Consider the following 57,671-nt stretch of genomic DNA (forward strand, 5'->3'; position numbering starts at 1 on the left):
ACCGGAACCATCTTTTAAGTGCCTAATTTTTAAAGGTCTTTTTATTAAACTGTCCATTTTATAGGGTACAGTTCAAAATTTGCTTATCTTTTTTCTACTTTCCATTCAGTATAATCCATATTAAGATATGGATCTATTTATATTGTTATAAAGAATCCACATATTCTTTCGCTTCCAGCAATGAATACCCAAATGCTTTGCGCGCTTTCTTAACTGCTGTAATTGTTTTTCCATCTTTCACAAGCTGCCGCAGTTCATTATTAATTTCGGGCTCTACCTCTCCAATTCCCATTTGTTTTGTTATTAATTCTAATCTAGTTTCCATACGCTTTAGTCTAGCATCCGTTCTTTTTTCCATTTGATTTAATTTTTCTCCAATATAAATGGCTCCAAAAACAATAAATGGTATTACAATCCAAAATTCCATATTCTCCTCTCCTTACAATCTATGTATTTCGCACCAATGTTCAATATCAAAATTTTACCATGAAATGAATTTCATATATAGTTATTACATTGATGTGAAGGAGGACATACACTATGATTCGTTACCTCAAATTTTCATTGCAATTTGTCGTCCTTTGCATTGTATTGACTTTACTATTCGATATGATTGGCTGGTTCATTTTCAAAAAAAAACAAATCGAAAATAAAACAGTTATCATCCCGCTCATTATGGCAGGATGGACTTTATACATATTTCGATACAAGACTCCCTCAAAAACACCATAATACTACTGTCCTCATCTTAAACAAATGAGGGCATTTATCTGGATCCCTTTACTTCTTAATGGATATATTACATTCTCCTTGTCTATTTATCTCAATCTGTTTTTCGTTATCAATTTCTATTTGTAACGGATGAACCGCTGCATCTAACTCTGAGAAAAACCACCGACGCCCTGATGGCCCTAATAATAAGTAGACTCCGTTTTCTCCCATAAAATGAAAACCATCACTTAACGCTTCTCCGTCTCTTACTAAAATCCCATATTCTATCAATTGGTTCCCTACTGCGAGAACTTGATCTGTCGTCATACTCATTTCACTTACATTTAATATAGAATGAACCGAAAAAGACTCATTACTTTCTGGAGATATAGTATGCCTAGAGATAAACTCTACAATATTCCCCGCAGGATCCATAAAATAGAACGAATGTGCATTTGAGCGTGAAAAATATACTTCATCCTCTCCATCTTCTACATTTAAAACGACCTTCTTTTTTGCCCATTCTTTTGCTTCAGAAAACTGATTGGACGGTATATTGAAAGCAAAATGATAAAGAGGCTTGCTATTCAAATTATTTTTTCGAAATTCTAATTCACTCTCTCCCACTTGGATGCTAAAACTCATTTCACTACTATGTAATAACTGAAAATCTAATTTATTTAAATAGAAATCTTTCATTTCTTCTAATGCGTTACTGTATAAAGTAACCCTACTTATCAACATCAAAAACTCTCCCTTCTAGTCCAGTTCTATATTCAGATCATATAATTAATGACTTATTTTTACAAATAATTGAATAAACAAGAAATTTTATTTATAATCAGAACCAGGTATTATAACTTAGTGATAAAACGAGGGGGATTTGTATGAATTCAAAAGCACGAATTACAGCTGTCGGGACTTATGTACCCAAGAAAGTTCTATCAAATGAAGATTTATCGAATCTTGTTGAAACGACAGATGAATGGATTGTGCAGCGAACCGGTATGCATGAGAGAAGAATCACTTCCTCTGATGAATTTTCTACAACTTTATGTATTCGAGCTGTTCAAAATTTAATCGACCGATTCCACGTTTCTATTGATGACGTTGATTTAATTATTGTCGCAACTGCTACACCTGATTACATGTTCCCAAATACAGCAAGTCAAGTTCAGGCTCATTTTGAAATACCTCATACAGGCGCAATTGATATTAGTGCAGCTTGCGCTGGGTTCGTGTATGGACTAATTGTTGCCAACGGCCTTATTACTTCCGGGACAAACAAAAAGATACTAGTTATCGGTGCGGAAACTCTTTCAAAAATCACAGATTATAGCGACCGTACTACTTGTATACTTTTCGGAGATGGCGCTGGTGCAGCCCTTGTAGAATATGATGAAAACAACCCTAGTTTTTTAGGAACTCATATGGGATCTAAAGGTTCTGGCGGAATCAACTTATATCAAACTTCCTTATCCAAAACAATGAATGGAACTCAATTACAAGACACACCTTACCTCGTTCAAAACGGAAGAGCTGTTTACAAATGGGCTGTAAATACAGTCCCACAAGGCGTACAAGAATTACTAGAAAAAAATCATTTAAATATATCAAATATTGATTGGTTCATTCCACATAGTGTCAATTTGAGGATGATTGAATCCATTTGTGAACGAACAGGTATTTCTCTTGATCGCACACTCATAAGTCTACAATATTGCGGAAACACCTCTGCTGCTTCTATCCCATTAGCACTTGATGTTGGGTTAAGAGATGGAAAAATCAATAATGGTGACACTTTACTTTTGTATGGATTCGGTGGAGGCCTTGTACATGCAGGACTAATTTTAAGATGGAATATATAAGTACGTAACATAAAGGCTGATGTTTTATCACATCAGCCTTACAAATCATTTATGTATCTTTCAACTCTTTATTGGGTCATTACATTTGTGGTGAAATTAATGCATTGATTTCGTCTTTGATCTAACGAAAAAGCTAACTATTCTCTCTCTCTTTATATCTTACTTTTAACATTCCGCTCCCAATCTAGTTAAATACGATACATCGCATTACATTCCTTTATTTAACATTTCATTTATTATATAGTGAATGTAACATTGAAAAAGGAGAATAATCACATGGTACTCAAAACGCTAGATATATATATAAAAATGAATCAATATCTGGTAGCTGGACTAAGCCTAGCTATTATTCGTAATGGAGAATTAGAACATGCTGAAGGCTTTGGCGCACTTGAATTGAGGACGGTTAGAAAAGTTAACGTGAATTCTATTTTCAACGCTTGTTCTATAAGTAAATTCCTCACAGCGATGCTCGTATTGAAATTAGCAGATCAAGGAATACTGGACTTAGATGAAAATGTAAATAACCGTCTTATATCCTGGAAAGTTCCTGAAAATAAATTCACTTATGATAAAAAAGTTACCTTACGAAATCTATTAAGTCATCAATCAGGAATTATTGATCCGGATGAAAGTTTTGATATATATCACCCCATCCAAGGAAAACCTGTGATTTTACAGATCCTTCAAGGTAAAACATCCTATTGCCCAGTCCCTATCGAAGTTCAATATGAGCCTGAAAGCAAGTTTCACTATTCAGACGCTGGATTTTGTATAATAGAACAACTGATAGAAGACGTTACCGGAAAATCTTTTAATCTATTATTACAAGAGTTAATATTTGGACCTTTAAATATGAATAACAGTACACTAGAATCTCCTAAACAAGAGATCACAAATGATCACTTTGCATGTGGTCACAATAAGAACGGACATGTAGTAGATGGAAAGTATCCGTTCTATCCCTATTCAGCTGCTGCAGGAATTTGGTCAACCCCAACAGATTTAGCTGCTCTAGTAATGGAAATCAGCCATTCTTTGCAAGGCAATAGTAAACTCGGACTATCATCAAAAATAATGAAAGAAATGATTTCCACACAAGGTTGCTCAAAATGGACCGGATTAGGTGTATTTCTTCACTTGGCTGGGGCGTTGGATTTCAATGCATGATTGTTGCATATCCACATAAAGGCACCGGTGCTATCATTATGACAAATTCAGACCTAGGTGTTCACCAAAATGAAGGGATTATTGGAGAAATTATTAACTTATTAGAACTATAGAAAGCTTTAGTAAGGGCTATCATTAAAAAAGCTAGCGAAAGGCTAGCTTTTTTTTAGTTCTGACATGAATATACAGAAAAGTTTTTATAGAGTTAAGTACAAAAAATTATATATCCGAAACTACACACAGTGAAGAGAACTTAAAGCGGATTCCTCATCTTTTAAAAAAAATATAGCTTTTCCCTTATTACATTCATATATAAAATCCGCAAGACTTTTACTATTGTATACATTGAAATCCCCAACAATAGCTAATTTTATGCGGTAGTTCATATATTTTTGTAATATTTCACCCGCTAGGCCAGTTCTTAAGTTAAAAAATTCCTCTGTAATATTTACTTTGTTAATCAATATTTTTTGACAATCATAGGAAAAATTGACGGATGCCATCAAGTCTAATGCTCCTTGCACATCCCTTATTACGATTTCAGAACTTTCTATAATTGCAATTTTAGAATTATCTTTTTCATGAATGCGTATTTTCACCTATATCCCCCACCTAACATTACATTTTTCATCAAATTATCATTCTTCTTTTTTTACTTTATATAATATTTTTAGCTACAATCTTTAGATGCTCAGGGGCGATGATTTCCTTTATACTTTCTTGAAGATCCTCCTGAAGCATTTCTTCAAGATGCTCCAATGATACTTCAAGAGGTGTACACTCTAACGTTTCAATATTTAATAAGGAATAATGTTCTTTTTTCTTTATGACTAAATATTGATTCTCTTCCGTTACAAGTAAAGAACCTAATCTAATTCCGAGTAAACGTTGATCATCAAATTTCATACTATATCCCTCTCTCTATTAATAGACATACTATAGAAATAAAAACAATTTTATATAAATTAATATCCATATTATAACTTTACCAAAATCTATCTCTAAATAACACGAAAATTGGTATTATTATCCTTAAAAATAAAACCTATACTACATATTTCACATGCGATATTCTTAATTCTCCATATATTGCAGCACAAAAAAACTTTCTCAACATATAAAGATCACTTTATAGTTTTCTAAATTATCAGAATACGTTATAATGAATTTAATAAAAGTTTGACCTCTCCTAATTCATGTACATATTGTTGATCGGTAGGAATTGCTACCGGTCTATTTTTTTATTCTTGTATTAAACATTGAATCTTCTTTTTGAATAACTGAAAATAAAAATTCTGCATCTCGGCCCACACCACAAAGCAGTGCTGATCCTCTTTGATGTTGCCAAGGTAAACCAATATAGTATAACCCTTGCACCCCGCTAACACCTCTTGTATGAACTGGTGATCCTGCTTGATTCATTGCAGCTTCTACTTCAATCCACTGATAATTCGGTATGAACCCTGTAGACCATACTACATTCTGAACATTGCATGCGCTATCATCTGAAAACACTACTTTATTCTGCAATGCATTTACGACCTTCGGCTTCAATGCTATTGCTCCATTACGAATAAGCTCTCTACATTCATAACCAAATATAGGATCTTTCTGCTTCTGAAACCATCTTCCCCGCCATGTGTTGATTCTAGCATATAATAGTCCTATTGTTTCCAGCCAAGCAAAAATACTCCTTCTCATTATTTTTAGTGGTAAAAAAGAAAGCGGATGACTTACAGCAATCGTAACATCACGAGATTTCGCTAGTTCTACTGCAATTTGTGTACCGGAATTCCCCCCTCCTACTACAAGGACTGATCCCTCTGGAATTTGCATTGGTGATTGGTATTGTGAAGAATGAATTTGAAAGGTATCATTGGAAAGGTTTTGTGAAATAGAAGGAATGTAAGGCCTCTGAAAAGCACCTGATGCGATAATAACTCGTTTAGATTGTAGCATTTCGTTAGGAGTAAAAACCTCAAACGCATGTCCCTTCTTTCTTATTTTGGAAACATTGATATTTAACCTCACCGGTATGGAAAAACGTTTCGCATAAGCTTCTAAATAATTTGCAATTTCATCTTTACTAGGAAATTCATTTTGATTTCCATTTAACCTCATACCTGGCAATGCACAATAATCCCTTGGTGTAAACAATTGTAAAGAATCGTACCGCTTTCTCCATGAATCACCAATCCTCTTCCCTCCATCCAATAAAACAAAGTTATAGTTTCCTTGCTGTAAGTAATATCCCATAGCTAAACCTGCTTGACCAGCTCCTACTATAATTACATCTAACATATTTCCTCCTCCTTTTTATTACAATAACATATGAATAATTGTTCATATGTTCATATGTTCATATGTTTGATTTAATATTATAGTTTTCTTTTTTACAAATCAAGGAAAACAATTCTTCTTTCTACTCAACCTATAAACCTAAAAAGCACACTATTGATGATAAGAAACTTTTTATCATCAATAGTGCGCTTTTAAATTCGATATAAGTAACAATTTAATAATTTACTTTCTTATTGAAATACCACTAGACATATACTTTTACATTCTCTTTATTTATAAACATCTGCCGCAAGCTCTTTTAAAAGGCCGATATTTGTCACTTCAAAGTACCCATTATTCTTTCTAATTACACTTTTATCACAAAGAGTATTTAATGTTCTTAATAAATGCCTGTAGCTTGTTCCTAGCAATTCCGATGTCTCAGTTAAATTCCCATTAAATATAATTCTTTGTTCATTATGAATAAGTCTTTCTCCAGTCGCAAGAATGTAACTTGCTAACCTATTCTCAAGAGGATACAGTAAATTAATCGTACTGTTTTTTGACAATCTATTTAACTTATGAGACAAAGAACCACAGATACACCTTAAAAAGGTTGCATCCTGAAGCAATCGTTCTCTCACCTTTTCTAAAGGGATTCCAATGCAATAAGAGTCTACCATCACTTGTACATTTGAAGCTGTTTTTTGCGAGTGGATTAATTCAACATCTCCCAATATTTGCAAGCTATCATAAAAACATAATAATACAGATTTCCCATTACTTAATGTGTTATAAGCCTTCGCTTTTCCTTCAACAAAGAAATACAGATAGTGAATATCTTCATTCTCCTTACAAATATGCTCATTCTTTTTAAAGAGTAATAGTTCCATATATGATTTCATATCATTGCTAAAAAATGATGCAATTTTATTCTTTTGCACATAATCATCTAACTTATGAGAATTAGATATTTTCTTCATACATCCCCCACCTTTGTAACTCATTTTAATTATAAAGAAAATTTCTTCCTTTCACTATGACATATGTCATAGTAGCTCACGATTTAATCATGATACATTACATGTAAATTTATAAAGGGGGAACGTCATTGTATAATTTACTCTCAATTATTATAGGTGCTTTCATCGCCATTATGATTCCTTTAAATGGTATCTTATCTGAAATGACAGGTAACTATACATCTAGTGTGATGATTCATATCGTTGGATTAGTTGCCATTGTCATTGTTTTACTCGTTAGCAAATCCAAACTTCACATGCAAAAAGGGATACCGCTTTATCTTTATAGTGCAGGAGCTATCGGTGTTTTCACCGTACTATTTAGTAATATAAGCTTCACAGCACTCGGTGTCTCTATTACAATCGCTTTAAGTTTACTTGGGCAATCTGTTTCATCTATTATTATCGATCATTTCGGCTTATTAGGTATGAAGGTCGTGAAATTTGAAAAGAAAAAAATGTTTGGATTACTTCTGATTTCTTCGGGAATTGTTGTAATGACTATTTTTTAATGGAGGATGGAACTATGTTATATATTTGCATTGCAATTTTAGCCGGAATTTCCATTGTAGTTGCAAGAATTATTAATGCTAACTTAGCAGCAAAGATTGGAATTTTCCAAGGAACATTTGTTAATTATATTACGGGATTGTTTTTTTCTTTTTTATTTTTACTCTTTAGCAATGAATCTCTTCACGTATCAGCTACGACATTGCACTCCATACCATTTGTAGTATATTTAGGAGGTTTAGTTGGTGTTATTGTAATTGTATTATCAAACTATATTACTCCTAAAATATCATCTTTCTATTTAACTTTATTGATTTTTGTGGGGCAATTATTTATGGGAGTTATAATTGATTTCTTCACATCAAATGATGTATCTATCGGTAAAATAATCGGAGGCTTTTTAGTATTACTTGGACTGACTTATAACTTAATACTTGATAAGACGTACGAACCTGTGAAAAATAGTCGAGTGCAGCTCTAACAACATTTAAAAAAATAGAAAAGGAATACATCCGCACGCTTACATTGGATTTATTCCTTTTTTATAAGAACTCCTCCAATTTCAACACATTAACTTTTCCTCTTCTTTCACAGAGTGTCTTCTAAAGACAAGGAATTTCAATGCAATTGACATTATCATCATTCCAATTCCGCACATAATAAACATAACATTTAGAGAAATAAATATAGACAGAATTCCAAATACAAAGAGAGATATTGTATCTGCTAAGTAAAGCAAAACTGCATTAAAACTGAACCCTCGCCCTAACATATCTTTCGGAACGAGTTTTTGTAATATGTATACCCTCGTTAGTCCCGCTAACGGTAGACCAATCCCGACTATACATACTCCAACAAAGTAAAATGAAATATTAAATGTAAATCCAAGCAAAAAGATCCCAACACCCCAGATGATAGACGCGATTGTATAAATAGTTAAATTCAAGTTTTTCCATATGAAGGGGATCATCATATTTGTAATGATTACTACGCATCCAAAGAACCCTTGAATGACACTATAAATTTCTTTACTCTCTTTTGTGAACTCTCCCAATGATAATAATAATCCAACTCTCCAAACCCATGTATTCATGATTACCGGATTATATCCTGACAGTTCTTGGATTGAAACAATTCGTTCTTCCAAAAACATTACTTTTATTCCAACATTGCATATGGGAAACTTCTTATCTCTTTTTAAAGTTGATGAGATACTGTATATTTCATTTGAACCAAAGTCAACATCTCCACAACAAAATTCTACACCCAATACTCTTTTAACTATAGACGAAATCACCCCTACTGTTACCGCTTTAGGGGATCAAGCACGCTTAACGATATTAACGGTGCTTGCTAATCATAAAGAATTATTTGCCCAAGAAATTATTAATGAAACTGGATTACACCAAAGCACTGTATCTCGGCACCTAGCTGTACTAGAAAGCGGCGATCTTCTTCATGTGAGAAAAGAAGGTAAAACAAAGTATTATTCGATTAATAAAACTACGGTTGAAAAAACAATTACCTTTTTAAATCATATAAAACGTTAATCAAAAATAGAGAAAGCTATACTTTCTCTATTTTTGATTACTCTATATTATCTATTAAAACACCACAAAAAAAGGTTGCTCTTTTTCATCTAAACTTTTTACAATTCTCTCTTTAAAATTTGACCACGTAACCATCTGTAAAGCCTCTTCAACCGTAAAGAATCCGACTTCTAAACTCTCACTACTTGTTTCTAACTTACCCCCGATCGGTTTTGCTAGCCAACAAGTCGCACAAACACCTGAACTTAGATTTTGATATATACCACAGAACTTTGTCACGCAAATATCAATCCCAGTTTCTTCTTTTATTTCTCTTACAGCAGCGTCTTGAATAGATTCCCCTTCTTCAACTTGCCCTCCTGGTTGCTCCCACCCTCTACGCGGACTACGAATTAACAGGATCTTCCCCTCATCGTTTAAAACGACTACACCCGCTGAAACATAATGTTTTGGATTACTCATAGGAACAACTTCCTTTCAATGCCTTTCATCAAAAAATAAATATCCTTTAACTATAATAATAGCTAAAGAGATATAACAGTACGACTTTATTCTAACGCCACAATAGTAAATAGAAGAGAGAATAAGCATTTACTACAATCAGCTTGTCAATGCGAATGATTTTTCGATACAGGAAATAAACTGATGAATAAATTCATCGATTTCTTCTTTTGTAATAATATAAGGGGGAAGTAAACGAATTGTATTTCCCTTTGTAACGTCTACAAGCATGCCTTTATTTAGTAATTCTAATTGTAGTTTGTTTACATTTTCATTCGTGTCGTGAATACTGATTCCAAACATCATTCCACAATGACGTACTTCTTCGATAAAAGAGGAGTTTTCCTTCTGGATTTTTTGAAGTTTTTCATTTAAATATAAGGACGTTTCATAAGACTGTTGCATTAAACCATCATCCATTAATGTTTTTAATACAGTTAATCCTAAAGCCGTACCAATTGGTGAATGTGCGAATGTTGTTCCGTGATCACCTGGTGAGAATATATCATAAAGTCGTGGACCTACTATTATTCCCCCTAAAGGTGTACCGCCTCCCGCTCCTTTACCAAATTGAATAATATCAGGTGTAATATCAAAATGCTGATAAGCAAACAATTTTCCAGTTCTCCCTATCCCACTTTGCACCTCGTCAACAATAAATAACACATTATACTGTCTGCAAAGCTCTTCAACACCTTTTAAATATTCACCCGACAAAGGATATATCCCACCACTTCCTAATACTGGCTCTAGCATAATAGCAATTGGATTTTCCTTGAGTATGGTTCTTTCTAGTTCCTCTAAATTCTCTCGTTCCACTTCATATACAGGAATAGACGTACGCGGAAAATCTTGATATACACTTTCTTGTCTTGTAAAGTGAAGAGCACCTAATGTACGTCCATGAAAACTTTCTTTAAGTACAATTACTCCATTACGTTTTTGATTTGTTATATGTCTGTACTTGTGGATTAGTTTTAAGGTTGCCTCGGTAGCCTCCGCACCAGAGGTTGTATAATAGACTTTCCCATCTTTTAAAGAATAATTGACTAATTTTTTGGCGTATTCAATAGCAACTGGGTTTAAAAAATGAAAGGGAAGATGTAAGCATCTTGTAACTTGTTCAAAGGTGGCTTTTATAATATTAGGATGATTGTAGCCTAATATATTCACTCCTACACCAGAGAATAAATCAAGATATTCTTTACCATTCACATCATAAAGCTTACAACCTTCACCCTTTTCTATAATAACCGGTATGCGGTGGTACGTAGACATTACATATTCTTTATCTAATTGAGACCAATCGGACATGCATGATTCCCCCTAGGTGTAATCCTATTATCTTTACATTTTCCAACACAAAATTTCGGTACAACTTCTGAATTGACTACACTGTCATCCAATTTACATGTTAGAAAAAATATATGAGCATAGAATTTTTGTTTACTCCCCTTTTCAAAAACCTTATATATTTCGCGAATAATAGAAAAAACGAAATACTTTTTAGTTCATACAACTATCAAAAGCTTTGTGTATTCACATAGACCTAAATGAACTGAGTAACTAGAAATGGTGTTTTTGTTAGAATTTTAAGATTTCAAATCATATTTTAATTTTATACACCATTAGAAACCTTCGCTCTTTCTAACTTGTAATGAGGTTTCTATAATCATATCTAACAGCTTACTATATGAGATTCCTGCCGCATGGGCACTTTTAGGCAACAAGCTATTTTTTGTCATCCCCGGCAATGTATTCACTTCCATCACATACGGGATTCCATCTTTTATAATTATATCCACCCTAGCATAAACACTGCATTTTAATGCTCTATAGCAGGTCATTGCAGCTTCAACAACACGTTCATATGTTGTAGCCGGAAGTTCCACAACCTCTTCAATCGTAGCGATATCATCGTATTTCGCATGATAATCAAAAAATTCAGCCGTATGTTGAATCGAAATGATTGGTAAAAGCTTTCCGTCCAAAATAGAACATGTAATTTCTTCGCCCTTTATATATTTTTCAATCACTATTTCAGAATCCCATTTGAATACATCCTCAAGAGAAGAAAGTAAAGAATCCTTATCGTATACGATCTTTACCCCTACACTGGAACCACCTGAATTTGGTTTTACTACTAACGGATATCCCATTTTATCTATTTCATCAAGCTGCAGCTCTTCCGTATTTGAAAGATGAATCCAATCTGGTGTTTGAATGCCCTCATAACGAATCATTTTTTTCGACATATTTTTATCCATACAAATACCGCTTGATAGCATGACACTTCCGGTATATGGAACACCGAGAGTTTCTAGTGTCCCTTGAATCGTACCGTCCTCCCCATATTCTCCATGAAGTGCTAACAATGCAATATCAAGATTCCTTACCTTTTCAACAAGCTCTTTTTTGTCATTTAGTTTAATAGGCACTACTTCATACTTACTCTTATCCAAATGTGCAATCATTTCTTCCCCTGTCATGAGTGACACTTGTTTTTCGGAAGACACGCCTCCCATAATAACGCCAACTCTCATTGTTCCAACTCCTAATTTTCATTTTTTAAGGTATCACCAATTATCTTAATCCCATTGAGAATATCTTCCTCTTTTAACCGAGAGAATCCTAATCGAAACGTATTACTTCCCTTTCCATCCGTGTAAAAGACATCTCCAGGAGAAAAAACAACTCCCTTTTGATAACATTTTTTCAAAAGTATACGTGCATTTATTCCTTTTTCTAACTCTATAAAAAGATGAAGTCCGCCATCTCCAGTCATTCTTTTAAATGGAATGTATTCATTACAAGAATTAAGGGCTAGTTCATATTTTTTCTTATAAATTGACTTGGCCTTTTTTAAATATTTTTCGAAATAGCCATCATGTAAATATTGATACAGTACTGCCTGATCCAATGTGGACGTATGAATATTTCGTGCCCTTTTCATACTTTCCAAGTAGTGGATTAATTTCTTATCCGCTAAAATCCAACCAACACGTAAGCCCGGAAAAAGAACTTTTGAAAAACTGCTAATATAGATAACATTGTTCCCGGGTCCGGAAAAAGTCAATAACGGCGCTAAATGTGAACCTGAATAACGTAATTCCTCATTAAATCCATCCTCTACAATTGGAATTTGATATTTTGAAAAAAGTTTCATAATTTTAGACCTTTTTTCAGAGGAGGTGACAATCCCGGTAGGGTTATGGTAGGACGGAATTAGATATGCAAAATCAAAATCTGTTTCGGACAAGCTTTTCTCAACTTGACAAATATCGATACCATCATCCTTCATCTCCATCCCGTGGATTTCATATCCATGTAATCGAAAAAGCTTTAATGCAGTATGATGGGTAGGGTTTTCACAAATAATACGCCCGGATTTTTTAGCTAAAGAAGACAATAAAATATCCAGACCCTCAGTGAAGCCATTCGTGATAAGAATATCTTTATTGGAAATGTCTACTCCTTTCATTTCCATATAATGAAGAAGGTAATGAATTAGGGGTCTATAACCTTTGGCATATCCGTAGTTCAAAATGATATCACCTTCATTGGATAACCTCGTCAAAAAAGCCCTTTTAAAATTTTCAACATCAAAAAGTTTTTCATCCGGGGCAATGCTATTGAATGAAATCATGCCTTTTTCCCAGCGAACACCGTGCTTCATTAAATCCAATTCATCAGCTTGCAAGGTAACTTTATTGAGCTTTTCTTTCCAGTTTAGTTCAATAGATGGTGTTTGGGATGCATCGACCTTCCCTACAAAATTTCCTTTTCCCTTTATCGCATAGATTAGGCCTTCTTGTTCTAAATCTGCGTAAGCAGTGAGAACAGTAGTTCTACTAATCGATAATAATTTGCTTAATTCTCGGGTAGATGGGAGCTTCTGATGCTCCAATAGTTGACCTTTCATAATCATTTTTTTCAAATGATCCTTCAATTGGATATACACCGGACGATTGTCTACAAACTTAAAATCATTAAACACTTCCTTGCCCCCTTACTAACATTTTTACATAATTACATCTATCTCAAAAGGTCCACCACATGTGTATTTTCTTTCACTAGTGGTATGGTTTAAAACACCATTCATACAGCTTTTTTACAAACATCATGACTTTATTTTACATCTACACCTATTTTTATTAACCTACAATCTCACAAAATTTAAAGTTATAGATAAAATTGGTTCTGTAATTCATGATTACAGAATGCAAAACAAATTATTTATAAAGTGAAACTTTAATCAGAGGGTTTTTCTTCATCCCCCTCTGACTATTAGCCCTCACCAATCGGGCTTTTACGGACAGTTGATCCCCCGCCTAACTTCTTTGCTTTTGCTGAAGTTTGAGTTGAGATTCTTACTGCCCACGAATAGCGGAATAAATGCAAGGAAGAAATCTTTTTCTCCTCTTCCTCTCAAATCAAAACAGCATCTTTTATTTGTTGGCGTTGGAACCAGATAAGACTTTCGTTTTCTACCTTCTGATGTCCAGCTTACAAGAATTGATCTCTCACAAGATTTGTTAAACAAAGCAAAAATACATGAAAAACCTATTACACTTCTACCAATGAATGCAGAGCAATTACAATTCCCTAATGAATCTTTTGATGTAGTATCTCTGAGTCTCATTTTTTGGTATAGTAGTTCAGCTAATATGTGTTGTAAAAATTTTAATTCTGAATATTCAAAATAAAAAAACAAAGATTTTATCTTTCCAAAGTTATGTATAATAATTTAGCTCATTTTTTTCGTTTTGGGGAACAATGAATTTCTTAGCTTGATGGCAATGGGGTCCCGCCAACCAAATGACATAAAACCTACGCTAAGACATTTTTTGGAAGATGTAATTTTAGTTTTCCTACTCTAAGGATAATTTTATTTTTTCTTTGAGATCTCCCTCTGTAGATCGATTCCTCTATAAGATAAAGTTAAGTTCATAAACAATTATAATAAATCAGTTTTGTTATAATTATTAAAAAAAAAGCTCAAGGGCAAGTCATCCAGCTTTTTTGTGAATTTGAAATTAAGTCATGATATTTCTAAAAAAGATACGATGCTTTATGCCATTAGTTTGAAGGATCAATACTAATGATCTATTTTTATCTAAGGCTATGTTAAACAATTATAATGAAAAAGCAAGTGATCTCAATTATTAGGTCACTTGCTTTAACTTTCATCTTGAATATGACATTAATTAATCTGTTACTTGGTTAACCTTTGCTTTTGGTATTGCTGTTTTTTTAGGCATAAAGCATGCAAATATTAACGCTACAATAGATAAAACTAACATAAAGGTATAAGCATCATTTGAGCCCAAGATAGAAGCTAATTTCTCTAGTTGGATAGCTGTAATAGTTCCATTTTTCATAGATAGCACAGAGGCATGTGAACCCAATTCTCTTGGTAAAGCATTCAACCCTGCTGTATTTAAAGGCATAGAATTGAACTACCTCTACACGAGCTTGAGGTAGATGGGGGATTCTCCTGTTTCTGCCCTAGCAAAAACAGTTCCCCTCGTTCAACAAAAAGGATACAACGATATAGAAGTTCAGTAGTGTCCTTATGTAAGACGACCCATTCTATCTTCCAACGAAAGGAAAACACAACAGGTACAGCTACTTTTTCTTATATCGAGAGTAGAATACCTTGTCATGTATCCAGTTCCTAGACTTGTTATCTGCTCTGGTAATAAGCGTAAGAGACTGGGACAAAGCGTCCTTTTTTATCGTGCAAGTAGCTTTGCTAGTTTTTTTTTTCACTTTCAAACAAGTGTAACCGTTCGATTTGTAAGGCTTTTTTCGGCTGATCTACATCGTATAGCTGATAGAAATGATGCGTGCGAATATCCAATCGATTATTCAGTTGATGCCAATGACTCCAGTGGTGCGCCTCTTTCTTTGGAATATACGGCTGCAGCACTTGGGGCACTTTTTCTTTATACCCTAGCCCTCTGCGTCCAATCGTAAAAGCAACGGATTGATGAATAGAGATACCGAGTTTCCGCATATATTTCATCTTTCCTGAGATCGAAGTGTAAGTGGGATTCACTTGAAAGACAGCAACGCCCCTTTTATCTGCACGACCCAGAATTGCACTTGTCATCTTCTCATACGCAAACATACTCTTCATTCGATTCGCTCTCTTATTCCCGTAGCGATCCCCTGTTTTCGATTGAGTCGCATCTAATTTCTCTAGTACAATTGGTTTGTTATATCGCTCCGCTAAATCCACTAAGCGAATGGCTTCCGCCTCAATTATCTTTGTGATTCGGCCGGTGGATTTACCTAGAATTGAAAAACGGAGGGAACCACTTCCTTTGTAATTCCCATCCTTCGTTACATTTGCCCAAGCAAAATGTTCGAGATTGCAATCCACACCAATTGCGCCATCTGATGTACTATAATTCGTATGAGAATTTCCCGGCACATCGACTAAACATTTCACAATGTAATACTCCCCATGATCTTCCACAGACCACGCAATCGGTTTGCCATGTTTTTTCTTATTCTTACACTGTAATTGGGTTGTGATTACTTCTTCCATGATTTCTTGTCCATACGGGAATGTAACAGATGGAAACGTAAGTGTTTTCCCAGAACTTGTCGTCATCCATAATTCCTTTGTCCCAGGCACGTACTGAAACGAAAAATTCCCATGTTTGGCATCTTTACGGCCAGATAATATAAGTTGTTTATTTCGAGCACGAGAAAATAATGTTTTCCATTTATCATGGTTACGTACAAACTCATCGATTGTAAATTGGGAGCGAAACAGTTTTTTGCTTCCAAATACTGCGCTTGGAATATTCGTTTGATAGGATGAAAGTTTTTGCGTCAAACGGTATTGCCGGTGGGTTAAAAGGCCGATTTTTGCCTGAATCCTTTTAATTTGAACATCTAAGTACTGGTACTCAAACAGATATTCACTCAGCCAAATTAAGGTGTCTTTTTTACGAGATAAGGAGATGAGGTTGTTGTGCTTCGCGAAGCGGGTGTTTTTCGGGAACGTCAGCTTTCCCTTCACACAACTTTGTTTGATTTTACGAAGATTTGTTAGTTTTGTCCGTTCTTGTTTCAATTTTTTCTTGAGTTTCTTTAGCTTCTCTTGTGTTTGTTTCTCATATATTTTTTGTAACTCCATTAAACCAGTAAACAACGCCTTTGCTTCTTGCATCGCACTGTTTGCATAGTAATCATTCAATTGATAGTTTCGCTTGAGAACAAGATGAAGACTGTCTGTATGCATCTTACGGTTCCACCGTTTTTCCCGGACGATTGTTTGAAATGCAAAGCGTTTCGCCCGATTAAATGTTTCGATTGTCTGTGTTAATGCATCTACCATCTCATGTGGTAAATCCGTCTTATAGATCCGTTTCGAAAAATACGCTTTCTTCACCTGTTCTCACCTCATTTTGTTTGATAAAATCATTATACAACAAAACAAACATACGTTCTATTAAAAAGAGACATTTTCTTTAAAAAAGACAAAACCGATTCATCCCCCACCTTCACTTCGTTTAGAGGAGGGGGTCTTCTCGGTTAAAATGATAAAACAATTAATTGCCAAAAATATTAATTGTTTAGATGCCATCTTGCCAGAAAATCAAGAACGCTTGCCAAGTGGATAATGGAAAATGATTCAAGATTGATGAATTTTTAAATGCAGCCAAAAAGTGGAAGGAAGAATATGAGAAGTTGAGAAATATCGTTCTTGACTGTGAGCTAACCGAAGAATTTAAATGGATGCATCCTTATTACACGTTTGAGAAAAAAAACATAGTTTTAATACATGGATTTAAAGAATATTGTGCGCTTCTGTTTCACAAAGGTGCCTTGTTACAGGATGCCCATGGGATTCTAATCCAACAAACGGAGAATGCACAGACGGCGCGCCAGATTCGGTTCACCAATGTTCAAGAAATAATTGAAATGGAAACCATCTTGAAAGCCCATATTTATGAAGCCATTGAAGTTGAAAAAGCTGGTTTAGTTGAACCAGCCAATCTAAAAAAGTCGGTTCCTTAGCGTACAGGAATTACAACGACAACATCTTCATTATTTTTCGTAAAAAAAGACCTGATTTCTCAGGCCTTATCGCTTTGACACAAGTTACATCGTACTATCGTCTGGACAAAATTCACCTCTAGCTATCCAATGATTATTTTTACATACAAACGTACGGTCACCAGAACAAACTTTTTCCCCTTCATTACTACAATATTTCCCCTCTACCGGGTGCGTGTGATCGGTATTTCTTTGCTTTTCATTGTTCATGTTTTATCACCTCCTGATAACTATTTTCTTCTTAATTTGTGGGTGTATTAAGGAAATAAATGTCACTTTTTTTCAGGAGCGGAATCGTTTGGATCCTGATGAAAAGATTGGTAAACCGGCTCGCAAAAGGGCGGGCGGTATCATCTATCCATCCCGCTCTAAAAATCAGTGTCGGAGAATAAGCCTCAATAGGCCTACTTTTAAAAATGATGCAGCTTTCTTTTGCTTTCTCAATCCATTAGACTCATAGACAACACCCAAAACATCAAAGACTGTTTTCTTCTCATATCGATGAGATTTCCGTCCATTCTTCTGTAGGAGGTGGAACATGCGGATTTCTTGGGTGTTTTGTTGGTCTTCGTCATGCTTCACGAACCTTGAAAGGCATTGAAACCGTTCACGCTTTATATAAACAAAACCGAAATCTGAACCCTGATTTCGGTTTTTCGGCGTATGATCAATTGCGAAATTTATTTGCAATTACATAAAATAAAGAGCTTTTGGATGATTTCCTCTATTCTTTAATAAACTTTGCAACAGAACCCTACATGGAATATTACAACTTAATGTATATTCGTATCGAGTTATTAGGAACATCTAATGTTGTTTCACAAGTGAAAGGAAATTGAAAAAAAACTGAAACTTTTCTCATTAAAATTCAATCTTACTTAAAAAATGAAAGGAAATTGAAATTTTCCAAAAGAAATTCTTTGTTAAAATAAAAAGCATAAATACAAAAAAAATATTGACAAATGGAGAAAAATGTATTTTTCAAGATATAGTGGAGGAAAAAATGAGATTAGAAAAACAATTAATAAAAAAGATATATTATGAAACATTCCTAATGGAGAATGAAACACATCCACCTCTTCAAGTACTTGGAGGAGCTTATTTAAACGAACAAAAAAATGAGATTTCCGATGGATCTTATATTCGTTTTGCACAAGGTGAATTTTATTATCACCATCAAGATTTTGAAACAGCTATTTTTAAATGGGAGAAAGTCAGTAATGAATTAGCACCATGGGCACAAAAAAATATTGCGGATGCTTACTTCGAACTTAACCAATTATCAGTTGCTGAAAATGTTTATACCTCCATTACTACTGATAACAAAATACTTATGACCGAAATTGTACTGCAATTACTGTCTCTTTACATCGAGCAAAATAATCTTGATTCAGCTTTCGCTGTTATTAAAGAAGCGGTTTCTTTAAATCCCGATTATCCAAACGTCACAACAATTGCACGTTCCTTTTATGAAGAACAGCAAGATTTTGACAGTGCAGTAGAGCTTGCTGTGAATGAGTTAATTCGAACAGAATCTTTTCCATGGTTTGAGGTTCTAAAAGAATATATCGATAAAGGATTTACTAAAAATATTTCACCAGACTATTTTTATAAAGTATTAGTTACATTAAATAATGTAGATCAAGTACAATTTACGCAAATTGTTTCATCACTTTGGCACAGCTATAAAAATGAACAAAATTACTTATTATGGCTTAAAACAATAAATGAATTTTTCTTACATATCGAAATACATTCGTCCGATATATGGGACAAAATTTCTTCTCTTTACGAAGAAACGTACTTTGAATTAATTCAAGGTCAATATACGCTAAGACAATTACACGATATCATTCCAAATCTTTTAACAAATTGGTTAAAGGTAGCCAATCCGTCTCATTCTGTATTTCCATCTGCAGCAGTATTGGCATGGGATGAGATTTTCCCTTCCAAAATAGATTCAGCAAATATAAAACATGCGGAAAACCTACTGTCATATTCTATTAATCATGTGAATGGCTTAGAGTATAGTTTACATCTTTTTGAATCTATTACACAGTGGGCACAAAAACATGATTTAGAAATGGGTCATCGATTTAGATGGTTAGTTGGCGAGCTTGCAGATTTAAGAACAAATCGCCTTTTAGTAACTGGAACTTCAGGAAACGGAAAAGCTTCATTTATTAACTCTATACTAGGAGAAAATATATTAGAAAACTCAATCTCAAATGTAGTTGTCTTTAAAAATGACGCTCATACAGAAATTAACGCTATAACAGATTCAACAATTACAACAACTGAGAATTTCTCTGATTTCCATAACATGATGTCTCTACACCGCCAAACATATAGAGATAGAGCATGTGTTGAATTTAAATTACCATGCAGATTTTTAAGTAAAAATAAACTTACATTCGTTGTTACACCTAGCTTTAATAGGAACAACGACACTAGAGATGAGACATTCGAATATTTAAATTCTGTAGACGAATTATTATTCATATTGAATGCGGATTCACCTTTTACTGACAAAGAACGTGACATTCTATTAAGTATTCAAGAACATACACCAAATCTACAAATTCATTTCTTATTAAATAAAATCGATAACATTTACAGTGAAGCAGAAGCAAAAAGAGTTATACATGATACGCAAGCGAGAATAAACGCATATTTCCCGCATGCGAGAATTTTCCCTTACTCTTCGTTATATACAAATAGTCAACAACTAAACGATTTAACTGAGTTTATTCATTTTAACTTTAACCATAAAAATATCGATGCAGAACGTACTGAAAAGCTATTGTTTTTCATTCGAAAAACAATTACATATCTTTTGGATAAACGCGTCGAGATGGAAAACAACCTAGTGGATTCTATTAATTGGAATGAAGATATGTTAGTTAAACTAAATGGTTTTATTAATAACCTTACTGCTTTTGAGAAGGAAAAAATTCATTTCATTACACAATCATATCGTACAATGAAAAACGAAATTACTAATGATCTTACAGAACATATTCCGAAACTATTGCAGAGTTGTTCTGATTTAATTAGTGAAGAAAGCGATTTTGGGCACATTGATATTGAACTAAATACAGCGATGAACGAAAGAGTTCAAAAATATCTAGAACAAACTGTGTTACCTAATCTTGCTCGCTCTATGCAAAATTGGATTGCAATTTCTAATAACGAGTTCCTTCAAAGTCAATCGTACTTAGAAGAAATCAGTGAAGGACTTAATTCTTTATGTGGAGAAAATCGAATACAGTTAGAATGTGACTTTAAAGTGCTTGATGACTGGCGCAGAGATACTGATAGAATGACAACTAGAATACAAATGGAAGAAGTAAATATCTTACGCCGATTTACACCAGCACAATTTTTATTGAAAAGTGCCGGGAAATTATTTGGAGTTCTTCCTAAAAATAAAGCTATGCTATATAACAAATACAAACAGTATTTAGAAAATGAAGATTATACCGATGTAACGGCTTCTATTATAAACAAATTTTTCTTGCAATTTGAGCTATTTGAAAACGCACTAGAGCGGGATATTAATATGTTCTTTAAAAATCCATTTGGCGCGTTGAAACAAGCTATAGAAAACACTCATTTAGAAATACAAGAAAAACAAGATACACTGCATAAAATGAGATCAAATCCTGAAGTTTATCATGATTCTATAACGCTCTTTAAATTGAGATTACGTCAATGTGAAGTAATCTTAAATATAGGTGAGGATAATTCCTATACAGATTTAACTTTAGAAACAAGCATAGAGTAACCGTAAAGTAACTCCAAAATATACAATAAAAGTTGATTTTGGAGTTACTTTTTTGTTTACTTCACTTTTTTCCCCTTCTGTGAATCAGGTAAAACCTTTAAGGCTTCATCAAACTTCCGTCTGGCATGCGCCCAACATCCCACAAGGGTGACATCCAGTACTTGATGATAACCACTATATCCATCTACTTGTAAATACCCTTGAAAACCAGTTAAAAAATTATAAAAATACGAACTTCATTTAAGGTTCTTTTGGTAAACTAAAAGTATAAACAGAAAAGAGTGTAATTACGGATTAGAATCACATCGTTAGATTAGCTTGATAATCATGGGGTCTCCTAAACTATAATTAACAATCCTGGTTGCTTCTCATGAAATACCATTTTGGATTCTTTTTGTGCAGTTTTATTAAATAATATACACAGAAAACAAGTATTATTGCTGAGATGATAAGATAGGCCTTATCCTGATAAGCCTCCATGTTAGCATTTGCATAGAATAAATGCTCTCTCCCCATACTGTCACCGTTTAATTTAAACAGCGTCTCGGACGCGTTATAAACCCCATGAATTACCATGCTTTTATATATACAATTACTATCAACAGCAACTAAAAATAATAAAAATCCAAAACAAAGAGCATACGTCAAAAATACTAGATTAAATCCACCCAAGGAATGCATGAGAGAAAATAGAATAGAAGTGAAAAGAAAGACAAGTAAAAGATTATATTTTTTCACGAGCCATTTCGTTAAAAACCCTCTAAAAACAGTTCCTCTGCGCCGCCCTGGATAAGGTAAGTAACAAAACATAATAAAACATATGGATAAACATTAAAATTAGAGATTTGTTCTGTAAATCCGATTTGAACATTAAACATAAGAGAGTAAATATAGATACCTGCAAAATTAATAAACATACCAATCGCTAGACCACTAAGTATATTCGAAATAATCTTATATGACCAATCTCTGGTAAATCCTATACTAGAAATCGGGTTCTTAAATATGTAAACATACACTAGGAGCAGCATCCATATTCCAATAAAAGTACAAATGACTCCTATAAAACGATATGTAGAACTAGTTTCTTGAATAAAATTAAAGATAGTTTGAAGTGAAGTACCCACTATTAATTGCGTTCCATAAAAGAGAACCATGATACCAACACTGCATATTAGAAGATATATCCAACTAGGTATTTTATCTACAAACTTATTATTTCTGTTGTCTGCTTTATTTTTAAGTAGCCATAAATTTTTCACACGTTAATCCTCCTCTATATTTTTGAAGTTGCATTCTAAAAAAATTATGATTGCTTCTTACACTCTTATTATTACATTAGGATAGTAAATGAACTATCTAATAACCTTACATAAAGATTACCTTTTTGTAAGATACCCATTTTTACACGTATCTCGGCTAAGCCCCATGCCCATCAACTTAAGAACGAAAACAAAACGAACTTTCATTCAAATAAACTAAAAAACTCTTAAAACACTATTTATCCTTAAAAATGAGCATGACTAAATATGCCTATTCTGAAACAATTAAAAGATAGTAAAAAGTGCTTTCATGTACAGAAAGCACTTTGAGTCTACAACTATTTTTTAATAGTTTAATACTTTTTCTATAGTCTAAATCATTTTTTATGAGATATCTGTCACATTACATTGATTTCATACTTTGTTGTCCGGTGATACAAAAGCACCAGCTCTCATTTTCAAAAAAGATTGATCAAAATACGTGCTGTATTTAGTACCAATGATTAATTTTTATAATATACAAAAAAACCTATTCATATGCTATACAATCATGCATTTAAGTCTGTTATGGCAGGAATATTAATTTCCTTTACACATGAAACTGGCGATAAATTCATAACACATTGAACAATCGCTACAATATCTTGCACAGGAATACGTGTCCCTCCATACAACATAATTGCCTTTTCTGCACCTTCTTCATAAGGTACTTCAGCAGCAAGCTCTCCTGGATTAATACACGTTACAGAGATCTTGTCTTTTCTCACATGCTCACGTAAAGCATTCGTAATACCACGTAAGCCAAATTTAGACGTGACAAACGAAACTTGCGCATTATTCGTATGATCTAACCCTGCTGTGGAACCAATTAAAATAATCTTTCCGTTTTTCGCCTGTCTTAAATTAGGTAAAAGCGCCTGAATATAAGTAATAGTGGAAGTTAAATTAATATTGATTAAGTTCGAAATATCTTCAACTTCATCCTTATCAAACGTATAGTCATATTCGAAACCACGCTTTTCCCATACTCCGACATTATAAATTAATACATCAATAGCAATGTCTTTTAACGTTTCTTTAAAAGAAGGAATTTGTTGTTGACTAGATAAATCAATTGTGAGCCATTTACGATTTACACCGTCATTTATATCTAAACTACTTGGTCGTGTGCGTGACACCGCCCATACTGTATCTCCCTTGGTGGGTAAGCCTTTTACAAATGCATCGCCTAGCCCTTGGCTTGCTCCAAATATAATAAAGTTTTTACTCATCCTACCACCCCTTCTAAACAACTATACTTCTTAATTATAATTATTATAAATAAAAGCAACCACTAAAGTGGTTTATTGATTCGTTACAAAAACAATTTGTTAAAGCCCGATCCATCTGTACAGTAATCAAGAAACATCAACCAACAAGCATTAGCAAACATTGAAAAAAATTCATCCTTGATATCCGCTAATACTTATTGTTACATTTGATTCCACTACTACATAAATTCCTATATTTCATCCTTATCCTTACTCACATTCAACATGGCTCAGAATAATATGTATCTAGAGGGTGTGACAATATTGGAAAAAAATATCGAAATTACAAAAGATATACAAGTCATACGGTCTATCCAACGCGATCTCAATATTGTGACAGTCGCACTATTGTTAACGGGACAAATCACCATTATAGGAGTTTTTGTGACACCAGGAGGGTTTCGCGTTTCATTAGGAGGACCATTAACAGGTGAAAGTCGATTAGAAGGTAAATTCGAAAAACAAACTACGAATGTGATTATTGATATAATAGACGTTATCCTCGCCGTATTATTATTCAATGATGAAATTGGTGTTACGGGTAGCTTTATTGCACCTGGCAGATTTACCATTAATGTTAGTGGGCCCATTTTCGGTGTTCCTAAACTTGAACCTTCTCTCCCTTACTTAAAACGAGATTATACTTTCTTTCAAAAGGTTGTGTCCAAACATTTTCATGTGAATCCAAGCTTATTAAAAACACTTACAAAGGAATGATAACATGGCTTTAACCGATATTCCTACTATTCAACCATCTAAGAATGGGGTCTTTCTGCTCGCTCTTCCTTTAATTATTTTTATCTTCTTTTTTACCCAACCTAAAGCAGAAACAAAATAATACCCTCACTAACAGAGAAAAGGACCTTAATTTTTTTCATCCATCCAAATTTAAGGTTCTTTTTTATTCTATTCTATCCACCATCCTAAGCCTTTTATTTCACCGCTCATTTTTTAACACTCCATCCGAAAGAATTCTCCTTCCTCAAGCGTGTGTAGGCCGATAGCCCAACGCTAGGTGGGAGATGAATTTCGGTTTGGCATAGCCAAAAGATTTTTGATAAACTAGACACATGAAGTTTTTTGATAACTTGATATATAAGGTTGCAGGAAGAAAACAAAGTGCGAAAACAAAGCCGTTCGGTTCCTGCGTAAAATATCAACCGTAAAAAAGAACGTCCAAGCGTTGGACATCTAGGGGTGGAATAACCCGAAGTAACGCTCAGGGAGACGAAAGGTTACTTTCGTCGTAGAACTGAGAAGCCCCCACTTCAAAGTTCGTTAGAATTTAAGTGGCGGGTAGTTCACAACCAATATATTTTCATTTAGCCCAACAATCACACTTACTTGTATTTCATTTCAAATGCCTCTTTCTTTCCACCCCATTCAATTGTGACAAGAAATGCTTCTTCCTTATCCTGTACTGCACAACCTGAACATGATGATTTCAATTGAATTATGCCTCTATCAATAAATCCCGTTCCTTCTTGTTTGCCACTACTATTCTCAACTTTCCATTTTGCTTCATTGATGTTTTCCCTATCTTTTCCTTTATAAGTAATTGAACCTTCTCCAAATTCGCTATCATCCGTTTGTGAGATAACATATTTTCCTTTCTAATGCTTACTTTCTCCAGCATATGAATATGCGATCACACCCAATTAACGCCAAAAAACATATCATTACACTAAACAGCATTATGATTTCCCTCATACCTTCCACCTTTTTAAATTTTATTAGAAAATCATATCTCCATAAATCCGTATGAAAAAAAGGTGTAGTTATATTATGTTTTATTTCCATAAAATGAGTACATTATAAAAATTCAGGAAATGTTTTACACCTTTTCTCTTGTTCCATATCATGCCCAAAGAAAACGATAGGTTTTTCATCCAAAACAATTTCTTTTAATCGGTTAATAGATTGGGAGGCCATTTCTGAATCAAATCCTGCGAACGGGACACCCTGCTCAAAGTTTTCCTGTGTGTAAGATGCATCAATTGTTAATAAAACAGAACCTGACTTTTCCGTTTTAACGAGTATTGATTGATGACCCAAGGAATGCCCTGGTGTATAGAGCAACTGAACACCAGGCATTACTTCATAATCTCCCTCAATCATTTGATAGTTCAAATCTGGTAATATGCATTCCTTTAAATATTCTTCTCTATGTAAAGCTGCATCATGTTCAGTTCGTTGCACAATAATGGGTGCATGGCTGAAGCTCCCATTCCCCCCAGCATGGTCAAAATGCAAATGAGAGCTAATAACACAGAGAAGATCTTCTGGCGCATAACCCACTCGTTTTAAAATATTTACGATTCTATCATCCGGTTTCATTTTCGGAAGAATCTGCCCTTCAACAAACGTTCCCTTAAAAAGATCTTCATTATCTACTGCGCTTTCTGGCATCCCTGTATCTATTAAAATTGGACCTTCTGTCGTTTCCAAAAGATAGCACCATACTGGCAAATTCAACAGTTTACCAGGAGTAAGCGTACTATTAACAGAAGAATGATCCAACATACAGCGGCCAGCTGGTAAAAAGCAAAGTTTTTTAACGGTCATTCTATATCCACCTTCTCATATCAGTTTGGATGAAACAATACAGTAATACTTCCGCTAATAGCAAACTTTCTCCTTCTATCTCTTTTTTCACTATAAACTTTTCTTTACATGTTCACTTATCCATCTCCGCATCATCTGTAATTCTTCATTTGAAGCAGTTCCTTCCCCATATCTTACTTTCTCATAAACTGGAATAATATCATCGCTTTTGCGAATACGGGAAAACCATTGTTGAACCGTTTCTTGAAACCTTCTCTTTTCAAATTTCGGTAAAGTTAGTTCCCATTTGATTAGCATTGCTCGCACTTCTTCTGCTGGAAGGATTAAGCTGTCTTGATCCTCTGGTTCTGCATCGGTCCCAATTTTTCGTATTTCTTTTTGTTTCAAAGATATATTATGAATCTGCTGCTTCTTATTCCGCATACGACGAAAGATGAAAAATACGATTAATATTACTAAGAAAAGGATGCCAATTTGTATAAATATATTTTCAGTGCTAACTCCTAGAAACTCTTCGCCGCCAATTGGCACCTTTCTATCTCGAGGAATTCCTTTGAAATCCCCTTTCTTATAATATCCATCTTTATTAAAATCTGGTGGATCTTCAATTTCATATAATACTCCTGAATCCTCCCCTGGTTCCATCGGCGTTCCTTCTCCTATGAATTTCCATTTTCTTGGTGTTAGCGGTTCACCACCCTCTCCTACCTTTGATTGAGAAGAATCTATTACCTGTTCCTTTGCGAAAAAAGCGCCTTTCGTTATTCCAATCGCTAATATAAAGCAAAGACCAATAGCTAGGAAACAAAATATAACACGTGATCCCCATTTCAATGTATTCACCGTTCCTCCCTTTACTTCACAATTTGTATCCACCCTTTTTGTTTTTCAGGTGGATATCCAATAATTAATGGGATACACCCTGCTTCTTGTCTTCGGAATCCTGTTTGATAAAAGAAATGTGTATTCAGCGGCGTATCCTTTTCGGTTAACGAGGATAAAAGATCCATTGCTTTATAAAGTTGTTTTCGATGTTTTCCCCCCTTTAAATGAATGACACCTTGTTCCTGTACTCCATTTATCCATAATTCGAACGAGCAGTCTTGTGAAATTAACTCCCGGCATACCCCCGCCGCGACTTGAATTAAATATTCCATATCCGTACGAAGCGTATATCCTGTTTTCCCTAATACATTTACATATAGCGCATAACAATCGCCTTGTGTATATTCATACTTTTTTGCACTTATTACCCCAGTTTTCGCAGTCGATCCCCAATGGATCGAGCGAAACGATTCCCCCTCATATTCTTTCACGCCTACTATTTTCGTTTCATCATATAACGGAGAAACAGCTGCTCTGCGAAATCCATGCTTCCATGTTGTCATTTCCGGTATCGTTACTTTCGACATTTGCGGAAGAATATGAAATTCAGGGAGTGTCTTTTGTTCAATAGGCAAGTAATACGTTATAAGGCCGAATGGATCTGATATCATAAGTTCTGCAGCTTGCCATCCTTGCCTCCCTCTTTCATTTGCATTCCCCCCTAACGTAATTGTTATCATATCTCTTCCTTCTATTTGGAGAGGAATGTGATAAGAGTGATGCGAACGCTGCATCTTCTGATCCGTTTCCCACTCTATTTGTTCATTAGAACGAAACTGAAGAGCTGCTTTAAAAATGGGAAAACGTGCTTCATTTACAATTTGCACTGTACACGCTCCGCTTTCGCTCATAAATAGTCTCTGTTGATTTTGGGAAATATCCCATTTCACTTTCATGACTACCTTCATATACAAATACAAAAATCCAACTAGCAGCAAATAAAATAAAAAGATAGCTACAATGAAAAATTGATTGGTAAATACGACGAGTATAAGACAAATAACACCGATTCCCCCTATAGAGAGAGGTTCCATTAACGGATGTTTCCTTTTTATAATCTCATTCATACGCTTTCCACTGGCACTGCAAGTTTTTCTAAAATTCCTTGCAGTACATCTACTTTTGTTGTTTTCATATCCCCTTCAATTGTTAACGTTAACCGGTGGGCACAAACCGGAGCTGCCAAAGCTTTCAAATCATCAGGAGTTACATAGTCCCGCCCCTTTAATAACGCCCTTGCCTGCGCCGCTCTCATAAAAGCTAAAGACCCACGCGGACTTACCCCAATTTCTACTAAATCATGATTTCGCGTCGCTTCTACAATATCAAGCAAGTATTCTTCCACCTCATCGTGCATATGAATCTTTTTCGATTGCTCTTGTAACTCCAATATGTCAGAGAGAGTTACAACACTTTGCAGGTCGTTAAATGGATTATTTTCTTTAAATCGTTTTAACATTTCCTTCTCATATTTCCGATTTGGATACCCTTGACGAATGGTTAATAAAAAACGATCCAACTGCGCATCTGGAAGTGTAAAAGTTCCTGCCGACTCTAAAGGGTTTTGCGTCGCCAATACAATAAACGGTTTTGGTAAAACATGCGTTACGCCTGCAATTGTTACGGTTCGTTCCTCCATTACTTCTAACAATGCAGATTGCGTGCGCGGAACTGCCCTATTAATTTCATCTACTAATACAAGATTCGCAAAAATAGGCCCCTTTCTCGTTTTAAAATCACTTTCTTTCATATCAAAATACTCTAATCCCACTACATCACCAGGCAATGTATCAGACGTAAACTGAATACGTTGAAAAGCTCCATCAATACTCTTCGCAAGTGTTTTGGCTAATGTTGTTTTCCCTGTCCCTGGTACGTCTTCTAATAGGACATGTCCGTTTGCGACTAGGGCAATCATTGCTAAATCAATTACTTCTTCCTTTCCTACAATGACCTTCGAAACATTTTCTTTAATTTTCTCTAATATAGACATACTTCTTATCCACCTTTATTTTTTGACTTTTCTGATATTTTGACACGATAATCTTTTTCCATAAACTAGAAAACGAGAGTTTTCTTCAAAAGAACTGCAGCATAAACTCTACCGAATGAATGGTAAGTGTCATGAATATAACCAAAGAAGCAAAGGACTAAAACTTCTCAATGCTATAAAAATACTACATCTATTTACAACACGATAACTTGCTATCATATAAGAGTATACAAATAAAAAATAAATGGTATAGACAACTCACTAAACAAGAAAAGATGCCTAAATTAGACATCTTTTCATTTAGATACTAGATTATCAAGCTTCCAATGGATATCTCCAAATGGATCAAGCTTACTATCCATATATAGATACATATTATTGAAATATTTTGGTGGATTTTCCGTCTTAAATGAAACGTCAAAAGTTAAAGAGTAGCCAACTGGCACACTTTTGAATTTCTCTTCGTATATAGGCATAACTTGACCTTCATATTTTTTCCCGTCTTTTCATCTTTAACAAAATACTGTACTTCTGAAAGATCAATTGCTTTTTCATCGGCCCGAGCATTATTGATCGTAACACGAGCTACAATGCGCCCTATTCCATCTACTTTTTCATATTTTGCATTTTCAACTGTTGCTCTGTAGTATCCACCTTTTGCAATTTCTCCATATCGTAGTGCATCCTTCTCCATTCTGTTCTCTTCAGACACTTTTTCTGATTTCTTTGATTGAGTAGTTACTTCTTGCTTTGTTGTAGTTTGTTCACTACAAGCTGCCATTAAGCTTGTAAGTAAAAATGCTGTACATGTTACTTTTATTAAAGATTTCATAGAACTCCCTTTCTCTATCCAAAAAATTAAAATACAGGAATAATTTTACTTTAAAAGATAGATAGAAAGGAAGACTTATTAGGAAATTTGTTTTTATTCCTAGAACGCTGATTATGTCAATGAAAATTCCCTTAAGTACTTCTAAAGGGGCTTTTAAATGGTTTGCGATACTTTTTTATAAACGGTATGACTTTATTTCAAATTCACATAGTAAGCTTCTTATCTAGGTTTCCCTCCTTTAGAAGCTTCCCATGAAATTGATTAATACATAAAAAATTGACCGCCCATTATAGGCGGTTTAATTTTACAGATTTATTCCATTATCCCCTCTAACTTCGCATCCTTCTACATATTTGTAATGCCAAGCATCTTGAATAGATAAGACCGGAAATTCCTCCAAAGGCTTTGTAAATCGAAGAAGGCGAACAGAAGCAAAAAAATAAGAATAAACCTTAGGGCAAGCCTTGTTTATTTAAACGTAATTATAAACGTATTGACCTCAGTATTCTGTACTTCATCCCGGGATGAGCGGTAAAAACAACGGCTAGGACAGAGAACACTTATCTATAATTTAGCAGAACAAAAAAGGGCTGCAATACCAGCGTTCATAACACTGATATGCATCCCCTAGCAGCATAGTACTTACTTCTTTTCGCACTTAAGCCTGATAACTTTAAATTTACGTATGATGGTAAACATATTTTACTTTATAACATTTCGATTCACCTTAAATCCCCAATTTAATACAGCAATATAAAAATAGGTACTAATCTATAGTTCCCCTCTTGAAACATTATTAACTTTGTTATTCCGAAAATCCATTAACAAAAAAAGTGATGGTCTCAATTTCATCTTCAGTTAAACTTCTCTGTAAAGACTTAGACATTTCTTTAACTATTGCCCCTGAGCTTCCTTCATACTTTTTTGTAAGCAATGCTGTAGTTTTTAAGAATTTAAGTTCTAATTGAAACTCTTCTTTAGTTAATGGAGCTTCATGATGGGATAAAACAAAAATTTCCGCATCGTATTTCTCAATTTGTTCAATTAACTGGAGTGTATTCTCTATCGTATAACTCCACTTCTTTGAGTAGAGATTTGCATACATACAATCTCCTAGAAAAAGAACTTTTTCTTCCTGAATATAAATGACAGTAGAATCATCAGCGTGATCTCCACCTACATGTTCAATTGCACACGTCACCCCACCTAGATTCAAAGTCATTTTCTTATCGAATGTAATATCAGGTAATGGGAGGATAATCTCCCTCTGATTTCCTAGCTCTTTCTTTATTGCATCCGCACAAAATGGAATTTCTAGACCCTCTTTAACACGTTGGTCTAAATATTTATCTTCCCACGATAAATTCTGTAACTGTTTAATTTTGTTATAAGTTTTATAATGAGAAATAATTGGCATTTGCATCTCATACATTCCAAATATATGATCCCAGTCGGAATGTGTAAGTATAAGCCATTCTCCTTTAATATCATATGTATCTAATTGTTCCAAAAATAATCTAGCATGTTTCGAAGAATTTCCAGCATCAATTAATAGTGTCTTTTCTTCCCCTTTAACAGCAGCTAGAATAGGACGATCTGTTTCTTGATACGGTGGTAAGTATAAAACTCGATTAGATATTCTCTTTAGTTTCTGCAATTTTTTGTTCCCCTTGCTGATTTTTTTATTATGCCTTTTTATAGATAAAATAGTTGCATTCTCTATAATGTCTTAATTACGAACAAGCTCTTCACTTAAAGAACAAATATAATTTTACATACAGAGGTAGATAGAAAGAAAGACTTTTTAGGGAATTTGTTTTATTCCTAGAACGCTGATTATGTGAATGGAAAGCTCCCTCTGTACTTCTGAAGGAACTTTGAAAGGTTTTGTGATACTTTGATTTTATGTTAGCAAAATATAGTCTTTATTTTGCATATCCTTTATACGTTTTTTATCAACATATAATCTCCTTCCTCCATTTTTATTCTGCATCTATATCAACTAAAAAAGTTCCCCTCACTAGAAATTCAAAAAGATATTAAAATTTCTTGTTTTACTATAAAAAACGAATTCATCGAGAATTAATTCCTTGCAGTCGTTTGTTACACATCGGCACGATGTATAACTTGAAAAACGTCAATATACCTGTTTTTCAATTTACCCTATATGATATTTTTATACAAGCTGTTACATAGATGAAGAGTCACATTATTACCAATTACCGGAAATGGAATATCATAATTAAATGAAAATACAAATGATATTACCGATTTATTTTCTTTTTTCGTTTTCTTCTCGTTGTCTTCTTCTATAAAAAAATTATTATTTAACCCTTTAAATGCCACTATTCTCATTCTAATTATCTCGTAAAAAATATGTTCTGTTTAATAAGTAACGATACAGTTTTCAATAAACCTCAATATTCTGACAATAATACAGATACAATAATCTTTCTCCTCCCCCTCAGAGATGAGCAGTTAGCTATTGCTAGCTGCTCTTTTTAATTCATGTAATTTCTTCTCAATTTCCTCAATTCGTTTATCTCTAATTTAAACATTATCTCTTAAAAATTCATTTTCTTCTTTTTAAGAAAATTTTTTCTAAATATTTACCACCACTAACATCTGGAGGTATTTGTAAAATAAAAACGAATTCCTATATTTGCAAGATATAAAAATTTCAAGAGGATGTTAAAATGGAAAAAACAATGATGGCAGGAACAACAAACATGATGATATCTATGGAAAAGATGATGTGTGAAATGAAATGTATGAAAATGATGATGAACAATATGATGCAAATGGATGTAGAAATGGATAAAGCTATGATGAATAAAATGCAAGAATGTGATGCAATGATGAATTCTACTATGTCTATGATGAAAGCAATGAAAGAGAAATGTTGTTAATAAGCAAAATTGTTTAAATGCGTATATAAGAAAGGCTGGTCTTTTACCAGCCTTTCTTTAACTAACTTTAGGTAAGCAGTTCCCATCCTATTTTACATACAACCTACATTTCAGATATGTTTCTTGCAAAATACATTCATGTATAGGAATTGCATTGCATCCTTTAGGCATATCAATCATTTCGCAACATTTAAATTCCCTTCTGTTTCATCAGTTGAAGGAACTGTCCAATTTGTGTTTGCTAGCTTGATGGTGATGTGGAACAATCCATTTAAGATTGAGTAAAAAAGAAGAAATTCCTGTCTTTCCTCCTGAAGAGAAATATCGTCATGTGATTACTTCTAATAATCAGGTACCCAAATAGTTATTTAAAAAAATCTACTTCAAGAAGAAGTTGACCGTAAAAGAATTGTGAGCTACTCCAGTTTAGATTGGCACATTTCGAAAAGAAGTTTGTAAAGAAGGACACTATTGATGACGAGTATGCTCAAAACTTGTTCGATCGGATGAATGTTCTTTGTAGCATGATCCATTTTGGAATTGTCCAGTAAAGAGGATGTATAAGCCATTTCACTCACCAGTTATAATGAAAGGAGCAAACGAATGAAAAAAATTACTCTTGGCGATTTAAACTCACCGGAAACTATGCGCGATCCCATTGTGTACTATAAACCTTTCTTCGAACAAAAAGAGCCCCTCTTTCGTCTGGATGACTTTTACGGTATGGGAGGAGCATGGATCGCATTACGCTATGACGATGTTGTTACCATATTGAAAGATCCGCGTTTTCTCAAAGATTTACGAAAATTCGAACCGCCCCAAGATAAACAGGAATTCATTGAGGAAAATACATCTGTGAGCAAGCTGTTTGAATGGATGATGAATATGCCGAATATGCTTACGGTCGATCCGCCTGATCATACCCGCTTACGCCGGTTGGTCTCTAAAGCCTTTACTCCGCGTATAATCGAGAATCTTCATCCCCGTATTCAGCAGATTGCCGACGAATTGTTGGATGCTGTGAAGGAAAAAGGAAAAATGGATATTATTGCAGATTTTGCCTACCCTCTGCCCATTATTGTTATTTCAGAGATGCTTGGAATCCCCGTTACTGATCGAAACCAATTTCGTGACTGGACACATAAGCTCATGAACGCTGCTATGGATCCTCGTCAGGGGGCTGCAGTTACTGCAACACTCGAAAAGTTTATTCATTACATCGAAACATTACTAGCGGAAAAGCGCGTAAATCCTAGCGATGATCTGATGAGCGCTCTGGTCCAAGCACAAGAGAAAGAAGACAAGTTGAGTAAGAACGAGCTTCTTTCGACGATTTGGCTTCTCATTATTGCTGGACATGAGACAACAGTTAATCTCATCGGTAATGGCGTACTGGCGTTACTGCAACATCCCGAACAAATGGATCTGCTACGGGACAATCCTTCCATGCTTTCCTCTGCTGTCGACGAGCTGTTGCGCTATGCTGGCCCGATCATGATTGGTAACCGTTTTGCAGGTGAAGATATCACAATGCATGGAAAAATAATCCACAAAGGCGAAATGGTACTGTTTTCCCTAGCAGCTGCCAACATTGATCCGCAAAAATTCTCTAATCCCGAAGCATTAGATATTACACGTGAGGAAAATGATCATCTAGCTTTCGGCAATGGTATCCATCGCTGTTTGGGTGCTCCATTGGCACGCTTGGAAGGACAGATTGCATTTGGCACATTGCTGCAATGTCTACCTAATCTGCGCCTAGCAACTAAACCCGAACAACTGGTTTATAATTATAGTAAATTCCGTTCTCTTGCAACTCTACCAGTAGTTTTCTAACCCTTTTCTGCCCATAATGACCAAAATCACTTAAAAAATAGGCTTCGGCTTCGCCTAACAAAATTTCATCACCTACTTTCATTGGGCTATCACGCCTTCACGTTTAGAAGTGGGTGATGAATTTCGGAAAAATGTTAAAGTTACCAAAACCAGAAGATTAAAAAAACTGAATTATACCTCCTAAAGAGTCCAAGGCTTTCCCCTATTACGTTAAAGTACAATAAGGAAATTCCTTCTCTGTCATTTATAGAGTACCTTCCTAGTTTACAGTGTATATTGCTTTTTAATATTCTCTGATATTGATTGCAAAATGTTGTTTAAATCTTACATCAATAGCCCTTTTCTCTTTCGTACACTGAATATAGAGTGTACGAAAGAGAAAAGACTCGTTCCACAAACTCCATATTAACATCAAACACGTATCCTTCATTATAAGAAAGACTTAATTCAACTGCATTTCCATAAATTGACACAATCATTTTTAATTTAAATCCTAAGTGATCCATTTTATGATCCAGATACACGCCTGCACCTTCAATCAAAAAGTCTTCTGGTTCACTTTCGAATTGCTCTAATAGTTCGTATTCATCACTTTTAAATACGATTCTGACAATCTCTCTTTGTTCACATAAATTTCGATTATTTTATATAATCGAATACCCTATAATTATGATAAAATAATTTTAAACCTGTTATACTAAGACTCCTGGAAAACTAGGAGTCTTGGTTATGTAACTACCATGATTTGAAAATACAATAGAAATTTACGAATCAAAAACCAACATTACAGAGTTTGCATCAGGAGGTATATAATGAAAAAATTATATTATGCATCATTCGTATATTTAGTTATCGGTTTATTATCTGGTGTATTCGCTAGAGAATATGCAAAATCAAAGGGCATTCTAGGGTCCACTCTGCTGAACCTTTTACACACACATACGCTCGTACTTGGATTTTTATTTTTCTTAATTGCCCTAGCATTAGCAAAATCATTTGCATTTCATAAAGTGAAGGGTTTTAATATGTGGTTCATCGTCCATAATATTGGATTAATTTTAACCCTTTCTTCACTGGCAACTCGTGGACTTCTTCAGCTAAATGGAGCTGATTTCAAAGGATTAGCTTATATAGTCGGAATCTCTCATTCTATCATCGGCCTTACCCTTATTTGGTTTATGATGCTATTAAAAAAATCATATAAAATGTAGTGTGTAATAAAGCTTCAGCAAAAACAAAAAAGAATCTCATATTACTTATGAGACTCTTTTTTCTACATTAAACAGATTCTATAACCTTAGCATTATAAATAAACATTCGACTTAATATCGTCATCACAATTACAAGGATAAGAAAATATAGAGGCATAACAAGCAAAGAACCTGTATGCAATTGACTCATTCCCCAAATCGTAACGGTAATGATGATATAAAATCTCAGATATTTAGAGCTTTCTTTCGCTACGGAACTGGAGGGGCCATGATAGAAATACGGTCATAATACATCCAAAAGAACACCTCAATTGCTTCATGTTAATACCTATAGGAGGGTATGAATTAACATTTATTTTTCATTCCTTCTCTTTACAAAGATTAACATATATTATATGTTTCATTTTCCTATATTACAAAGTTAAAGAACAACATATTCCGTCTCAATACATAGATTGATAAAATTGCTTTTTTACCCCCCCCTCATCATAGGCATAAATTCCTGTACCCGCTAATTTTAACTGTCCTTCTTCTGTACTAATCTTAGTAACATCCTTCTTTTTATGATCATAAACACCCTCGCTGGCTAACTCCAGTTTCCCTACATCAGAACGGATTTTAGTCATTCCTACTCTCTCCCCTCATTAAATTTATTTTTAGAGTCTAAATACTCCTTTTTTCCATCTTTATCATTATATTGTTTAGGTGAAAAGCTTACAGTGTAATTTTCTCGATAGGATAACAACTGATCCTGAACTTTCTTTTTATAATTGATATCCAAATCCATATCCACAATTCTATTAGGCTCATTAGGTGAATTTAGCTTCATTTCTAGTTCTGCTGATATAAATTCATCATAATCCAAGTGTAGTTTCGGTTTTACAATTTTATCAAATTGTTGTTTATTAAACTTAAACCTAACCAGTACAGGCTCATCCAGTCCTCTTCTTGTATCTTCAGGTGTAACTTTCGCAAGCCCTTTTAAATCTGTAAAAAAGAAAGTAACTAAAGATGCATCTACATTAGGTGTAGAAAACTGAATATTCTTATTGGAATAACTTATGTTTGTTGTATACACATCTTCTTCTTTTTTATCCGTTGTACCCCTTATATGTTCTCCAGAGTAATTTATTGTGTACGTACTCTTAAACTGTGAAGTTACACCATAAAACGAATGATCCCTTATCGAAAAAGTTCCTTCCGTGACTTGATCTATTCTTGCTTCATCCCTTTTCTCTTCCACCTTCGGATACTCTAGAATTCTATAAACACCCACTGACACATAAGCATACCCATCATCACTTGCAGCCATGACAGTCTTCATATCACCTTCATCCAGTGCTTTGACAATATCCTTATACACAACTTTACATCCTGTAAGTGTTAAACATGTTCCTAGTAATACACTTATGAAACCCATTTTTACTCTTTTTTTCATACAGTCACCTCGTTCGTTACTCTTGGCATTTTAAGTTTAGTTATGTTTCCTTTTACTCTGCGACATAAAAGTCCCAACTTGATGAACACGCGACACAAATAATTAAGGATTATTGAAAATTCTTTAAAAGTATCCTTTCAAAAAATCCCTTTGTATCATCATGATTTAAAACCCCCAATAAATTAGGTGTTTCAAAGAATTCCACATGACTTATTTCATTATCTTTTGGATGTAAATCTGTTCTATCACCTATATATTCTACATAAAACATAGTGGTTTCTTGTTTTTCATATCCGAGATTCGATTGGATTTCTTTAGGGAAAACAAAACAAATCTTGTCTTTGAATTGTTTAATAACCCTAAACTCTTTGGAACCAGTTTCCTCTTCAAGTTCTCTCAAAATAGCACTTGCTAAGTCATCATCTGAATGTTTTACTCCTCCTTTTGGAAAGTCCCATTCACCCTTTGACATAGTATGTTCTTCTGCTATATCGCTAATTTTCACCTTATGTACCAATAAAAACTCATTATGTTGGAATACGATTGCACCTACAGCTTGCCTAATCATTCTACTGTACCCCATGAAAATTTATTCTTACTAAGTAATTGTTATTATTCATATTTTTTTCATGAGAGACATAATCCATTCTAACTCATGTTCAATCCGTGATTTACTATATTGCACCACTTCAGAAGGAAAAGGAGATACTACATTTAATGATTTTATAGATATTAGTTGCTTATTTAAGATATCACAACGTATTGTTAATATTTCTTTTCTAGCTTCATAATCAAGTTTCTCAAATAAAGAAATACGTACAAGAAATTCTGCATTATTAGCAGCAATTTTTTCAGGAAATTCTCGGATCATTTCATATAAAAGTTCTTCTCCTATAAGAGTTAGCTCATAGATGTTACGATTTGGTTTCCCTATTTGTTGATGGACTTTTTTTGTTATACCACCCATATCTTCAAAGCGACGGAGGGCGGGATAAAGCATGTTATGATTTAATTCAAAATTTTCTCCCAGACGATTTTGAATATTTTTCTTGATTTCATATCCGTATTTTGGTCCAGATGTTAGTTCAGCTAGTAATAGAATATCAACATACATATAAATCCCCCTATTATTTCTCAAGTTTACATTTGGAAAATTATAACCTAACATATGTTAAAATAACATATGTTAGGTTATACATTGCTGTAAGGTCGACCTCATAATTGTATTGTAAAAGAAACGGGAGGAAGAGGCTATGAAATCACCTGAAAATGTAATTTTAATTAATGAAATTTCCAAACTGAAAACAAAAGAGGAGCTTTGGAATCCGTATGCTTGGTATCAGTATATGAGAGAGAATCATCCTGTTTTTTACGATGCCGAGCAGGATGTTTGGAATGTATTTTTGTATGAACATGCCAAACGTGTGCTGTTTGATCATCAATTATTTTTCAACAAAAAAGAACGAAGCTTTATTTCTATTCCTAAAATCATGGATAATAGAAGTAACGTAAATTTCTGCGATCCGCCACAACACCGAAATCGACGCGCTCTCTTGAAAGCTGGGAACCGCGAATTCAAGCCATTGTTGATGAATTGCTCATAGAGATGGAAGGACAATCAGCTGTAGATATTATACAGAAGCTGGCGATTCCACTTCCGGTAATTGTTATCGCCGAGCTTCTTGGTGTTCCTTCTAAAGATCGGGCGATGATTAAATCTTGGTCAGACATCCTCTTCTTCCCGTATGAGAAAGAAACTTACAGCGACATTGTCACAAAAAAAGAGGAAGCTATGAAGGAGTTTTACGACTACTTGTATCCAATTGTTCTGGAGAAACGGAAGCATCCTGCTGATGATATTATCTCCGACTTGACTAAAGCCGAGCTCGAGGGTGAAAGATTGACAGAGGAAGAGGTTGTTATATCCGCCATTGGACTACTTGGTGCGGGGAATGAAACGACAACGACACTAATTTCTAACATATTTTATTCTATGCTGTTTGACAAACCAGGTGTTTATCAGGAATTGCGAGCTGACTTCTCATTGGTTCCCAAGTTGATTGAGGAAGTGCTCCGTTTTCGCTTTCCGTCTACCAATGATCGTAAGGTAGTGCAAGATACGAAAGTTTTTGGGCACGAAATGAAACAGGGACAAATGGTTATGGTCTGGACCGGCGCTGCCAACCGAGATGAATCTCAATTTACCAATGCGGAAGAGTTCGATATCCATCGCCTAGAGAACCAATCCCATCTCGCCTTTGGATCTGGTCCACATTTCTGTTTGGGCGCCCCGCTCGCTCGAATGGAAGCGCGCATCGCTTTAACTTCATTTGTGAAACGGTTCGCTAATATCCGTCAAGTTGAGAGGTTTGATGTTATCCATCATTTAACGGATTCAGCGATGGGACAGGCTTTAAAGAGCTTACCTATTGTAATTGATCATAATAGATTGTGAAATTGAATAGCCTCCAGTTTTTGAGGCTATTGTTTATATTTCTGATATGTATAAAAAAGAAAGGATATTCGCCTCTATATTGAACGAATCATCCTTTCTTATCTAATGCCTCAAAACGATAAAAATGAACTTTGTTGCTATAAAAGGCAAAAAATTTTCGTTTTGGGGGTTATCTATTTTCTTAGCTTGATAGCGATGTGGCTGAACCCCTATGTAGTTCAATAAATTATAAATGAATTTGAAATATAAATAGAGTTCTATATTAATAGGACTCTATTCCTCATTCTTTACCATACAAATTTTTCAATATATTTATATCTACAGCTGATGATTTTTCAAATTTTTTGAAGTACTCCCAAAATGAAATTTTCATCCAGTTATTTATGTGATTTCAATTTCCATCTAACATTCTTGATTTTAAATATTCATCTTCATTAACCAATAATTAGATGCACTCTCAAAGTAAATATCGACAAGTGAAACCTCTGGATTAATAATATATTGAGAGTACGGTGTAGGTTTGGAAGAAAAATTGCTTAAAATGTGCCTTACTTTTATAAAAGATACAAAATAATTTTTTTATTCTACACTTCGTTAGTCAGAAAGCTCTAAACGTATTCCCTTTACCTGAGTTAACTTGAATAAACCGAACAATAGGTACGGTCAAATCGTCCTGCAATTAAATCTTCCTCACGAATAAAGAAGTGCAACACCCCTGCATCCCACCAGCAGAAGCCCACGTCATCATCGCTTTCCAACTCCAACAACATCTGCATATTCACCACTTCCTGCTTCGCTTTCGTCATGTCGCCATCGAAATGTGCTGCGATTTCTTCCAATGCTTTATCCGCACTACACCCATATTCTTTACCAGTCAATATTATCAGTGCTGCTTCATATTCCGAATTATCATGCTGTTCTGTTGGATAACCAAACACTTGAATAATATCGCCATCTTTTTCATCTCTAATCTCATAAAATAAATCATCATAATCAGCGAAGGTTACTTTATCATTCTCTATTTGGTCGTTATCAACGTATGCATATCCTGGTGGCTCCAATGAAGATCGCGCCTTCAAATCATAGCCAATATAAGTACTTTCCAAAGCAGTCTCACTTGGTGATTCACGACGGACAGCCGATAGCATCTCTACTTCATCAAACCATATAACTCGATGTTCAACATTGTAAGCCGGCTCATCGATTCCGAGGAAAAAAGACAACATTCCTGTCTTTGGCAATAATTCATTCATATCATATTTCGTTATATCACTCATATTTAATTGAACTAAAAAGGTCATTGGTGTCCCATTTGATGTAAGCGGCCATGCAAATTGTGGAGGAAGATCCGGATCACCACCAACTCTCGAACTTCCTGCCTTTGTGTAATCTGTCTCGCCTGCTTTAGTACAACGAACCCCTTGCCGCAACTTCTCCACCCTATAATTTACAGCATGTTCAAAATCATTATCCTTCAAATACTGCTTTAGCTTAATTACATTCTGTTCTTGTAATTTCACGCCAATCCTCTCCTCGTTCTCTCAACTAGTTTATTGTACCTACCACATATCCTACCATACCTAACAATTCTATACCTCATCAAGTACGTGAGAAAATCCACTCTAATAAGGCTCACCATATCACTTCAAAAAATTTACATTTAGGGGTACAGCTCCATCGCTATCAAGCTAATATTGTGAAGTATTCCCAAAACAAAAATTTTATCTTCCCACAGTTATTTATAACAATTCATCTCATTTTTTTCGTTTGGGGAAACAATAAATTTCTTAACTTGATAGTAATATGGAAATGACTTTTTCGGGCTTTTTTCGACGAAATATGACAAATCAAAAATGGTTTATTTGTTATAATGTTTTTGTATAATCGGATAAATATGGAATTATGAAAGTTGAATTTACTAAAAGGAATAATAAATGATGATTTGTTAGAAGCGATGAAGAAACGTCAGCCAACAACTTTAGATTGGTTTTCAACAGCGAAAAATTACACAACATTTAGCAATGTAAATAAGGATTTTGATAAAGTACTCGATTATATGGAAGAGCAAAGGTTGAAATAGAAAATTAGGGCAGGGATGAGTCAGGTGATGGAAGATAATCTTAGAAGAATTCATTATTTGCTGAAGGTTAGCGATGCTGATCGTGCAATGAAAGAAGCGGAAATGCTGATAAAGGAAGACCCAGCAGACGCTTGCGGGTACCTTTGTTTAAGTTATGTCTATTTTCATGGATTTAGCGATAATGAGAATGCAAGTAAGTATTTAGAAGAGGCACTTAAACTGGATCATTTAAATGAGCAAGTTCTCTCAGTGGGATTAGATATTTTCAGTGGTCAAAATAATCATAAAAGAATAAGAGAACTAGCAGAGATTGGAATAAAAAATTACCCTGAAAATGGAAATTATTATTTCTATATGGGCGAAGCTGTTAGATGTTTTGAACGCATTAAGAATTCACTGGTGTATTTCGAGAAAGCTATGGAGCTGGAGCCTGAAAATGAAGTTTATGTAGGAAAGTATGCGTATATTCTTTTTACCTCTTTCCCTAAACGGCAAGGAGAGGCATTAAAGGCTGAAAAACGTGCTTTGGAGCTAAATCCAGAAAATACGACCAATCTCGTTTTGTTTGCAGTTGCAGCAACGTATAAGGGAAATTTTAAAAAAGCAAGGATGTTAGCTGAAGTCGCGATGCAGCTAGATCCAAATGATAAAGAAGCATATATGATTTATAAGAAGACGATAGGGACAAAAAATAAGTTTTGTGATTTTACTGCAAGGCTTGCACATGTTTTAGGTCTACCTATCTCAAAATTCTGCTCGTTATTTACGTTTGTGTATTTTAAGAATAAAAACATATATTATTTTTTATACTTTTTAAGTATATTCGGTTGGGTGATTCTACCTGTGTATTTAACAGGTTGGTATGCAGGGAGCGTTTATATTGTATTTCTTATGATGTTTTTCATTTCTTCTAAAATCCAACAGAATATCTACAAAGAAGTTGGTTTAGGAACATCGTTCGATGCGAAAGATAATCTACGTAGCAATAAATTCTCAAGAGAGCAAGAAACTACCAAAATGGCACGTACAGTTGAGAAAGTAGAACCTACAAAGAAGTTATCACCAGAAGAAATTGAGGCACAGGTAACGAGTTTTGGGAGTAAAGGAGCTGTGTTCGAAAAACAACCAATTGAAGAAGTAGCTAGGAAACCACAGTTATCATCGGAAGAACATAAGGAAATTCAATCGTATTCAAATATTAAATCTCCAAGATATAACAAATGGTATATTTGTTTGTTAATTATACTGTCTCTTATTCTCGTTTTTCGTGTTGGGAAATTATATAACTCTAATCATAATGAGGATAAAAATACGGTGCCGAGCAATAGCGAAGAAGAGAGGAAGGATTATAACTTTAATCTTAAAGAGGATAAAAATGCGGTGCCGAATAATAGCGAAGAAGAAAGGAAGAGTATTGTTGTGTCTAAGGATAAAATATCCAAAGAAGAAAAAATGGAACAAATTTATTTAGCTTCGTCAACATTATACTTATTAGAAACAAGTGACTTTAGTGAGAACTCGCTTCGTCAATTTGTAATGGATAATTATGTGTCTGTTGTGATGGAAAAGGCGGGACAACCAAGTATACAGAAATTAAAAAGTGAAAATCTTGCTAGAATATATAAAGAAGGGACAAATACATACTTATTAGTGAAAAGTGATGATAGTACTTTTATCTTAGAAATTTCAGAGAAAAAAATTAATCGTATTTACGGCGAAAATTGGGATAATAGTGAGCAAGAAATAAAAATATATCATGAATTACTTAATAAGTTTAAAATGGAAAGTGTGCAGCAAGAGTAAAATAAGACTGGTCATGTTAATACGTGATACAAGTAAGAAGCATAGTCATATTAAGCAAATACGCTCATAAAGCCAAAAACACCCTTCTAAACTTAGAAAGGTGTTTTTGACTATTTAAATTCATTAATTACTCCGGCGTAAACCACACAATCTGCTGAATTCGTACAAATACCGGCACTTCTTTTTCTTCTAATACAAGATGATCTGGCTTCACACTTCTCAAAGTTCCATTTACACTTCCCCGAATTGTTTCCACTACAATTCTTTTCCCAACGATAGATTGCAATGTTTGTACAACATATGGATCAACAAGTGCAACCACATCACCACTTATCTCATAACCATCTCGAAAATAACCGAACACATCTTCGTATGAATAGTACATATGACCCTCCTCTTTTCAAGATTTGCTGTAGTGTATGTGGCCTGCATTCAAGAAGTACCTATCTAACAGAAAAAGCGATACCACAATGTGACATCGCTTTTGTATGTATGGAAGACTAGCAGAGAATCCTCTAGCCTATTCCCATTTATAAGTCCAAAATTGTTCAATTTGTAACCATTTTAATGTTGCAGCATCTTTGTTTTGTAGCTTTACTTCCGTTTCTTCTAACATCGCTTCTGTTTGTGAACGATGCGCACGTAAAGCCGCTAATTTTTGTTCGAAGGCTTCACTAATGTTGTTGACAACATCTGGTTCACCTAATACTTCCTCACGATTTTTTGTAATCGCAACTGCATGAATGACCGGACGTGTTTCTTTTGGCATACGTGATACTGCACGAACGGTAGCACGGCCGAATGCATCATGATCTGGATGAACACCGTGCTCTGGATAGAATGTAATAATTCGTGATGGCTGTACATCGCGAATGACTGTTTCAATTTTATCTGCTACAAAATCTACATCTTCAAATTCTAATGTTTTATCGTGGAAACCAAGCATTCTTAAATCTTCAATGCCCATTGCTTCGCACGCATCTTTTAATTCCTTTTCACGGATATTTGGAATCGTTTCGCGATTGGCAAAAACTTTCTTTCCCATATTGCGTCCCATTTGTCCAAGCGTTCCGCACGCATATGTTACAGGTACTCCTTGCTTTCTTAATAAACTAATTGTTCCTCCTGCTGCAAATGATTCATCATCTGGATGCGGAAATACAACAAGCACATGTCTTTCCATACTTTCCCCTCCTTTTTATTTAAATGGTGTTAAGCTTAACTCAAGTGCTACAGCTAAGCGCCCTTTATTATCATGTCCCGCTAGTAACAGACGATCTTGCTCGTCTACTTCCCAATGCGTAATACCTTCAGCATATACCCAGCCATGGTCCATTTTGAGACCAACTCGGTATGGATTTGTTCCTGTTATTTTCCCTCGTTCAAAACGAATAATCGCATTTCGAATGAACGCTCCGACTGTCATCATTTTTTCATTAAAATGTGAAGCGTATGCTCCATTTGTCGTTTCTAAATGAATATATACATCTTTATTTACAAAACGTTCGATTTCATGTTGAATAACAGTACTATCTTTTACTATTTCCATCGGATTTCACCTCTTTAAACCATTTTACGCAAAAACAATGTAAATTGCTATCTCTATAATAGAGGACATTACTTACTTTGCATAATAATTTGTATTTTATTTTTTAATTTTTAATACGAGATATGAAATTTTACTATTCCCTCACTATCCATAAATAGTTTTCTTTCTTTTTTGAATTTGCTACAATAGAGTTTATGCGGAGGGATATATTTCGACAATTTAATACATATTTTAAAGAAGGTGACATGTTGGAACATTCAGCACATGAAGTAGCAAATTGGCAATATTATTTTGCAATCGCCGTATTTTTAGTAACATACGGATTTATTATTTCTGAGAAATTGAACCGTGCTGTAATTGCACTGTTCGGTGCTGCCATAATGATTATTTTTGGCATTGTAGACTTACATACTGCCTTTACATCGCATATCCAATGGGAAACCATTACCCTTTTAATTGGAATGATGATTCTCGTACATATTACGAGTCAATCTGGTGTATTTGAATATGTAGCCATTAAAGCAGCAAAAGCAGCGGGCGGAAAGCCCATTCGAATTTTATTATTTTTATCCCTATTAACCGCAGTCGGCTCTGCATTTTTAGATAACGTAACAACCGTTTTATTAATCGTTCCTGTTACACTATCGATCACGCGCATTTTAAAGGTACAACCTGTTCCTTATTTGATTTCTGAAGTATTATTTTCAAATATTGGTGGTACTGCGACATTAATTGGTGATCCTCCAAACATAATGATTGGATCTGCTAATAAACACCTAGATTTCAATGCCTTTTTACTTAATTTAACGCCAATTGTACTTATCATTTCTATTGTTACATTAGGCATTATTTATCTTATGTATCGTAACAAATTAAAAACAACATCTGAACAAATTGCCAAGCTTATAGCACTAAATGAAAAAGACTATATTCGTGACCGAAGCTTACTCCTAAAATCTCTTTCCATTTTAGGTTTGACAATTCTCGGGTTTGTTCTTCATTCAATTATTCATGTAGATGCGGCAGTTATCGCGATGACCGGTGCAACGCTCCTCATGCTAATTGGTGTGAAACAACATGAATTAGAAGATGTATTTGCTCATGTAGAATGGGTAACAATTTTCTTCTTCGCTGGATTATTTATTCTTGTTGGTGGTTTAATTGATATCGGACTTATTTCATCTCTGGCAAAAGAAGTGATTGATATAACAAATGGTGATATCGGTTTTGCAGCGATTCTTATCTTATGGGTATCAGGGGCAGCATCAGCTACTATTGATAATATTCCATTTGTCGCAACGATGATTCCACTGATTCAAGATTTAGCATCAGGACTTGGACTTTCTGTTGATTCTCCTCAAATTGAAGTACTATGGTGGGCATTATCACTTGGTGCTTGCTTAGGAGGAAATGGAACATTAATTGGTGCTTCTGCAAACGTAGTTGTTGCCGGCATTGCTAACCGCGAAGGACACGGATTTTCTTACCTTGATTTCTTAAAAATTGGCTTACCCTTAACAATCATTGCATTATTATTATCACATGCTTATATATATTTACGTTATTTAATGTAAAAAGGTTTGCAGCAATATACTGCAAACCTTTTTATCACCAAAATATCCCAATGATTGCCAATACACCTAAAATCATACCACCAATTTGTCCAACGATTGTTGGTGATAATTGAACCCCTTTTCTTACTTCAACAACCGGCTTTTCATGCCTAAGCTGCTGAACTTCACTTTGTAGCTGATGTACACTACCATGTAATTCTTTTACAAGTTCTTTTAATTCGGCTATCTCTTCATTTACTGGTTTTGGTTTTTCTAAATTCATCTGACACGACTCCTTATCCCAATCCATATACTGTAAAATTCCGACCCGAATTATTCTTTATCCTGCAAAACACATGCATGTTATTGAATGTATTTATAGCAATATTTTCATTCATAATAAACATCAATTGGTTAATTTTATATGTTACAACACCATATGCTATGAAAAAATTGAAACTTTAATCAGTAAGGTTTCTTTCTTCCTCCACTAATTACTATCCCGCAAATAGCGGGATAAATTATTCTAGCATGGCTATCCATTCATTTCGCAATATACCCATTATGATGCGATCAAAGCTCTTCCCATCTCGCTGAACAGCTTCTCTCATACTTCCCTCCACCTTAAATCCAACCTTTTTATATACTTCAATTGCCGATTTATTATATGAAATAACATCGAGACCTACACGATGTAAGTTTAATTCGTAAAAAGCATATTTCAGAATAAGGCGTAATCCTTCCGTACCATATCCCTTACCTCTATAATTTTTATCACCTATACCAATTGCTAGCAAGCCAGCTCTATTATTCCACTCTATGCTATGAAGTGCCACAAAGCCAATTAAACTATCATCTTGAATCGTTCTTAGCATAAAAGAAACACTATTTGACTTTCTCCCTATTAATAGCTCATTTTCCTTTATTTCATGTAAAGATTGTAGAATCGCTATATCCGTATCTACATTTCTTAAATACTCACTATCCTCTTGCCAAATAGCCATTTGTTCAATATCTTCAGCTCTGATTGCTGATAACTTAATATTTTCACCTAGAAAAAGATTGTTCAATTTCGTGTTCATTTCAAAAATCCCCCTTTTCAATTATGGGGATAGCTCTGTAGTTTATCAGGACTATCTATCCCCTTGTTCCATAGTCTTCAGTAATGATGGGATATTTACAATAAGCGATAACATTGGCACAGCTCCTTTTCATATGATTACATTCATTTTATACTTTTCGGATTATTCATTCAACTCACTTTTTAGTTCTTCCCTTGATGGATGTATGATTAATATTCACTACTTTATCCTTGTATTTTTAACTATTGACTTTTTATTCTAAAGATTTATAGTATAGTAAGTTTCCATCCTGTTTTTTCAGAAAACTAACTCACATGTAAGAAAGGAGAAACAATGTTTTATATCAAACAACTTCTATTCTTTACCTACCAACAAGCTTTATCTTGTATATTCCCTGTCATTATTTTTGTAACGCTAGCTCTTTCAAAGCTTATTTCAATCCCAGGGTTATATCGTTATGATTTTATTCTTATTGTTTGTCTTCTTACGCAATATTTGATGTACAAAACGAATATGGAAACAAAAGATGAACTGAAAGTGATTGCTGTTTTTCATCTCATCGGGCTCCTACTAGAAATATATAAAGTTCACTTCGGTTCATGGAGTTACCCTGAAGAAGCATATTCAAAAATCTTTGGTGTCCCACTTTATAGTGGATTTATGTATGCTAGTGTTGCTAGCTATATATGCCAAGCATGGAGAAGATTGCATTTACAAATGAATCGGTGGCCTAGGGCGGTGTGGACTGTACCTTTAGGGGCTATGATCTATTTGAATTTTTTTACACACCATTTTGTATATGACTTTCGCTGGGTTTTAACTGCCCTTTTATTTATTGTTTTCTTTCGAACGTTTGTTCAATTTTCAGTGCAGAACGTTACATATACAATGCCGCTTGTTCTCTCGTTTTTCCTTATTGGATTTTTTATTTGGATTGCAGAAAACATCGCTACTTTCTTCGGAGCATGGCAATACCCAAATCAACGAGAAGCGTGGAGCCTTGTTCACATTGGAAAGATTAGTTCATGGTTTTTACTCGTTGTCATTAGCATCATGATTGTCGCTCAGCTTAAACATTTGAAAGAACATAAAAACAAGCCAACTTCCATATAGAAAGTTGGCTTGTTCTATTTTACTTTTCTATTGACACTCTTGTTACCTCTATAAATTGCTGTAATGGCGCAGTGATCCATTTATCTTTATGCCAAGCAATTTGTGTAAAAATAGGAGAAATTGTATTCTCTAAGACTAACTCTTTCATTGTACCCTGTTGTATATCTTTTTCTACTACCATTGCTGGTAAAATTGCTATGCCTAAGCCCGCAATTACACATTGCTTAATTGCTTCCACACTAACAAACTCAATTTTATTTACAGGATATACGTCTTCTGCACGGAATAGTTCTTCAAATATAGTACGATAGGAACAACCAAGCTCTGTTAATAAAAGTGTTTCACTTTCAAAATCCTTTGTAGAAATTATAGATTTCTCAAGTAAAGGATGATTAGGAAATACTACTATTTTTAATTTTTCTCGAACTAACGACTCTACATGTAAAGCATCTTCTGCCTTACATTCATCTAAAATAAAGGCTAAATCTAATTTTCCTTCCATCAGTTGCTCCTTCACATCTTCATTCGAATGAGCAGGCTTAAATATAAGTTTTATTTGAGGAAATTGCGTCTTAAACTCTTTTAAAATTGAAGGAAGCCTATATGTACATTGACTTTCTTGAGCACCAATAACTAACGTACCGGATATTTCTTCATCACCTTTCAGAGCCATTTTTGCTTCATGACTTAACGCAATCATTTTATCCGCATATAGTTGAAACTTTCTTCCCGCTTCAGTCAAAAAGAGACGTTTCCCCAATCGTTCGAATAGTGGTGTGCCAAGCTCAGCTTCCAATGCTTTTATTTGAGCAGTCACACTCGATTGAGCAAAATTTAATTTCTTTGCAGTCTGCGTAAAATTCAAATTTTCCGCAGCGGTTTTAAACGTAATTAATTGTTTTATTTCCAATATCATTCCCTCTTTTCAATCGATATTTCCGATTGATTTCATCGAAATAATCTTCTTTTCCTATTGATATATGTATTGTATGATAAGAACCATTAACAAACAATATTCATGCATCTTACAAATTGGAGGTATTCCATATGAAAGCACTTTGTTTCAAGGAATTCGGAAATGCTGATGTATTAAAATATCAAGAAGTGTCAGACCCAATTATAAATCCAACTGAAATTCTTGTTCGCACAAAAGCAATCGGCTTAAACTTTGCTGATATATATAGACGTAGAGGTAACTATCATCTTGTTGGTAAACCACCTTATATATTAGGATATGAAGGCTCAGGAATTGTAGAGCAAATTGGTGCTGAAGTTACCGATGTTACTATCGGAGACCGCATTGCATTTGCTGATGTACCATTCGCAAATGCCGAGTTAGTAGCTGTTCCAAAAGAAAAAGCGATTCCACTCCCAAATTCTATTTCCTTTGAGACAGCGTCTTCCGTTTTATTACAAGGGTTAACAGCGCATTACTTAACACAAGACAGCTATAAAGTAAAAGCTGGTGATTTTGTTTTAGTTCACGCGGCTGCTGGAGGAGTTGGTCAACTCCTTATTCAAATGATAAAAATGAGAGATGCGCAAGTAATTGGCCTTACTTCATCTAAAGAAAAAGCAGAAGCAGCCTATTCAGCTGGAGCGGACCGCGTATTTTTATATTCAGAATCATGGCATGAAGAAATACTACAAGTCACAAAAGGACATGGTGTAGATGTTGTGTACGAATCAATAGGTTCTACATTAGAAGAAAGCTTTAAAGCCACAAAAATCGGTGGTACCGTCGTATTTTACGGAATGGCCGGTGGTGATCCTGCTCCTGTTGATCCGCGAATGTTGATGGATACTTCAAAAACATTGACTGGCGGAGATCTTTGGAACGTACTCACAACGTATGAAGAACGCAAAAACCGTTCAAGCCAACTATTTGCTTGGATTACTGCTGGAAAATTAAATATCCAAACTCCAACAACTTTCGCTTTAGAAAACGGTGCTGAAGCACATCGATTATTGGAAAGTCGAAAAAGTACAGGGAAAATTTTATTGATACCATGATAATTTCCACTTAAAAATCAGAATAAAAAAGATAGCTAGAAGGTTTCTTCTAGCTATCTTTTATCCGTTCTATTCAGAAAAGGCTTCCGAATATTGTACTATCCCTTGTATATTTTGAAGAGCATTCTCCGTTAATTCCATTGCCATAAACACCTCGTCTGCCCCGTTATAATCTTTCTCAAGTTCTTGTCTAATCTTTATATTCACAGCATCTTATCCTCTATTCTTTCTTATTTCTTTTTGAATTTTTCGCAGCGCTTTTTTCGATCCCCGCTCTATGTCATGCTGCATTTTCCGTTCTTTATAATCCACAAACAATGTGTCTAAATCATACCCTTCTGGATATAATTCCTTTGCCTGTACTTCTAAAGAAATTCGCTTAACGTTTACTTCAATGAATTGGGCATTATAAAACACAACGATATTGAAGAAATTGTCTTTTTCTTTATATACAATTCCAAAGTCATCATAGTCTAATAATTTCACACGGTCCCCTTTTTTATATTCATCCTTCTCTTCTGCTTTCTCTTTGACAATCTTAGGCTTTCTCAGTCTACTTTCATTCACTCGCTCTAAGCGGTACTCTTTATTTTCCATATAGCCTTTCGCTCTTTGCAGTACGTTTTCTCGCACGTTCATTTTTCTAGAAATCCATAGAGCATTACTCTCTCCTGATTTCCCTATCATTAACTTATACATCGGTTCCAATGTTTCACTATTAAATTGCATCGCCGCATTCATAAAGTCACTGTGCATTTCTGAAAAGCGTTTAATTTCACCATAATGAGTAGTTGCAACAGTCGTACAACCCATATGATAAAATTCTTCTAAAATAGAAATCGCAAGTGCCGCTCCTTCATTCGGTTCCGTACCGCTGCCTATTTCATCAAATAGTAGAAGCGTATTATTATTTGATACTCTCATGATTTCTGAAAGGTTTTTCATATGAGATGAAAATGTACTTAGCGCATTTTCTATACTTTGATTATCGCCAATGTCTACAAATATATTTTCAAAAACAGCAATTTCCGTTTCCTTGTCTCCAGCGATGTGCAATCCTGACATTGTCGCCACTGTTAATAATCCAATTGTTTTCAAAACAATCGTTTTCCCTCCAGCATTTGGCCCTGTAATAATTAAACTTCGGTAATTTGGTCCAATTTCAAAGTGAAGTGGTACAACTTCACCTGCTAATAATGGGTGTTTGCAATGAACTAACTTTACATACCCATAATCATTTAATTTCGGCTCTATCCCGCCAATATGTTTACTAAATTTCGCTTTTGCAAACACCATATCATATTGACTAATCAGCTCCATATTAATCTTAATGTTATAAATGTCCTCTAAGATCATTCCAGATAAAGTGGCTAATATTTGATATTCTTCCATCGCTTCTTCAGCTTTTAAACTTGCTAGTTCCACGTTTAACTTTGTAACTGTATTTGGCTCTATAAAAACGGTAGAGCCTTTAGAAGAAACTTCAACAATTGTTCCAGTAACTTGATTTTTATAGGAAGCTTTCACTGGAATCGTATATCGATCGTCTTTTTTACTAATGAAGAACTCTTGAATATATTTCTTATTTGCACTACTATTTAAAAATTTGCTTAAACGTTCCTTAATTTTCCCCTCTACGGAGTCGATATTATTTCGTATTCGTTTTAATTCTTTGCTTGCAGCAGAATCAATACTATTTCCTTTAATTGAAAAATTAATTTCTTCTTCCACACTTTTGAATTCAGACATTGAATTCGCATATGATGCTAGTACTGGTGCAAAAAATTCTTTATCCAGCATAAACTTTTTAACCTTTCGACACCCTCGTAAAAAGTCTGATACACTAACTAGCTCGGTTGGATCTAAAATCATTCCCTTTTCCAATTTTTGAATTGTACTATCGATATTAGAAATTCCGAAAAAAGGAACATGCCCTTCTGCATCCAATATCGCTCGTGCTTCCGTTGTTTCATTCAAACGATTTTTCACTACTTTGATACTTGCGCTTGGCTCCAATTTATCTAACAATTGTTTTCCTAATCCACTCACACAATATGATTTAACTATTTCCTTTAACTCGTTATATTGCAACTTTTCAAAAGTCATTTTATTCAATTTCTATTCTCCTCACTATGATTTACTCACATCAAAAATGAAGATACCTACCCATTAGATTTCAATGAGATATATTTAATTAAATATAACTTTCATGTGATAAAAATAAACACAAAAAAGCTGCGTAGATACCGCAGCTTTTTACATTTACAAGGCCTGTGCAATATATAAGGAAATAAAACCATCTCAAAAAAACATATGGCTATCCCATAATCATTACACGCTTTATAAAGTATTGTAGGTATCTTCATAGGTTATTTGAAATAAATCCATGACAAAGTTAGGGGTTAGAAGTATATACAAATCCCCTGTTCTCATTAGATTTATTTCATTCAATTTTTTCCTATTTAGAACCTACCGCACTCACAAAAAGCACCTCTCATTAATTTATAATTATGTTCATTGAAATCTAATTTATTGAAATTATCATACTATATGTTACGACAGAAGTAAAGGTTCCATACTTTACAATATTCTTCTTATTATACTTTAGTCGTAAGTATATATATGGATTGTTTATTCAACGTATTAGGGATGTTTTCTTATTCAACATTCGATACAATTATATATAAGTAAAATGGATAAGGAGCGATTCACATGACAGAACTACAAAAGCAATTCTTTTCCAGATTAAATATACAAGAAAGAGAGTCCATTTCATTTGAAGATTTAAACGAAATCCTTCATGCAATGGCTCAAGCAGTTCCATTTGAAAATTTGGATATTATTCAAGGAACAGTGAAAGAAATATCAAAAGAAAATCCTCAAGAAAAAATTTTAGTTCATAACCGCGGTGGCCTTTGTTACGAATTAAATCCAACGATGTATTACTTCCTTAAAGATTGCGGTTTTGATGTTCACTTAGTATCAGGAACAGTTTATCATGCCGCTTCTAATACTTGAGCTGTTGATTCAGGGCATGTGGCAACTGTTTTAAAACATAATACTGAATTTTATTTAATTGAAGTCGGTTTCGGTTCAAACCTTCCACTTTCACCTGTTCCTTTTACCGGTGAGATTGTTCATTCCGTTACTGGGGACTATCGCATTCGAAAAGAAACAACTACAAAGGGAAACTATATTTTAGAGATGAAAAAAAATAATGAATTTCTAAATCAGGATTCTTCTCAAGATTGGACATTAGGTTACGCATTTTATATAGAGGCAGTTGATGAAAGAAAATTAAATGAAGCACAAAAAACAATTGTAGAACATACAGACTCTCCTTTTAATAAAGTACCTCTCACCGTAAAACTAACTTCTGATGGGCATGCTACTCTAACAAAAGATCGTTTTACAGTAACAAAGCAAGGAAAACAGAGTAAAGAAGAGATTACAAAAGAGCAATATGCAGACCTATTGTACGCAACATTTGGTATACAATTATAGTTTACAAATTTAAAAGTCTTGTCGCTTCTGGCAAGACTTTTTATCGTGGAGCAGAGAGTCTTTGCAATTTATTGTATTTCATAGTTATATTAGAATATACTAAGTCTTGCTTTCTAAGGAATGTTTATTCGTTTTATCTATTTAATTATTATCAATTTACCAAGTGACATATCAGCGATATTTTATATCTATTTCGTATAGGTGTTAGCAAGTTCGTTTGCAAACTTGCTAGCACTTTTTTATATTTCTTCTATTACCTTCTTATGGAAAAAACTCTGTACCTAAAGGTCCATACCGTGAAGTAAATGGTTACCCAATAAAAGTGAAAGCTGGGGCTCAAGAAAAACATATTCCTAATGCACCTAACTACAAACAAGAGGTTGCAAATGGAAAAAACAAAAGTATCTTCTATGGTGATAATAAAACAGCACAAGAATTGCTTGATAAGTTTGCCGGGAAAGGTCAACTACTACCAGACGGTAAAAAAGAAAGAGTAGACTTTGGTAAACCAATTGGGAAATACTATGATCGCGATACTGGTCAATACCTTGAGACTACTAGAGGAATGATTCATTACGGAAAAGACGGTGCTCATATAGTACCAGCAAGACCATAAAATATATAAGAAAAGAGGATGCACATGGGATATGATTCTTTAATAGGAACATTAATAAAATATGAAGATAGTGAAATGATACTAGAATGGAAAAGTGGATTGAGGATAATTGGCGAACTCGATACAGTTTTTGAAACAGACAATGGATTAGATGATGATGATATAAATTATACAGAATACGATGCAGCTGCATTTAAAGTAAATAGTATTTTATCCCATCCTACTACTAACCAAGACATTGTATATAATTGGTTAATACAAGAGAAAGGTTCATTGGTTGAAATTTCCCTCTATGATGATCCACCAAGTGCAGTATTTTTAGCTGATGGAAAGAGAGTATGGGAAAGGGAAATACATAAATAATAGTCGCTATTTAAACTTTGACCTTGATCGGCTTTTAGCCTTTTAAGGTTTTTTATAATTATAAAAAGTTTTATAGTTAAATGAAATGTAAATCGATATTTGAATTAGAAGACCACGAAGATAACAAACGTACGAGATTAATTGCAGTTCCTAAAAAACTTATTACCTGACTTATACTTTAAACACGATAATGACAAATCTCGTGAAGCTGAAATTGAAAAGGAAATGGCTTTAAAGAGCAAGAAGCTAAAGTTATGCTAAATTTGAGTTTGTAGGAACTAATAATTTAGGGGAAATTACAACATACCATGTAGAAAGCGGAAAAACTTTTTTCGGAAAATGGTGGATAATAGTAAAAATATCCCTGTTATCAATCCAGTAGAATAGAGGTCAAAAAATGAAAAATAAGATATTGATATGTAGAATTGATTCAATTATTGAAGAAGAAATAGACTTTTTAGTAAATAATCAAAAAGTAACAGGTTTTAATGCTTCACCTCAAGAAGTTGTTGTAAATAAAGAATACGAAGCTGAGATAGATATATTTGTGAATGACGCTTTGACAGTAGAAACGCAAAAAGAAGATAAATTTTTTAAAATAGAAAATATTGCTAATGGAAGTTATATTCTTTTTGGAAAAATGTTAGAAAATAATGTTTTAGATGTTGGTTTCTTTATAACTAGTGATTTACTTGAAGACTACAAATATTTAGAGGGGCAATATGTTTATTTACAAGTTGATAGATTACAATTATCTTTTGACTAGCTATTTTGCTAAATTCTGAGGGCAAGAAAAGAACTTTTTGAAGAACAAGTCTTCTTTAGGATTGTATATTTCAATGAACCATGTTACCTGGCTTGGAGTAAGTGAAGAGAAAGTTGCAGATGAAGAATAATCAACAAAAGAGACCTCACGTTTGAGGTCTCTTTTGTTGATTCTAATTAAAATGAATCACCATTGTTTCTCATCTCCTTCCCCCTACATCACCTTTCTATAAGTGAACTGATTTTTAAAGTATTATAAAAGCAAGAGAATCTATCCTACTTCTGTTTTCGCGTTAGATACATTGAGAAATATTATACCTATACTTTCCCTTCTCTTCTTCTTTCACATGTGCTTCGTCTAATACAAAAGCACCCTCCCCTCTCCTTCTCAAGAAATTATGGAAGACAGCATTCACCAATCTCCAATTACAGAAATCGTTTGAAAAGAACAAAATTACACATGATGGATTCATTTGATATAATACAATTCAAAATAGTATTGATACTCTTCAAAAAATCCAGTCTTCTCCGTCTTCTGGTGGGCGTGTTAATAAAGTTAAAGAGAATGGTAAACTTGATAAAGAGGGAAATGCTACTAAGGGAATGGATAATACTAGTAAGAAAGCCATCGGACTTAATAGTAATGTTAGGAATGTTAATCCTTCAGAAATTAGATTTAGTCAAACTTCTGTAAATGGTTCAGAAGAGATTATTGCTAGTATGAAATCGAATGGCTGGAAAGGTGATCCAATTGATTTTATTAGAATGCCAGATGGCAATCTTACGACTATTGATAATACAAGGGTTGCTGCATCTAGAGAGGCTGGAATAGAAGTTCAAGCAACTATTAGAAATTATAGCGACCCTCTTCCAGCAGATATGGTTGGTAGATTTACAACTCCTAAAGGTGTGCCTAAGACATGGGGAGAATCTTTAGATTTAAGAATACAAAAACAAAAAGCAAGTTTTAGAAATAATAATCCAATGGGATCGTATGACCTAGAAAAAATGAAGTAGAAAGAAATGGTGGTAACTATGAAAAATTTTCATATGGATGAA

The 57,671-nt window shown here is 34.3% G+C and carries 53 protein-coding genes and 12 pseudogenes (1 of these 65 running past the window's edge); 26 read left to right on the top strand and 39 right to left on the bottom strand.

Features of this window, described 5'->3' with window-relative positions; translation table 11 throughout:
• Positions 1-145 precede the first annotated feature (145 nt).
• Complete coding sequence (locus JDS96_RS15650) at positions 146-427, bottom strand: hypothetical protein (RefSeq protein ID WP_199667315.1); 282 nt, start codon at positions 425-427, stop codon at positions 146-148.
• Between the two features lie 113 nt (positions 428-540).
• Between JDS96_RS15650 and JDS96_RS15655 the strand changes: the two genes are divergently transcribed.
• Positions 541-732, top strand: a complete 192-nt coding sequence (locus JDS96_RS15655; protein ID WP_199667316.1) for a hypothetical protein — start codon at positions 541-543, stop codon at positions 730-732.
• Between the two features lie 48 nt (positions 733-780).
• Here the strand turns inward: JDS96_RS15655 and JDS96_RS15660 are convergent, their stop codons facing one another.
• Positions 781-1,455 carry a VOC family protein gene (locus tag JDS96_RS15660; RefSeq protein WP_199667317.1) on the bottom strand — a complete coding sequence of 225 codons (675 nt, stop codon included), beginning with the start codon at positions 1,453-1,455 and terminating at the stop codon, positions 781-783.
• A gap of 143 nt (positions 1,456-1,598) precedes the next feature.
• Between JDS96_RS15660 and JDS96_RS15665 the strand changes: the two genes are divergently transcribed.
• Together JDS96_RS15665 and JDS96_RS15670 are read left to right on the top strand one after the other, a co-directional pair.
• A complete protein-coding gene (locus JDS96_RS15665) occupies positions 1,599-2,579 on the top strand; it encodes a ketoacyl-ACP synthase III (RefSeq protein WP_199667318.1) in 981 nt (326 codons plus the stop codon).
• A gap of 276 nt (positions 2,580-2,855) precedes the next feature.
• Positions 2,856-3,862: pseudogene (locus tag JDS96_RS15670) on the top strand (serine hydrolase domain-containing protein).
• 120 nt (positions 3,863-3,982) lie between these two features.
• Here the strand turns inward: JDS96_RS15670 and JDS96_RS15675 are convergent.
• From JDS96_RS15675 to yeiL, 4 genes are all read right to left on the bottom strand, one after another.
• Positions 3,983-4,348, bottom strand: a complete 366-nt coding sequence (locus JDS96_RS15675) for a DUF4180 domain-containing protein (RefSeq protein ID WP_199667319.1) — start codon at positions 4,346-4,348, stop codon at positions 3,983-3,985.
• A 58-nt stretch (positions 4,349-4,406) separates the two neighbouring features.
• Complete coding sequence (locus JDS96_RS15680) at positions 4,407-4,655, bottom strand: hypothetical protein (RefSeq protein ID WP_199667320.1); 249 nt, start codon at positions 4,653-4,655, stop codon at positions 4,407-4,409.
• A gap of 327 nt (positions 4,656-4,982) precedes the next feature.
• On the bottom strand, positions 4,983-6,050 hold the full coding sequence (locus tag JDS96_RS15685) for a flavin-containing monooxygenase (protein WP_199667321.1): 1,068 nt from the start codon (positions 6,048-6,050) through the stop codon (positions 4,983-4,985).
• A gap of 269 nt (positions 6,051-6,319) precedes the next feature.
• Positions 6,320-7,012, bottom strand: a complete 693-nt coding sequence (gene yeiL / locus JDS96_RS15690) for a transcriptional regulator YeiL (RefSeq protein ID WP_199667322.1) — start codon at positions 7,010-7,012, stop codon at positions 6,320-6,322.
• Between the two features lie 128 nt (positions 7,013-7,140).
• Here yeiL and JDS96_RS15695 point away from each other — a divergent pair, with 128 nt between their 5' ends.
• Both JDS96_RS15695 and JDS96_RS15700 read left to right on the top strand, forming a co-directional pair.
• Positions 7,141-7,563: a DMT family transporter gene (locus JDS96_RS15695; RefSeq protein WP_003198769.1), complete on the top strand. Its 423-nt coding sequence runs from the start codon at positions 7,141-7,143 to the stop codon at positions 7,561-7,563.
• Positions 7,564-7,577: 14 nt separating this feature from the next.
• Positions 7,578-8,042 (top strand): DMT family transporter, encoded by a 465-nt coding sequence (locus tag JDS96_RS15700; RefSeq protein WP_018781811.1) that lies wholly within the window; start codon positions 7,578-7,580, stop codon positions 8,040-8,042.
• 81 nt (positions 8,043-8,123) lie between these two features.
• On the opposite strand, the gene JDS96_RS15705 is transcribed toward JDS96_RS15700, so the two are convergent.
• Positions 8,124-8,654 (bottom strand): MFS transporter, encoded by a 531-nt coding sequence (locus tag JDS96_RS15705; RefSeq protein ID WP_199667323.1) that lies wholly within the window; start codon positions 8,652-8,654, stop codon positions 8,124-8,126.
• Between JDS96_RS15705 and JDS96_RS15710 the strand changes: the two genes are divergently transcribed.
• Positions 8,653-9,111 (top strand): ArsR/SmtB family transcription factor, encoded by a 459-nt coding sequence (locus tag JDS96_RS15710; RefSeq protein ID WP_199667324.1) that lies wholly within the window; start codon positions 8,653-8,655, stop codon positions 9,109-9,111. The genes JDS96_RS15705 and JDS96_RS15710 overlap by 2 nt on opposite strands.
• 54 nt (positions 9,112-9,165) lie before the next feature.
• Here the strand turns inward: JDS96_RS15710 and JDS96_RS15715 are convergent, their stop codons facing one another.
• The 4 genes from JDS96_RS15715 to pdxR all read right to left on the bottom strand — a co-directional run bounded on the left by JDS96_RS15715 (position 9,166) and on the right by pdxR (position 13,609).
• Positions 9,166-9,573, bottom strand: coding sequence for an NUDIX hydrolase (locus JDS96_RS15715; protein ID WP_199667325.1), 408 nt, complete (start codon positions 9,571-9,573; stop codon positions 9,166-9,168).
• Between the two features lie 138 nt (positions 9,574-9,711).
• A complete protein-coding gene (locus tag JDS96_RS15720; RefSeq protein WP_199667326.1) occupies positions 9,712-10,926 on the bottom strand; it encodes an aspartate aminotransferase family protein in 1,215 nt (404 codons plus the stop codon).
• 314 nt (positions 10,927-11,240) lie between these two features.
• A complete protein-coding gene (locus JDS96_RS15725) occupies positions 11,241-12,155 on the bottom strand; it encodes a D-alanine--D-alanine ligase (protein ID WP_006095236.1) in 915 nt (304 codons plus the stop codon).
• Between the two features lie 11 nt (positions 12,156-12,166).
• Entirely contained in the window at positions 12,167-13,609 is a 1,443-nt protein-coding gene (gene pdxR / locus JDS96_RS15730) for a MocR-like pyridoxine biosynthesis transcription factor PdxR (RefSeq protein ID WP_199667327.1), read from the bottom strand.
• 517 nt (positions 13,610-14,126) lie between these two features.
• On the opposite strand from pdxR, the gene JDS96_RS32110 reads away from it, so the two are divergent.
• The gene (locus JDS96_RS32110) at positions 14,127-14,318 is read left to right on the top strand and encodes a methyltransferase domain-containing protein (protein ID WP_307838190.1); all 192 of its coding nucleotides are present in this window, start codon (positions 14,127-14,129) and stop codon (positions 14,316-14,318) included.
• Positions 14,319-14,819: 501 nt separating this feature from the next.
• On the opposite strand, the pseudogene JDS96_RS15740 reads toward JDS96_RS32110, so the two are convergent.
• Together JDS96_RS15740 and JDS96_RS15745 are read right to left on the bottom strand one after the other, a co-directional pair.
• Positions 14,820-15,071 (bottom strand): annotated as a pseudogene (locus tag JDS96_RS15740) (MFS transporter); the annotation flags it as partial.
• Between the two features lie 296 nt (positions 15,072-15,367).
• The gene (locus tag JDS96_RS15745; protein ID WP_199667329.1) at positions 15,368-17,020 is read right to left on the bottom strand and encodes an IS200/IS605 family accessory protein TnpB-related protein; all 1,653 of its coding nucleotides are present in this window, start codon (positions 17,018-17,020) and stop codon (positions 15,368-15,370) included.
• A gap of 248 nt (positions 17,021-17,268) precedes the next feature.
• Here JDS96_RS15745 and JDS96_RS15750 point away from each other — a divergent pair.
• A pseudogene (locus tag JDS96_RS15750) lies at positions 17,269-17,628 on the top strand (DUF1801 domain-containing protein); the annotation flags it as partial.
• 105 nt (positions 17,629-17,733) lie between these two features.
• On the opposite strand, the gene JDS96_RS15755 reads toward JDS96_RS15750, so the two are convergent.
• The gene (locus tag JDS96_RS15755; RefSeq protein ID WP_003207814.1) at positions 17,734-17,898 is read right to left on the bottom strand and encodes a hypothetical protein; all 165 of its coding nucleotides are present in this window, start codon (positions 17,896-17,898) and stop codon (positions 17,734-17,736) included.
• Positions 17,899-18,245: 347 nt separating this feature from the next.
• On the opposite strand from JDS96_RS15755, the pseudogene JDS96_RS32115 reads away from it, so the two are divergent.
• A pseudogene (locus tag JDS96_RS32115) lies at positions 18,246-18,386 on the top strand (IS6 family transposase); the annotation flags it as partial.
• A gap of 305 nt (positions 18,387-18,691) precedes the next feature.
• Positions 18,692-21,475, top strand: a complete 2,784-nt coding sequence (locus JDS96_RS15765) for a dynamin family protein (protein ID WP_199667330.1) — start codon at positions 18,692-18,694, stop codon at positions 21,473-21,475.
• Between the two features lie 62 nt (positions 21,476-21,537).
• On the opposite strand, the pseudogene JDS96_RS15770 reads toward JDS96_RS15765, so the two are convergent.
• The 4 genes and pseudogenes from JDS96_RS15770 to JDS96_RS15780 all read right to left on the bottom strand — a co-directional run.
• Positions 21,538-21,693, bottom strand: a pseudogene (locus JDS96_RS15770) (IS66 family transposase); the annotation flags it as partial.
• A gap of 130 nt (positions 21,694-21,823) precedes the next feature.
• A complete protein-coding gene (locus JDS96_RS32120) occupies positions 21,824-22,285 on the bottom strand; it encodes a CPBP family intramembrane glutamic endopeptidase (protein WP_242479915.1) in 462 nt (153 codons plus the stop codon).
• A complete protein-coding gene (locus JDS96_RS32125) occupies positions 22,225-22,737 on the bottom strand; it encodes a hypothetical protein (RefSeq protein WP_242479916.1) in 513 nt (170 codons plus the stop codon). The genes JDS96_RS32120 and JDS96_RS32125 overlap by 61 nt, the downstream gene beginning before the upstream one ends.
• A gap of 548 nt (positions 22,738-23,285) precedes the next feature.
• Positions 23,286-24,008 carry an SDR family NAD(P)-dependent oxidoreductase gene (locus tag JDS96_RS15780; RefSeq protein WP_199667331.1) on the bottom strand — a complete coding sequence of 241 codons (723 nt, stop codon included), beginning with the start codon at positions 24,006-24,008 and terminating at the stop codon, positions 23,286-23,288.
• 294 nt (positions 24,009-24,302) lie between these two features.
• Between JDS96_RS15780 and JDS96_RS15785 the strand changes: the two genes are divergently transcribed.
• On the top strand, positions 24,303-24,764 hold the full coding sequence (locus JDS96_RS15785; protein WP_307838189.1) for a hypothetical protein: 462 nt from the start codon (positions 24,303-24,305) through the stop codon (positions 24,762-24,764).
• A 1,095-nt stretch (positions 24,765-25,859) separates the two neighbouring features.
• Here JDS96_RS15785 and aiiA read toward each other — a convergent pair.
• The 6 genes and pseudogenes from aiiA to JDS96_RS15815 form a co-directional block, all read right to left on the bottom strand.
• Positions 25,860-26,612, bottom strand: a complete 753-nt coding sequence (gene aiiA / locus JDS96_RS15790) for a quorum-quenching N-acyl homoserine lactonase AiiA (RefSeq protein ID WP_199667333.1) — start codon at positions 26,610-26,612, stop codon at positions 25,860-25,862.
• A gap of 90 nt (positions 26,613-26,702) precedes the next feature.
• Positions 26,703-27,455 carry a hypothetical protein gene (locus JDS96_RS15795; protein WP_199667334.1) on the bottom strand — a complete coding sequence of 251 codons (753 nt, stop codon included), beginning with the start codon at positions 27,453-27,455 and terminating at the stop codon, positions 26,703-26,705.
• A gap of 11 nt (positions 27,456-27,466) precedes the next feature.
• A complete protein-coding gene (locus JDS96_RS15800; protein WP_199667335.1) occupies positions 27,467-28,564 on the bottom strand; it encodes a DUF58 domain-containing protein in 1,098 nt (365 codons plus the stop codon).
• Entirely contained in the window at positions 28,561-29,490 is a 930-nt protein-coding gene (locus JDS96_RS15805) for an AAA family ATPase (protein ID WP_018766225.1), read from the bottom strand. Before JDS96_RS15805 ends, JDS96_RS15800 begins: the two co-directional genes overlap by 4 nt.
• A 296-nt stretch (positions 29,491-29,786) precedes the next feature.
• Positions 29,787-30,322, bottom strand: a pseudogene (locus tag JDS96_RS15810) (hypothetical protein).
• 805 nt (positions 30,323-31,127) lie between these two features.
• Positions 31,128-31,979: an MBL fold metallo-hydrolase gene (locus JDS96_RS15815; protein ID WP_018766222.1), complete on the bottom strand. Its 852-nt coding sequence runs from the start codon at positions 31,977-31,979 to the stop codon at positions 31,128-31,130.
• A 1,039-nt stretch (positions 31,980-33,018) separates the two neighbouring features.
• On the opposite strand from JDS96_RS15815, the gene JDS96_RS15820 reads away from it, so the two are divergent.
• Both JDS96_RS15820 and JDS96_RS15825 read left to right on the top strand, forming a co-directional pair.
• Positions 33,019-33,231: a hypothetical protein gene (locus JDS96_RS15820; RefSeq protein ID WP_097794047.1), complete on the top strand. Its 213-nt coding sequence runs from the start codon at positions 33,019-33,021 to the stop codon at positions 33,229-33,231.
• Positions 33,232-33,834: 603 nt separating this feature from the next.
• Positions 33,835-35,067, top strand: coding sequence for a cytochrome P450 family protein (locus tag JDS96_RS15825; protein WP_199667336.1), 1,233 nt, complete (start codon positions 33,835-33,837; stop codon positions 35,065-35,067).
• A 329-nt stretch (positions 35,068-35,396) separates the two neighbouring features.
• Here JDS96_RS15825 and JDS96_RS15830 read toward each other — a convergent pair whose 3' ends face one another.
• The gene (locus tag JDS96_RS15830) at positions 35,397-35,609 is read right to left on the bottom strand and encodes a hypothetical protein (RefSeq protein WP_242479917.1); all 213 of its coding nucleotides are present in this window, start codon (positions 35,607-35,609) and stop codon (positions 35,397-35,399) included.
• Positions 35,610-35,879: 270 nt separating this feature from the next.
• Here JDS96_RS15830 and JDS96_RS15835 point away from each other — a divergent pair, with 270 nt between their 5' ends.
• On the top strand, positions 35,880-36,278 hold the full coding sequence (locus JDS96_RS15835) for a DUF2871 family protein (protein ID WP_003198831.1): 399 nt from the start codon (positions 35,880-35,882) through the stop codon (positions 36,276-36,278).
• A gap of 67 nt (positions 36,279-36,345) precedes the next feature.
• Here the strand turns inward: JDS96_RS15835 and JDS96_RS33050 are convergent.
• From JDS96_RS33050 to JDS96_RS15860, 5 genes and pseudogenes are all read right to left on the bottom strand, one after another.
• Positions 36,346-36,507: pseudogene (locus JDS96_RS33050) on the bottom strand (multidrug effflux MFS transporter); the annotation flags it as partial.
• A gap of 214 nt (positions 36,508-36,721) precedes the next feature.
• Positions 36,722-36,904: a hypothetical protein gene (locus JDS96_RS15840; RefSeq protein ID WP_242479918.1), complete on the bottom strand. Its 183-nt coding sequence runs from the start codon at positions 36,902-36,904 to the stop codon at positions 36,722-36,724.
• Positions 36,905-36,906: 2 nt separating this feature from the next.
• Entirely contained in the window at positions 36,907-37,716 is an 810-nt protein-coding gene (locus JDS96_RS32130; protein ID WP_242479919.1) for a DUF3952 domain-containing protein, read from the bottom strand.
• A gap of 109 nt (positions 37,717-37,825) precedes the next feature.
• Complete coding sequence (locus JDS96_RS15855; RefSeq protein ID WP_003198838.1) at positions 37,826-38,284, bottom strand: NUDIX hydrolase; 459 nt, start codon at positions 38,282-38,284, stop codon at positions 37,826-37,828.
• 48 nt (positions 38,285-38,332) lie between these two features.
• A complete protein-coding gene (locus JDS96_RS15860) occupies positions 38,333-38,830 on the bottom strand; it encodes a PadR family transcriptional regulator (RefSeq protein WP_018766210.1) in 498 nt (165 codons plus the stop codon).
• 139 nt (positions 38,831-38,969) lie between these two features.
• On the opposite strand from JDS96_RS15860, the pseudogene JDS96_RS15865 reads away from it, so the two are divergent.
• Positions 38,970-40,171, top strand: a pseudogene (locus JDS96_RS15865) (cytochrome P450).
• Between the two features lie 632 nt (positions 40,172-40,803).
• Here the strand turns inward: JDS96_RS15865 and JDS96_RS15870 are convergent.
• On the bottom strand, positions 40,804-41,691 hold the full coding sequence (locus JDS96_RS15870; RefSeq protein ID WP_199667337.1) for a YwqG family protein: 888 nt from the start codon (positions 41,689-41,691) through the stop codon (positions 40,804-40,806).
• 413 nt (positions 41,692-42,104) lie between these two features.
• On the opposite strand from JDS96_RS15870, the pseudogene JDS96_RS15875 reads away from it, so the two are divergent.
• A pseudogene (locus JDS96_RS15875) lies at positions 42,105-42,251 on the top strand (ATP-binding protein); the annotation flags it as partial.
• A 27-nt stretch (positions 42,252-42,278) separates the two neighbouring features.
• Positions 42,279-44,054: a tetratricopeptide repeat protein gene (locus tag JDS96_RS15880; RefSeq protein ID WP_199667338.1), complete on the top strand. Its 1,776-nt coding sequence runs from the start codon at positions 42,279-42,281 to the stop codon at positions 44,052-44,054.
• 127 nt (positions 44,055-44,181) lie between these two features.
• Here JDS96_RS15880 and JDS96_RS15885 read toward each other — a convergent pair whose 3' ends face one another.
• The 3 genes from JDS96_RS15885 to JDS96_RS15895 all read right to left on the bottom strand — a co-directional run bounded on the left by JDS96_RS15885 (position 44,182) and on the right by JDS96_RS15895 (position 45,603).
• Positions 44,182-44,439 (bottom strand): YuzF family protein, encoded by a 258-nt coding sequence (locus JDS96_RS15885; protein WP_018766203.1) that lies wholly within the window; start codon positions 44,437-44,439, stop codon positions 44,182-44,184.
• A 135-nt stretch (positions 44,440-44,574) separates the two neighbouring features.
• Positions 44,575-45,237, bottom strand: coding sequence for a bacillithiol biosynthesis deacetylase BshB2 (bshB2, locus tag JDS96_RS15890; protein WP_199667339.1), 663 nt, complete (start codon positions 45,235-45,237; stop codon positions 44,575-44,577).
• Between the two features lie 15 nt (positions 45,238-45,252).
• On the bottom strand, positions 45,253-45,603 hold the full coding sequence (locus tag JDS96_RS15895) for a YojF family protein (RefSeq protein ID WP_199667340.1): 351 nt from the start codon (positions 45,601-45,603) through the stop codon (positions 45,253-45,255).
• A gap of 248 nt (positions 45,604-45,851) precedes the next feature.
• Between JDS96_RS15895 and JDS96_RS15900 the strand changes: the two genes are divergently transcribed.
• The gene (locus JDS96_RS15900) at positions 45,852-47,177 is read left to right on the top strand and encodes an ArsB/NhaD family transporter (RefSeq protein WP_199667341.1); all 1,326 of its coding nucleotides are present in this window, start codon (positions 45,852-45,854) and stop codon (positions 47,175-47,177) included.
• A 34-nt stretch (positions 47,178-47,211) separates the two neighbouring features.
• On the opposite strand, the gene JDS96_RS15905 is transcribed toward JDS96_RS15900, so the two are convergent.
• Together JDS96_RS15905 and JDS96_RS15910 are read right to left on the bottom strand one after the other, a co-directional pair.
• Entirely contained in the window at positions 47,212-47,439 is a 228-nt protein-coding gene (locus JDS96_RS15905) for a hypothetical protein (RefSeq protein WP_199667343.1), read from the bottom strand.
• 238 nt (positions 47,440-47,677) lie between these two features.
• Complete coding sequence (locus JDS96_RS15910; protein WP_018781577.1) at positions 47,678-48,238, bottom strand: GNAT family N-acetyltransferase; 561 nt, start codon at positions 48,236-48,238, stop codon at positions 47,678-47,680.
• 333 nt (positions 48,239-48,571) lie between these two features.
• Here JDS96_RS15910 and JDS96_RS15915 point away from each other — a divergent pair, with 333 nt between their 5' ends.
• Positions 48,572-49,351, top strand: coding sequence for a DUF817 domain-containing protein (locus JDS96_RS15915; RefSeq protein ID WP_199667345.1), 780 nt, complete (start codon positions 48,572-48,574; stop codon positions 49,349-49,351).
• Between the two features lie 19 nt (positions 49,352-49,370).
• Here JDS96_RS15915 and JDS96_RS15920 read toward each other — a convergent pair whose 3' ends face one another.
• On the bottom strand, positions 49,371-50,261 hold the full coding sequence (locus JDS96_RS15920) for a LysR family transcriptional regulator (RefSeq protein ID WP_018766199.1): 891 nt from the start codon (positions 50,259-50,261) through the stop codon (positions 49,371-49,373).
• Positions 50,262-50,398: 137 nt separating this feature from the next.
• Here JDS96_RS15920 and JDS96_RS15925 point away from each other — a divergent pair, with 137 nt between their 5' ends.
• Positions 50,399-51,364, top strand: coding sequence for a quinone oxidoreductase family protein (locus tag JDS96_RS15925; RefSeq protein ID WP_199667347.1), 966 nt, complete (start codon positions 50,399-50,401; stop codon positions 51,362-51,364).
• A 69-nt stretch (positions 51,365-51,433) separates the two neighbouring features.
• Here JDS96_RS15925 and JDS96_RS15930 read toward each other — a convergent pair.
• Both JDS96_RS15930 and JDS96_RS15935 read right to left on the bottom strand, forming a co-directional pair.
• Positions 51,434-51,523: pseudogene (locus tag JDS96_RS15930) on the bottom strand (GNAT family N-acetyltransferase); the annotation flags it as partial.
• Positions 51,524-51,577: 54 nt separating this feature from the next.
• Entirely contained in the window at positions 51,578-53,479 is a 1,902-nt protein-coding gene (locus tag JDS96_RS15935) for an endonuclease MutS2 (RefSeq protein WP_199667350.1), read from the bottom strand.
• Positions 53,480-54,076: 597 nt separating this feature from the next.
• Here JDS96_RS15935 and JDS96_RS15940 point away from each other — a divergent pair.
• The 6 genes and pseudogenes from JDS96_RS15940 to JDS96_RS15965 form a co-directional block, all read left to right on the top strand.
• Positions 54,077-54,868: pseudogene (locus JDS96_RS15940) on the top strand (arylamine N-acetyltransferase family protein).
• Between the two features lie 322 nt (positions 54,869-55,190).
• The gene (locus JDS96_RS32810; RefSeq protein WP_098301979.1) at positions 55,191-55,484 is read left to right on the top strand and encodes a polymorphic toxin type 50 domain-containing protein; all 294 of its coding nucleotides are present in this window, start codon (positions 55,191-55,193) and stop codon (positions 55,482-55,484) included.
• A 24-nt stretch (positions 55,485-55,508) separates the two neighbouring features.
• On the top strand, positions 55,509-55,847 hold the full coding sequence (locus JDS96_RS15950; RefSeq protein ID WP_199667352.1) for a hypothetical protein: 339 nt from the start codon (positions 55,509-55,511) through the stop codon (positions 55,845-55,847).
• Between the two features lie 397 nt (positions 55,848-56,244).
• Positions 56,245-56,613: a hypothetical protein gene (locus JDS96_RS15955; protein WP_003198895.1), complete on the top strand. Its 369-nt coding sequence runs from the start codon at positions 56,245-56,247 to the stop codon at positions 56,611-56,613.
• A 482-nt stretch (positions 56,614-57,095) separates the two neighbouring features.
• Positions 57,096-57,629, top strand: a pseudogene (locus JDS96_RS15960) (hypothetical protein); the annotation flags it as partial.
• An 18-nt stretch (positions 57,630-57,647) separates the two neighbouring features.
• Positions 57,648-57,671, top strand: the start of a protein-coding gene (locus JDS96_RS15965) for a hypothetical protein (RefSeq protein WP_199667354.1). It continues 336 nt past the right edge of the window; the window shows 24 of its 360 coding nt (coding positions 1-24); its start codon is at positions 57,648-57,650; the stop codon falls past the right edge of the window.

Origin of the sequence: Bacillus cereus group sp. N21, assembly GCF_016483395.1 — a bacterium.
GTDB classification, from domain to species: domain Bacteria; phylum Bacillota; class Bacilli; order Bacillales; family Bacillaceae_G; genus Bacillus_A; species Bacillus_A pseudomycoides.

What these genes read in the sequence shown, in the direction of transcription:
- JDS96_RS15650 (WP_199667315.1), bottom strand. Translation starts at nt 427, where the DNA reads ATGGAATTTTGGATTGTAATACCATTTATTGTTTTTGGAGCCATTTAT.
- JDS96_RS15655 (WP_199667316.1), top strand. Translation starts at nt 541, where the DNA reads ATGATTCGTTACCTCAAATTTTCATTGCAATTTGTCGTCCTTTGCATT.
- JDS96_RS15660 (WP_199667317.1), bottom strand. Translation starts at nt 1,455, where the DNA reads ATGTTGATAAGTAGGGTTACTTTATACAGTAACGCATTAGAAGAAATG.
- JDS96_RS15665 (WP_199667318.1), top strand. Translation starts at nt 1,599, where the DNA reads ATGAATTCAAAAGCACGAATTACAGCTGTCGGGACTTATGTACCCAAG.
- JDS96_RS15680 (WP_199667320.1), bottom strand. Translation starts at nt 4,655, where the DNA reads ATGAAATTTGATGATCAACGTTTACTCGGAATTAGATTAGGTTCTTTA.
- JDS96_RS15685 (WP_199667321.1), bottom strand. Translation starts at nt 6,050, where the DNA reads ATGTTAGATGTAATTATAGTAGGAGCTGGTCAAGCAGGTTTAGCTATG.
- yeiL (WP_199667322.1), bottom strand. Translation starts at nt 7,012, where the DNA reads ATGAAGAAAATATCTAATTCTCATAAGTTAGATGATTATGTGCAAAAG.
- JDS96_RS15700 (WP_018781811.1), top strand. Translation starts at nt 7,578, where the DNA reads ATGTTATATATTTGCATTGCAATTTTAGCCGGAATTTCCATTGTAGTT.
- JDS96_RS15710 (WP_199667324.1), top strand. Translation starts at nt 8,653, where the DNA reads ATGATTACCGGATTATATCCTGACAGTTCTTGGATTGAAACAATTCGT.
- JDS96_RS15705 (WP_199667323.1), bottom strand. Translation starts at nt 8,654, where the DNA reads ATGAATACATGGGTTTGGAGAGTTGGATTATTATTATCATTGGGAGAG.
- JDS96_RS15715 (WP_199667325.1), bottom strand. Translation starts at nt 9,573, where the DNA reads ATGAGTAATCCAAAACATTATGTTTCAGCGGGTGTAGTCGTTTTAAAC.
- JDS96_RS15720 (WP_199667326.1), bottom strand. Translation starts at nt 10,926, where the DNA reads ATGTCCGATTGGTCTCAATTAGATAAAGAATATGTAATGTCTACGTAC.
- JDS96_RS15725 (WP_006095236.1), bottom strand. Translation starts at nt 12,155, where the DNA reads ATGAGAGTTGGCGTTATTATGGGAGGCGTGTCTTCCGAAAAACAAGTG.
- JDS96_RS15755 (WP_003207814.1), bottom strand. Translation starts at nt 17,898, where the DNA reads ATGAACAATGAAAAGCAAAGAAATACCGATCACACGCACCCGGTAGAG.
- JDS96_RS15765 (WP_199667330.1), top strand. Translation starts at nt 18,692, where the DNA reads ATGAGATTAGAAAAACAATTAATAAAAAAGATATATTATGAAACATTC.
- JDS96_RS32120 (WP_242479915.1), bottom strand. Translation starts at nt 22,285, where the DNA reads ATGTTTTGTTACTTACCTTATCCAGGGCGGCGCAGAGGAACTGTTTTT.
- JDS96_RS15780 (WP_199667331.1), bottom strand. Translation starts at nt 24,008, where the DNA reads ATGAGTAAAAACTTTATTATATTTGGAGCAAGCCAAGGGCTAGGCGAT.
- aiiA (WP_199667333.1), bottom strand. Translation starts at nt 26,612, where the DNA reads ATGACCGTTAAAAAACTTTGCTTTTTACCAGCTGGCCGCTGTATGTTG.
- JDS96_RS15800 (WP_199667335.1), bottom strand. Translation starts at nt 28,564, where the DNA reads ATGAATGAGATTATAAAAAGGAAACATCCGTTAATGGAACCTCTCTCT.
- JDS96_RS15805 (WP_018766225.1), bottom strand. Translation starts at nt 29,490, where the DNA reads ATGTCTATATTAGAGAAAATTAAAGAAAATGTTTCGAAGGTCATTGTA.
- JDS96_RS15820 (WP_097794047.1), top strand. Translation starts at nt 33,019, where the DNA reads ATGGAAAAAACAATGATGGCAGGAACAACAAACATGATGATATCTATG.
- JDS96_RS15825 (WP_199667336.1), top strand. Translation starts at nt 33,835, where the DNA reads ATGAAAAAAATTACTCTTGGCGATTTAAACTCACCGGAAACTATGCGC.
- JDS96_RS15835 (WP_003198831.1), top strand. Translation starts at nt 35,880, where the DNA reads ATGAAAAAATTATATTATGCATCATTCGTATATTTAGTTATCGGTTTA.
- JDS96_RS15840 (WP_242479918.1), bottom strand. Translation starts at nt 36,904, where the DNA reads ATGACTAAAATCCGTTCTGATGTAGGGAAACTGGAGTTAGCCAGCGAG.
- JDS96_RS32130 (WP_242479919.1), bottom strand. Translation starts at nt 37,716, where the DNA reads ATGAAAAAAAGAGTAAAAATGGGTTTCATAAGTGTATTACTAGGAACA.
- JDS96_RS15855 (WP_003198838.1), bottom strand. Translation starts at nt 38,284, where the DNA reads ATGATTAGGCAAGCTGTAGGTGCAATCGTATTCCAACATAATGAGTTT.
- JDS96_RS15860 (WP_018766210.1), bottom strand. Translation starts at nt 38,830, where the DNA reads ATGTATGTTGATATTCTATTACTAGCTGAACTAACATCTGGACCAAAA.
- JDS96_RS15880 (WP_199667338.1), top strand. Translation starts at nt 42,279, where the DNA reads ATGGAAGATAATCTTAGAAGAATTCATTATTTGCTGAAGGTTAGCGAT.
- JDS96_RS15885 (WP_018766203.1), bottom strand. Translation starts at nt 44,439, where the DNA reads ATGTACTATTCATACGAAGATGTGTTCGGTTATTTTCGAGATGGTTAT.
- bshB2 (WP_199667339.1), bottom strand. Translation starts at nt 45,237, where the DNA reads ATGGAAAGACATGTGCTTGTTGTATTTCCGCATCCAGATGATGAATCA.
- JDS96_RS15895 (WP_199667340.1), bottom strand. Translation starts at nt 45,603, where the DNA reads ATGGAAATAGTAAAAGATAGTACTGTTATTCAACATGAAATCGAACGT.
- JDS96_RS15905 (WP_199667343.1), bottom strand. Translation starts at nt 47,439, where the DNA reads ATGAATTTAGAAAAACCAAAACCAGTAAATGAAGAGATAGCCGAATTA.
- JDS96_RS15910 (WP_018781577.1), bottom strand. Translation starts at nt 48,238, where the DNA reads ATGAACACGAAATTGAACAATCTTTTTCTAGGTGAAAATATTAAGTTA.
- JDS96_RS15915 (WP_199667345.1), top strand. Translation starts at nt 48,572, where the DNA reads ATGTTTTATATCAAACAACTTCTATTCTTTACCTACCAACAAGCTTTA.
- JDS96_RS15925 (WP_199667347.1), top strand. Translation starts at nt 50,399, where the DNA reads ATGAAAGCACTTTGTTTCAAGGAATTCGGAAATGCTGATGTATTAAAA.
- JDS96_RS15950 (WP_199667352.1), top strand. Translation starts at nt 55,509, where the DNA reads ATGGGATATGATTCTTTAATAGGAACATTAATAAAATATGAAGATAGT.
- JDS96_RS15955 (WP_003198895.1), top strand. Translation starts at nt 56,245, where the DNA reads ATGAAAAATAAGATATTGATATGTAGAATTGATTCAATTATTGAAGAA.